Annotated in this window: 54 protein-coding genes and 1 tRNA gene (1 of these 55 running past the window's edge); 11 read left to right on the top strand and 44 right to left on the bottom strand. The window is 72.0% G+C overall.

What is annotated here, in order from left to right:
• The 13 genes from gltB to OHL10_RS04905 all read right to left on the bottom strand — a co-directional run.
• On the bottom strand, positions 1 to 687 hold the 5' portion of the coding sequence (gltB, locus tag OHL10_RS04965; RefSeq protein ID WP_265521078.1) for a glutamate synthase large subunit. 3,870 nt of this gene lie to the left of the window's left edge; only the first 687 of its 4,557 coding nucleotides appear in the window; the start codon lies at positions 685 to 687; its stop codon lies off the left edge, out of view.
• A 138-nt stretch (positions 688 to 825) separates the two neighbouring features.
• Positions 826 to 1,725 (bottom strand): prolipoprotein diacylglyceryl transferase, encoded by a 900-nt coding sequence (lgt, locus tag OHL10_RS04960; RefSeq protein ID WP_265521077.1) that lies wholly within the window; start codon positions 1,723 to 1,725, stop codon positions 826 to 828.
• On the bottom strand, positions 1,722 to 2,642 hold the full coding sequence (gene trpA / locus OHL10_RS04955; protein WP_425498960.1) for a tryptophan synthase subunit alpha: 921 nt from the start codon (positions 2,640 to 2,642) through the stop codon (positions 1,722 to 1,724). The genes lgt and trpA overlap by 4 nt, the downstream gene beginning before the upstream one ends.
• The gene (gene trpB / locus OHL10_RS04950) at positions 2,639 to 3,886 is read right to left on the bottom strand and encodes a tryptophan synthase subunit beta (protein ID WP_265521437.1); all 1,248 of its coding nucleotides are present in this window, start codon (positions 3,884 to 3,886) and stop codon (positions 2,639 to 2,641) included. Before trpB ends, trpA begins: the two co-directional genes overlap by 4 nt.
• A gap of 136 nt (positions 3,887 to 4,022) precedes the next feature.
• Complete coding sequence (trpC, locus tag OHL10_RS04945) at positions 4,023 to 4,835, bottom strand: indole-3-glycerol phosphate synthase TrpC (RefSeq protein ID WP_265521076.1); 813 nt, start codon at positions 4,833 to 4,835, stop codon at positions 4,023 to 4,025.
• Between the two features lie 168 nt (positions 4,836 to 5,003).
• The gene (locus tag OHL10_RS04940) at positions 5,004 to 5,438 is read right to left on the bottom strand and encodes a DUF2752 domain-containing protein (protein ID WP_265521075.1); all 435 of its coding nucleotides are present in this window, start codon (positions 5,436 to 5,438) and stop codon (positions 5,004 to 5,006) included.
• Position 5,439: 1 nt separating this feature from the next.
• Positions 5,440 to 5,916 carry a DUF4190 domain-containing protein gene (locus tag OHL10_RS04935; RefSeq protein ID WP_265521074.1) on the bottom strand — a complete coding sequence of 159 codons (477 nt, stop codon included), beginning with the start codon at positions 5,914 to 5,916 and terminating at the stop codon, positions 5,440 to 5,442.
• Positions 5,913 to 6,179, bottom strand: a complete 267-nt coding sequence (locus tag OHL10_RS04930; RefSeq protein ID WP_265521073.1) for an HGxxPAAW family protein — start codon at positions 6,177 to 6,179, stop codon at positions 5,913 to 5,915. The genes OHL10_RS04935 and OHL10_RS04930 overlap by 4 nt, the downstream gene beginning before the upstream one ends.
• A 64-nt stretch (positions 6,180 to 6,243) precedes the next feature.
• Entirely contained in the window at positions 6,244 to 6,810 is a 567-nt protein-coding gene (locus tag OHL10_RS04925) for a Trp biosynthesis-associated membrane protein (protein ID WP_265521072.1), read from the bottom strand.
• Positions 6,807 to 8,396, bottom strand: coding sequence for an anthranilate synthase component I (locus tag OHL10_RS04920; protein ID WP_265521071.1), 1,590 nt, complete (start codon positions 8,394 to 8,396; stop codon positions 6,807 to 6,809). The genes OHL10_RS04925 and OHL10_RS04920 overlap by 4 nt, the downstream gene beginning before the upstream one ends.
• Complete coding sequence (gene hisI / locus OHL10_RS04915; RefSeq protein ID WP_425498959.1) at positions 8,393 to 8,839, bottom strand: phosphoribosyl-AMP cyclohydrolase; 447 nt, start codon at positions 8,837 to 8,839, stop codon at positions 8,393 to 8,395. Before hisI ends, OHL10_RS04920 begins: the two co-directional genes overlap by 4 nt.
• Before the next feature lie 52 nt (positions 8,840 to 8,891).
• Positions 8,892 to 10,790 (bottom strand): ABC transporter ATP-binding protein, encoded by a 1,899-nt coding sequence (locus OHL10_RS04910; RefSeq protein ID WP_265521070.1) that lies wholly within the window; start codon positions 10,788 to 10,790, stop codon positions 8,892 to 8,894.
• Complete coding sequence (locus OHL10_RS04905; RefSeq protein ID WP_425498970.1) at positions 10,787 to 12,664, bottom strand: ABC transporter ATP-binding protein; 1,878 nt, start codon at positions 12,662 to 12,664, stop codon at positions 10,787 to 10,789. Before OHL10_RS04905 ends, OHL10_RS04910 begins: the two co-directional genes overlap by 4 nt.
• A gap of 208 nt (positions 12,665 to 12,872) precedes the next feature.
• Between OHL10_RS04905 and OHL10_RS04900 the strand changes: the two genes are divergently transcribed.
• Positions 12,873 to 13,511: a TIGR03085 family metal-binding protein gene (locus tag OHL10_RS04900; protein WP_265521069.1), complete on the top strand. Its 639-nt coding sequence runs from the start codon at positions 12,873 to 12,875 to the stop codon at positions 13,509 to 13,511.
• Between the two features lie 18 nt (positions 13,512 to 13,529).
• Here OHL10_RS04900 and hisF read toward each other — a convergent pair whose 3' ends face one another.
• The 12 genes from hisF to OHL10_RS04840 all read right to left on the bottom strand — a co-directional run bounded on the left by hisF (position 13,530) and on the right by OHL10_RS04840 (position 25,926).
• Entirely contained in the window at positions 13,530 to 14,300 is a 771-nt protein-coding gene (hisF, locus tag OHL10_RS04895) for an imidazole glycerol phosphate synthase subunit HisF (RefSeq protein WP_265521068.1), read from the bottom strand.
• Between the two features lie 49 nt (positions 14,301 to 14,349).
• Positions 14,350 to 15,267 (bottom strand): FKBP-type peptidyl-prolyl cis-trans isomerase, encoded by a 918-nt coding sequence (locus OHL10_RS04890; RefSeq protein WP_265521067.1) that lies wholly within the window; start codon positions 15,265 to 15,267, stop codon positions 14,350 to 14,352.
• Positions 15,268 to 15,382: 115 nt separating this feature from the next.
• A complete protein-coding gene (pafA, locus tag OHL10_RS04885; protein ID WP_265521066.1) occupies positions 15,383 to 16,744 on the bottom strand; it encodes a Pup--protein ligase in 1,362 nt (453 codons plus the stop codon).
• An 8-nt stretch (positions 16,745 to 16,752) separates the two neighbouring features.
• Complete coding sequence (prcA, locus tag OHL10_RS04880) at positions 16,753 to 17,493, bottom strand: proteasome subunit alpha (RefSeq protein WP_265521065.1); 741 nt, start codon at positions 17,491 to 17,493, stop codon at positions 16,753 to 16,755.
• A complete protein-coding gene (gene prcB / locus OHL10_RS04875; RefSeq protein WP_265521064.1) occupies positions 17,490 to 18,362 on the bottom strand; it encodes a proteasome subunit beta in 873 nt (290 codons plus the stop codon). The genes prcA and prcB overlap by 4 nt, the downstream gene beginning before the upstream one ends.
• Before the next feature lie 5 nt (positions 18,363 to 18,367).
• Positions 18,368 to 18,568: a ubiquitin-like protein Pup gene (locus tag OHL10_RS04870; RefSeq protein WP_265521063.1), complete on the bottom strand. Its 201-nt coding sequence runs from the start codon at positions 18,566 to 18,568 to the stop codon at positions 18,368 to 18,370.
• Between the two features lie 131 nt (positions 18,569 to 18,699).
• The gene (gene dop / locus OHL10_RS04865) at positions 18,700 to 20,337 is read right to left on the bottom strand and encodes a depupylase/deamidase Dop (protein ID WP_265521434.1); all 1,638 of its coding nucleotides are present in this window, start codon (positions 20,335 to 20,337) and stop codon (positions 18,700 to 18,702) included.
• An 82-nt stretch (positions 20,338 to 20,419) separates the two neighbouring features.
• Positions 20,420 to 22,075, bottom strand: a complete 1,656-nt coding sequence (gene arc / locus OHL10_RS04860) for a proteasome ATPase (protein WP_265521062.1) — start codon at positions 22,073 to 22,075, stop codon at positions 20,420 to 20,422.
• Between the two features lie 163 nt (positions 22,076 to 22,238).
• On the bottom strand, positions 22,239 to 23,312 hold the full coding sequence (locus tag OHL10_RS04855) for a tRNA (adenine-N1)-methyltransferase (RefSeq protein WP_265521433.1): 1,074 nt from the start codon (positions 23,310 to 23,312) through the stop codon (positions 22,239 to 22,241).
• Between the two features lie 47 nt (positions 23,313 to 23,359).
• On the bottom strand, positions 23,360 to 24,562 hold the full coding sequence (locus tag OHL10_RS04850) for a site-2 protease family protein (protein ID WP_265521061.1): 1,203 nt from the start codon (positions 24,560 to 24,562) through the stop codon (positions 23,360 to 23,362).
• A gap of 9 nt (positions 24,563 to 24,571) precedes the next feature.
• A complete protein-coding gene (locus OHL10_RS04845) occupies positions 24,572 to 25,336 on the bottom strand; it encodes an HAD family hydrolase (protein ID WP_322645520.1) in 765 nt (254 codons plus the stop codon).
• Positions 25,337 to 25,446: 110 nt separating this feature from the next.
• Positions 25,447 to 25,926, bottom strand: coding sequence for a MarR family winged helix-turn-helix transcriptional regulator (locus tag OHL10_RS04840; protein ID WP_265521060.1), 480 nt, complete (start codon positions 25,924 to 25,926; stop codon positions 25,447 to 25,449).
• Between the two features lie 60 nt (positions 25,927 to 25,986).
• Between OHL10_RS04840 and OHL10_RS04835 the strand changes: the two genes are divergently transcribed.
• From OHL10_RS04835 to OHL10_RS04825, 3 genes are read left to right on the top strand one after another with little or no spacing between them, the layout of a single operon-like run.
• On the top strand, positions 25,987 to 26,835 hold the full coding sequence (locus OHL10_RS04835) for an alpha/beta hydrolase (RefSeq protein WP_265521059.1): 849 nt from the start codon (positions 25,987 to 25,989) through the stop codon (positions 26,833 to 26,835).
• A complete protein-coding gene (locus OHL10_RS04830) occupies positions 26,832 to 27,848 on the top strand; it encodes a COX15/CtaA family protein (protein WP_265521058.1) in 1,017 nt (338 codons plus the stop codon). Before OHL10_RS04835 ends, OHL10_RS04830 begins: the two co-directional genes overlap by 4 nt.
• A gap of 28 nt (positions 27,849 to 27,876) precedes the next feature.
• Positions 27,877 to 28,803 (top strand): PAC2 family protein, encoded by a 927-nt coding sequence (locus OHL10_RS04825; RefSeq protein ID WP_425498958.1) that lies wholly within the window; start codon positions 27,877 to 27,879, stop codon positions 28,801 to 28,803.
• Positions 28,804 to 28,886: 83 nt separating this feature from the next.
• Here OHL10_RS04825 and mshC read toward each other — a convergent pair whose 3' ends face one another.
• Entirely contained in the window at positions 28,887 to 30,161 is a 1,275-nt protein-coding gene (gene mshC / locus OHL10_RS04820; protein WP_265521057.1) for a cysteine--1-D-myo-inosityl 2-amino-2-deoxy-alpha-D-glucopyranoside ligase, read from the bottom strand.
• A gap of 76 nt (positions 30,162 to 30,237) precedes the next feature.
• Between mshC and OHL10_RS04815 the strand changes: the two genes are divergently transcribed.
• A complete protein-coding gene (locus OHL10_RS04815; RefSeq protein ID WP_265521056.1) occupies positions 30,238 to 31,347 on the top strand; it encodes a CorA family divalent cation transporter in 1,110 nt (369 codons plus the stop codon).
• Between the two features lie 7 nt (positions 31,348 to 31,354).
• Here the strand turns inward: OHL10_RS04815 and uppP are convergent, their stop codons facing one another.
• Complete coding sequence (uppP, locus tag OHL10_RS04810) at positions 31,355 to 32,227, bottom strand: undecaprenyl-diphosphatase UppP (protein ID WP_265521055.1); 873 nt, start codon at positions 32,225 to 32,227, stop codon at positions 31,355 to 31,357.
• Between the two features lie 78 nt (positions 32,228 to 32,305).
• Between uppP and OHL10_RS04805 the strand changes: the two genes are divergently transcribed.
• The gene (locus OHL10_RS04805) at positions 32,306 to 33,274 is read left to right on the top strand and encodes an aldo/keto reductase (protein ID WP_265521054.1); all 969 of its coding nucleotides are present in this window, start codon (positions 32,306 to 32,308) and stop codon (positions 33,272 to 33,274) included.
• Here the strand turns inward: OHL10_RS04805 and OHL10_RS04800 are convergent.
• Positions 33,237 to 33,590: a primosomal protein gene (locus OHL10_RS04800; protein WP_265521053.1), complete on the bottom strand. Its 354-nt coding sequence runs from the start codon at positions 33,588 to 33,590 to the stop codon at positions 33,237 to 33,239. The two genes, OHL10_RS04805 and OHL10_RS04800, sit on opposite strands and share 38 nt — an antisense overlap.
• A gap of 69 nt (positions 33,591 to 33,659) precedes the next feature.
• Here OHL10_RS04800 and OHL10_RS04795 point away from each other — a divergent pair, with 69 nt between their 5' ends.
• Entirely contained in the window at positions 33,660 to 33,893 is a 234-nt protein-coding gene (locus OHL10_RS04795; RefSeq protein WP_265521052.1) for a DUF5703 family protein, read from the top strand.
• A 93-nt stretch (positions 33,894 to 33,986) separates the two neighbouring features.
• Here the strand turns inward: OHL10_RS04795 and OHL10_RS04790 are convergent, their stop codons facing one another.
• The 5 genes from OHL10_RS04790 to ald all read right to left on the bottom strand — a co-directional run bounded on the left by OHL10_RS04790 (position 33,987) and on the right by ald (position 41,258).
• Complete coding sequence (locus tag OHL10_RS04790; RefSeq protein ID WP_265521051.1) at positions 33,987 to 35,333, bottom strand: M20/M25/M40 family metallo-hydrolase; 1,347 nt, start codon at positions 35,331 to 35,333, stop codon at positions 33,987 to 33,989.
• A gap of 119 nt (positions 35,334 to 35,452) precedes the next feature.
• The gene (locus tag OHL10_RS04785; RefSeq protein WP_265521050.1) at positions 35,453 to 37,102 is read right to left on the bottom strand and encodes a multicopper oxidase family protein; all 1,650 of its coding nucleotides are present in this window, start codon (positions 37,100 to 37,102) and stop codon (positions 35,453 to 35,455) included.
• Positions 37,103 to 37,342: 240 nt separating this feature from the next.
• Positions 37,343 to 39,472, bottom strand: a complete 2,130-nt coding sequence (locus tag OHL10_RS04780) for a M3 family metallopeptidase (RefSeq protein WP_425498969.1) — start codon at positions 39,470 to 39,472, stop codon at positions 37,343 to 37,345.
• Complete coding sequence (locus tag OHL10_RS04775; RefSeq protein WP_265521048.1) at positions 39,472 to 40,089, bottom strand: GNAT family N-acetyltransferase; 618 nt, start codon at positions 40,087 to 40,089, stop codon at positions 39,472 to 39,474. Before OHL10_RS04775 ends, OHL10_RS04780 begins: the two co-directional genes overlap by 1 nt.
• A 50-nt stretch (positions 40,090 to 40,139) precedes the next feature.
• On the bottom strand, positions 40,140 to 41,258 hold the full coding sequence (gene ald / locus OHL10_RS04770; RefSeq protein WP_265521047.1) for an alanine dehydrogenase: 1,119 nt from the start codon (positions 41,256 to 41,258) through the stop codon (positions 40,140 to 40,142).
• A gap of 91 nt (positions 41,259 to 41,349) precedes the next feature.
• Here ald and OHL10_RS04765 point away from each other — a divergent pair, with 91 nt between their 5' ends.
• Positions 41,350 to 41,667: a DUF1905 domain-containing protein gene (locus tag OHL10_RS04765; protein ID WP_265521046.1), complete on the top strand. Its 318-nt coding sequence runs from the start codon at positions 41,350 to 41,352 to the stop codon at positions 41,665 to 41,667.
• A gap of 14 nt (positions 41,668 to 41,681) precedes the next feature.
• Here OHL10_RS04765 and OHL10_RS04760 read toward each other — a convergent pair whose 3' ends face one another.
• Positions 41,682 to 43,028 (bottom strand): AI-2E family transporter, encoded by a 1,347-nt coding sequence (locus OHL10_RS04760; protein WP_265521045.1) that lies wholly within the window; start codon positions 43,026 to 43,028, stop codon positions 41,682 to 41,684.
• A gap of 142 nt (positions 43,029 to 43,170) precedes the next feature.
• On the opposite strand from OHL10_RS04760, the gene OHL10_RS04755 reads away from it, so the two are divergent.
• A tRNA-Leu gene (locus tag OHL10_RS04755) sits at positions 43,171 to 43,255 on the top strand.
• Here OHL10_RS04755 and OHL10_RS04750 read toward each other — a convergent pair.
• The 7 genes from OHL10_RS04750 to OHL10_RS04720 form a co-directional block, all read right to left on the bottom strand.
• Positions 43,237 to 44,898 (bottom strand): recombinase family protein, encoded by a 1,662-nt coding sequence (locus OHL10_RS04750; protein ID WP_265521044.1) that lies wholly within the window; start codon positions 44,896 to 44,898, stop codon positions 43,237 to 43,239. The genes OHL10_RS04755 and OHL10_RS04750 overlap by 19 nt on opposite strands.
• A gap of 18 nt (positions 44,899 to 44,916) precedes the next feature.
• Positions 44,917 to 45,138, bottom strand: a complete 222-nt coding sequence (locus tag OHL10_RS04745; RefSeq protein WP_265521043.1) for a hypothetical protein — start codon at positions 45,136 to 45,138, stop codon at positions 44,917 to 44,919.
• A 248-nt stretch (positions 45,139 to 45,386) separates the two neighbouring features.
• Positions 45,387 to 45,830, bottom strand: coding sequence for a ribonuclease HI (rnhA, locus tag OHL10_RS04740; RefSeq protein ID WP_265521042.1), 444 nt, complete (start codon positions 45,828 to 45,830; stop codon positions 45,387 to 45,389).
• On the bottom strand, positions 45,827 to 46,279 hold the full coding sequence (locus tag OHL10_RS04735; RefSeq protein ID WP_265521041.1) for an HNH endonuclease: 453 nt from the start codon (positions 46,277 to 46,279) through the stop codon (positions 45,827 to 45,829). The genes rnhA and OHL10_RS04735 overlap by 4 nt, the downstream gene beginning before the upstream one ends.
• Positions 46,276 to 47,412 carry a hypothetical protein gene (locus OHL10_RS04730; protein ID WP_265521040.1) on the bottom strand — a complete coding sequence of 379 codons (1,137 nt, stop codon included), beginning with the start codon at positions 47,410 to 47,412 and terminating at the stop codon, positions 46,276 to 46,278. The genes OHL10_RS04735 and OHL10_RS04730 overlap by 4 nt, the downstream gene beginning before the upstream one ends.
• A 79-nt stretch (positions 47,413 to 47,491) precedes the next feature.
• The gene (locus OHL10_RS04725) at positions 47,492 to 47,977 is read right to left on the bottom strand and encodes a single-stranded DNA-binding protein (RefSeq protein WP_265521039.1); all 486 of its coding nucleotides are present in this window, start codon (positions 47,975 to 47,977) and stop codon (positions 47,492 to 47,494) included.
• Positions 47,978 to 48,120: 143 nt separating this feature from the next.
• The gene (locus OHL10_RS04720; RefSeq protein WP_265521038.1) at positions 48,121 to 52,116 is read right to left on the bottom strand and encodes a DNA polymerase III subunit alpha; all 3,996 of its coding nucleotides are present in this window, start codon (positions 52,114 to 52,116) and stop codon (positions 48,121 to 48,123) included.
• A 512-nt stretch (positions 52,117 to 52,628) separates the two neighbouring features.
• On the opposite strand from OHL10_RS04720, the gene OHL10_RS04715 reads away from it, so the two are divergent.
• Positions 52,629 to 53,252 carry a hypothetical protein gene (locus OHL10_RS04715; protein WP_265521037.1) on the top strand — a complete coding sequence of 208 codons (624 nt, stop codon included), beginning with the start codon at positions 52,629 to 52,631 and terminating at the stop codon, positions 53,250 to 53,252.
• 258 nt (positions 53,253 to 53,510) lie between these two features.
• On the top strand, positions 53,511 to 54,194 hold the full coding sequence (locus OHL10_RS04710) for a hypothetical protein (RefSeq protein ID WP_265521036.1): 684 nt from the start codon (positions 53,511 to 53,513) through the stop codon (positions 54,192 to 54,194).
• Between the two features lie 113 nt (positions 54,195 to 54,307).
• Here OHL10_RS04710 and OHL10_RS04705 read toward each other — a convergent pair whose 3' ends face one another.
• The 3 genes from OHL10_RS04705 to OHL10_RS04695 all read right to left on the bottom strand — a co-directional run.
• Positions 54,308 to 54,916, bottom strand: a complete 609-nt coding sequence (locus OHL10_RS04705) for a hypothetical protein (protein ID WP_265521035.1) — start codon at positions 54,914 to 54,916, stop codon at positions 54,308 to 54,310.
• Positions 54,891 to 55,994: a hypothetical protein gene (locus tag OHL10_RS04700; RefSeq protein ID WP_265521034.1), complete on the bottom strand. Its 1,104-nt coding sequence runs from the start codon at positions 55,992 to 55,994 to the stop codon at positions 54,891 to 54,893. The genes OHL10_RS04705 and OHL10_RS04700 overlap by 26 nt, the downstream gene beginning before the upstream one ends.
• Positions 55,991 to 57,041: recombinase family protein (locus OHL10_RS04695; protein WP_265521033.1), on the bottom strand; the 1,051-nt coding region annotated here is incomplete at its 5' end. The genes OHL10_RS04700 and OHL10_RS04695, both read right to left, overlap by 4 nt.

Below are 57,041 nucleotides of genomic sequence, written 5' to 3'. Positions count from 1 at the left end.
GGAGAAGCGCGAGTGCACGAGGGCGATCTCGCTCGCGTAGCGCGGGTCGGACAGGTCCGGGAAGAACGGCTCGAGCTGCGCCGTCGTCAGCATGCCCTTGTACGTCAGCGTCCGCGCGGACAGGGACGCGAAGAACAGGCCCAGCTCGTTCTCGGCACGCTTGCGCAGGCGGTAGGCCCGGCGGTCGAGGTCCAGCCCGGCGAGCTCGCGCGACGGGTCGGCGAGAACGATCTGCCGGAAGGTGGGCATCGATGCACGGGCGCTCGGCCCGACGAGGTCCGCCGTCACGGGCACGTCGCGCCAGGCAAGGACGTCGAGCTTCTCCTCCGACGCGAGGCTCTCGAGACGGCGGGCTACCCGCGCCGCCTCGTCGTGCTCTCGCGGGAGGAACGCCATCCCGATCGCGTAGTGCCCGGCAGGCGGGAGCTCGGCGTCGACGACGTCACGGATGAACGCGTCGGGGATCTGGGTGAGGATCCCCGCACCGTCCCCACTGTTCTCCTCGGCGCCGACGGCGCCTCGATGGTCGAGGTTGAGCAGGGCGGTGAGCCCTGCATCAACGATGTCGCGTCCGGGCGTACCTCGGAGCGTCGCTACGAAAGCGACGCCGCAGGCATCGTGCTCAGCGGCGGGGTCGTACAGACCCTGGGCCGAGGGCGCGGTGGCCCGGTGCAGCGGCGTGGTCATCAACACCGTCCTCACAGGCGCCCGGCCGAGGCCGGGCTTGATCCAACTTGGGGGGAACTGGGACGTCGTCGGCCCAACGGACATGACTGAGGACACCGGACGATGATCCGGCGGCCTCGCCTATGAATGACTGATGCGTCAGTGACCTGGTTCGGGTCTCGCAGCATCCGCCTGCTCGGGCTCCACAGGGTCGAGCTGTACTGTCTCCTCGCGCCCTGGGTGTCGGCGCCCGACAACGATAAACGCTATCAACGCACCGACTCCCACCAGGATCGAGGTCCAGACGTTCAGCCGGACCCCCAGGACGAGCTCGGCCTCGTCGATGCGCAACATCTCGATCCACACCCTGCCCAGCGTGTAGAAGAGAACGTAGAGCCAGAATACCCGACCATGACCAAGGCGGAACCGTCGGTCCAGATAGATGAGCGCCACGGCGGCCAGGACGTTCCAGATCATCTCGTAGAGGAACGTGGGGTGGAACAGCACGCCGGGGTGGGCGTCGATCTCGAGACCCCACGGCAGCGTCGTCTCCGAGCCGTAGAGCTCCTGGTTGAACCAGTTCCCGAGCCGGCCGACCGCCTGCGCGAGCAGGAGGCCGGGAGCGAGCGCGTCCGCGAATCCTGCGAAGCTCACGCGCTGGCGGCGGCACCCGATGTAGGCACCCACCGCGCCCAGCGCGACGGCTCCCCAGATGCCCAGACCACCGTCCCAGATGCGGAGCGCCCTCAGCGGGTCGCCGCCCTCGCCCCAGTAGGGCGCGGGCGTCGAGATGACGTGGTAGATCCGTCCGCCGACGATGCCGAACGGGACCGCCCAGAAGGCGATCTCCAGGACGTCGTCGGCCTTGCCGCCGCGCTCGACCCAGCGCTTGCGGGTGAGCCACAGGGCCACCCCGATGCCGGCGAGGATCGCGAGGGCGTACGCACGCAGCGGGAAGGGCCCGACGTACCAGGTGTGCTGGGACGGGCTGGGGATCCCGGCCGGCAGAGCGGCAGAGAGCTCGGCGGCCAGCTGCCCGACGGCGGTCGTGACGCTCATGCCCGCACCTCCTGTGCGGTCGTGGGTCCGGCTGTCGTGTCGGCCGCCGGCTCGGCAGAGGACGTGGCCGTCCGCCGCGCACCGTGCACACCCTCGGCGAGCGCCGTCGCGATCTCGCGCAGCGCCGCGAGGCGCTCGGACCACGGTGCGTCGCCGAGCAGCGGCCGCACGAACGCGGACCCCACGATCACGCCGTCCGCGTAGCCGGCCACCTCTCGCGCCTGGGCGGCGGTCGAGACGCCGAGGCCCACGCACACGCGCGTCGCGCCGGCCCGGCGCGTGCGGTCGACCAGAGCCGCGGCGCCCGCGCCCACCTGCGCGCGCTCCCCCGTGACTCCCATGGTGGACGCCGCGTAGACGAAGCCGCGGGACGCCGCGGCCGTGGAGGCGAGACGTGCGTCCGTCGAGCTCGGCGCGACGAGGAACACCCGGTCGAGACCGTGCGCGTCGGAGGCGGCGATCCACTCGGCGCCCTCGTCCGGGATGAGGTCGGGCGTGATGAGTCCCGCGCCACCCGCCGCGGCGAGGTCCCGCGCGAACGCCTCGACGCCGTAGCGCAGCACAGGGTTCACGTACGTCATGACGAGGGTCGGTGTCCCGGTCGCGGCCACGGCCTCGACGACACCGAAGACGTCCCGCACCCGGACCCCCGCCTGCAACGCGGTCTGGACGGCGTCCTGGATCGTGGCGCCGTCCATGACCGGGTCGCTGTAGGGGACGCCCAGCTCGATGACGTCGACCCCGCTGTCGACCAGCGTGAGCGCCGCCTCGATCGACTGCTCCACCGTGGGGAACCCCACCGGGAGGTAGCCGACCAGCGCGGCGCGGCCGTCGCCCGCGAGCGCGTCGAGCACCCCGGCGGTCCGCGCGCCCGTCGAGGGCGTGCCCTCCGGTCGCTGCTCGGTCGGTGTGCTCACGCGTCTGCTCCTTCCGCGCCGAGGTCGGCGTCTGCGTCCACGAGGTCGAACCACCGGGCAGCGGTCGCGACGTCCTTGTCCCCCCTGCCGGAGAGGTTCACGAGGTAGATCTCGTCGGTACGGCCGGCGGCGGCCGCCTCCTGGCCGAGGCGGAGCGTGCCCGCCAGGGCGTGCGCCGACTCGATCGCGGGGATGATCCCCTCGGTCCGGCTCAGCAGGCGGAAGGCCTCCATCGCCTCGGTGTCCGTCACCGGCAGGTACTCGGCGCGGCCGATGCTCGCGAGGTAGGAGTGCTCCGGGCCCACGCCCGGGTAGTCGAGCCCGGCCGAGATCGAGTGGCTCTCGAGGGTCTGCCCGTCCTCGTCCTGCAGGAGGTAGGACCGCGCGCCGTGCAGGACGCCGGGTGCCCCGCCCGTGATCGTCGCGGCGTGCCGCCCCGTGTCGACACCGTCACCACCGGCCTCGAAGCCGACCAGCCGGACCCCCGCGTCGTCGAGGAACGCGTCGAAGATGCCGATCGCGTTCGACCCGCCGCCGACGCACGCCGTGACGGCGTCGGGCAGGCGACCCGTGAGGTCCAGCACCTGCTGGCGCGCCTCGACGCCGATGATCCGTTGCAGGTCCCTGACCATCGTGGGGAACGGGTGCGGACCTGCGGCGGTGCCGAACACGTAGTTGGTCGTCTCGACGTTCGTCACCCAGTCCCGCAGCGCCTCGTTGATGGCGTCCTTGAGGGTCCGTGAGCCGGTCTTGACCGGGATCACCTCGGCGCCGAGCAGCCGCATCCGGGCGACGTTGAGCGCCTGGCGCCGGGTGTCCTCCTCGCCCATGTAGACCACGCACTCGAGGTCGAACAGCGCGGCGGCGGTCGCGGTCGCGACGCCGTGCTGACCGGCCCCGGTCTCCGCGATGACCCGCTTCTTGCCGATGCGCCGGGTCAGCAGCGCCTGGCCGAGGACGTTGTTGATCTTGTGCGACCCCGTGTGGTTGAGGTCCTCCCGCTTGAGCAGGACCCGCTGACCGCCCGCGTGCTCGGCGAAGCGCCGCACCTCCGTGATGATGCTCGGACGCCCCGAGTAGCTGCGGTGCAGCTCGGCCAGCTCTGCGGCGAACCCCGGGTCGGCGGTGGCGCGACGCCACTCGCGGTCGAGCTCGTCCAGGGCGGCGATGAGCGCCTCGGGGACGTACCGGCCCCCGAAGTCGCCGAAGTACGGGCCCTCGAGGTTCTGCAGGCTGGTGGACACCGGTTCGGTCACGGGTCAGTGCCTCCTGGTTCGGGGTGGTCGGTGCGGATGTACAGCTCGGATAGGCGCTCGGATGGTCGGCAGGGTCGTCCGTGCGAGCCCGTCGGTGCCCGTCGCGCCGTTCGGTGCCTGCTGGTCAGTGCCGGACGGCGCGCAGCGACGGGTGCGAACCCGCCGCCACGAGGTCGGCGACCGAGGCGCGCGGGGCGTCGTCGGTCACGAGCGCCTCGCCCACGAGGACGGCGTGCGCCCCCGATCGTGCGTAGTCCATGACGTCGTGCGGCCCGCGCACGCCCGACTCGGCGATGCGCACGATCTCGTCGGGGATGGCCGGGGCGAGGCGGGCGAACGTGGTGCGGTCGACCTCGAGGGTCTTGAGGTCGCGGGCGTTGACACCGACCACGCGCGCACCGGCGTCGAGCGCCCGCGTCACCTCCTCGAGGGTGTGGACCTCGACGAGCGCGGTCATGCCCAGGGAGTGCACCCGCTCGATGAGCGAGGTCAGGACGGTCTGCTCGAGGGCGGCGACGATGAGCAGGACGACGTCCGCACCGTGCGCGCGGGCCTCCCACACCTGGTACGGCGTCACCACGAAGTCCTTGCGGAGCACGGGGATGTCGACCTTCGCCCGCACGGCGTCGAGGTCGGCGAGGCTGCCGTTGAACCGGCGCTGCTCGGTGAGCACGGAGATGACGGCGGCGCCGCCCTTCTCGTACTCGGACGCCAGGGACGCCGGGTCGGAGATCGGGGCGAGCGCTCCCCTGCTCGGGCTCGACCGCTTGACCTCGGCGATCACCGCGACCGCGTCGTCGGCCTTGAGGCGACTCAGGCACTCGAGAGCCCCGGGCACGCGCGCGGCACGTTCCTTGAGCGCGTCCAGCGAGGTCGTCGCTTCGCGGTCCGCGAGGTCCTCGCGCACACCTGCGACGATGTCGTCCAGAACGGTCATCGTCCATCACTCCCCGTGCTCGTCACCGCCCCCCGTCCGACAGCGGCTCGCGGCAGACGCTGTGCGCCGGTGCTCACCGAACCATTGACAAGGGGTCCCTGCCATCGTAGAGCCGCTCACGGCAGCCGATGACCACGTGCCAGCACGCGAGATGGGCGGCCGGTCCGCTCAGGGCGCCAGCCAGGGCGCGAGGGCCGGGACGTTGCGCAGGACGGAGTAGCCGACCAGCACGCCGAGCAGGACCCACGCGCTCCACATCGGCAGGCCTCGTCCGGAGCGTCCGCGCCACGCGCGCACGACCCACGCGAACCACCCGACGACGAGCAGCGGAGCCAGCAGCACCCACAGCGGGTTCATCGACCAGGCTCCGGCCACGTCGAGATGCGCGAGGTCGTGGGTGGCGCGGAGCGCACCACAGCCGGCGCAGTACCAGCCTGTGAGGCTCAGGAGCGGGCACGTGATGTAGTGACCCGGGCGGTTCGGGTCGACGAGCGCGACGTAGACGGTCGCGGCAGCCGTGACGGCGCCGAGTACGAGCGGGGCGGCGGCCCCGCGCAGCCCCCGCGGGGCCGTCTGCGCGGCCGCCGGACCCGCCACGAGCACGTCAGGAGAAATCGTTGCTCATCTCCAGCGTGGTGAGGAAGGCGGGGAAGAACGCGAGCATCGCGAAGACGGCCAGGACCGACAGGGCGATCGCGACCCAGCCGAGCACGATCCCGGCGGTCGCCATGCCGGGGTTGTCGGCCTGGCCTTCGGCGACGGCCCGCTTCGCGTTGTGCCCCAGGATCACCGCGGGGATCCCCGTGAAGAGCCCGCAGACCAGCATCGACACGATGCCGAGGACGAGCGACCACACGGCGAGGGAGTTCTTCGGGTAGTACCCGCCGTAGCCCGCCGGGCCGCCCGGGTAGGGGCCGGCCCCTGGGTACGCCGTCGCCCCGGGGTACGGCGTCGCGCCGGGGTACTGCGCCGACCCCGGGTAGCCGCCGGTCTGCGGCGGGACGTCGCCGTCGCGCGGCGGCGTGCCGTACGGGTTGCTCGGCTCGTCGTCACCCGCACCCGGCACGGGTGGGTAGGTCACGACTTGTCCGCCTCGGCGGGCAGCTGCTGCCCGTAGCCCATGTTGCGCAGGACGACCCCGCCGGCCAGCGCGACGGCCACCACTCCCATCCCGACCCAGAAGAGCCAGACCGCCGCGATGACGACGCCGATCGCCGCGACGAGCGAGCCGACCATGATGCCGATCATCGTGAACCACGCGGCGACGGTGTGCCCGTGGTTGGTGGGGGGTGCTGACGGGGGCAGGTACGCGACCTCGGTGGGCTGCGGGTTCTTCTCGGCCATGACGGTTGTGCCTTTCGTAACGATGTGCGCTCAGCCTATCGGACTGGTCTCGGGTGGGAGCCGGTCACCTCGCGGGACCGGTCGGGTCCTCTCCCCTGCTCAGGGCGTCCCAGGTCGCCTGCTCGTCGGCCGGTTGCCCGGCGGGCGGAGCGGACCCGCGTTCGTGGCGCGCGGAGCCCTGCGTCCACCGCCGCGACGCCAGGGCGACCGCAACGACCGCGAGGACCACGACCGCCCCGAGGGCGGCGGCGAGCACCGGGAAGACGGTGACCTCCACCGGGCCGGTCGCCTCGGTCACCCCGGTCACCTGCGCCACTGCCGAGCGGGCGGGGCCGTCCGGGTCGAGCAGGAAGGAGACCGCGGACCCACCGACGACGACGCCGCTGGCCGCCGCCACGGCGAGGACCACCCAGCGCCCGACCCGCCCGACGAGGCCCAGCGCCAGTGCCGCCGCGGCGAGCACCAAGGCCCCGGCCGCGACACCGGGTGCGGCGTCGGTGCCGGTGAGCGTGACCGCGACGTCTGGGTCCAGGACGGACGCGCCCGACGTCGTCAGCCAGGTCGGCGCCGCAGCGCCCAGCGCCGCGAGGCCGAGGGCCAGCAGCAGGAGGACGGACCGTGCACGCGTCATGGCAGGCTCCGGAGCCGCGCGGCCAGCTGGACGGCCCGCACGGCAGCCGCGGCCTTGTTGCGGGACTCGGCGTACTCCAGCGCAGGGACGGAGTCCGCCACGATCCCACCGCCGGCCTGCACGCTGGCCCGGCCGCCGCGGATGAGTGCCGTGCGGATCGCGATCGCCATGTCCATGTTGCCGGTGAAGTCGAAGTACCCCGCCGTGCCGCCGTAGATGCCGCGCGACGCGGGCTCGAGCTCGTCGATGAGGGCGATCGCCCGCGGCTTGGGCGCCCCCGAGAGGGTGCCCGCGGGGAACGTCGCGCGGAACGCGTCCAGGGCGCTCGCCCCGGGGCGCAGCGTGCCGACGACGGTCGAGCACAGGTGCATGATGTGGCTGAACCGCTTGGTCGCCATGAACTCCACGACCTCCACCGTCGCCGGCTCGCAGACCTTGACGAGGTCGTTGCGCGACAGGTCCACGAGCATGATGTGCTCTGCGCGCTCCTTGGGGTCGGCGAGCAGCTCCTCCCCGAGGGCGACGTCTTCCTCCGGTGTCGCGCCTCGCGGGCGTGACCCGGCGATCGGGAACGTCACGACCCGGCCGTCGGTCACCTTGACGAGCGTCTCCGGGCTGGACCCCACCACGGCGAAGTCCTGGCCGAGGGCGTCCTGCAGCTGGAAGTAGTACATGTACGGACTGGGGTTGATCGTGCGCAGCGCCCGGTAGACGTCCAGCGGCTCGGCCGGGCAGTCGAGGTCGAGGCGCTGGGACAGCACCACCTGGAAGACCTCGCCCTCACGGATGGCCTCCTTGCCCGCCAGGACCGCGTCCTCGAACTCCTGCCGCGTCGAGCGGAACTCGAGCTCGGGCTCCGGGTCGTCGGAGGCGACCGTGACGACGTGCGTCCCGCCCGCGACGAGCTCCGCCTGCAGCCGGTCGAGGCGCGCGACGGCGTCGGCGTACGCCTCGTCGACCCGCTCGTCGGTGTCGTCGAAGTTGATCGCGTTCGCGACGAGCCAGACGCTGCCCTCGCGGTGGTCGACGACGGCGAGGTCGGTCGCGAGGCACAGCGTGAGCTCGGGCACGCCCAGCTCGTCGGGGGCGCGCGACGGCAGGGTCGGTTCCCAGTGCCGGATGATGTCCCAGCCCACGGCCCCGACCAGCCCGCCCGTCAGGGGCGGGAGCCCCTCGACCGCCGGTGTGTGCAGGACCTCGAGGGTCTGCTCGAGCACGTCGACGACGTCGCCCGAGACCGGCACCCCGGCGGGCACGTCCCCGGTCCACCGGGCCTGGCCGCCCTCGGACGACAGCGTCGCCCTGGACGCGACCCCGACGAACGAGTAGCGCGCCCAGCTGCCGTCGACCTCCGCGGACTCGAGGACGAACGTCCCCGGCCGGCCCTGCGCGAGGGTGCGGTACAGCCCGACCGGGGTGACGTCGTCGGCCAGGAGACGCCGGACGACGGGCACGACCCGGCGGTGCGCGGCGAGGGCGCGAAACTCCGGTGCCGAGGGCCACGTCTGCCCCCAGGCCGGACCCCCGGGCGGGACAGCCGGTCCGGTGGCCGGTACCGCCGTACCGGCAGACCTCTCCTGCGTCACTGGTGCTCCTCCTCGGTGTGATCAGCCGACACCGCTGCCGCGGGGCGGTGGCCCTCGACGACGGCAAGCTGCCCGCCGGCCTCGAAGCAGGTGCGGGTTCCGGTGTGACACGCCGCCCCGACCTGGTCGACGCGCACGAGCAGCGCGTCGCCGTCGCAGTCGATCGCCACGGACTTCACGTACTGGGTGTGACCGGACGTGTCGCCCTTGCGCCAGTACTCCTGGCGCGACCGGCTGTAGAACGTCACCCGGCCCGTGGTGAGTGTCCGGCGCAGGGCCTCGTCGTCCATCCACCCGAGCATCAGCACCTCGCCGGTGTCGTGCTGCTGGACGATCGCGGCGACGAGACCTGCGGCGTCGCGCGTGAGGCGGGACGCCACCTGCGGGTCGAGCACGGTGGTGTCGCTGGGGTTCACGTCGCTGGGGTTCACGGAGTCGGGCACCTGAGAATCCTGCCAGATCTCGCGCGGCCCTGGTCGCACGGTCCAGGTCGGGTCATCGGGTCTGGGCCACCCACGAAGCGTGCATGGCCGCGTAGACGCCGCCCGCGCGAGCGAGCTCGACGTGCGGTCCGACCTCCACGACCTCCCCCTGGTCGACGACCACGACGAGGTCCGCGGCCTCGGCGGTCGACAGGCGGTGGGCGATCGTGATGGTCGACCGACCGGCCGTGAGCGAGTCGAGAGCCCGGGCGATGCGCACCTCCGTGGCGGGGTCCACCGCCGAGGTCGCCTCGTCGAGCACGAGCAGGTCCGCCTCGGCGAGGTAGGCACGCGCGATCGCGACGAGCTGGCGCTCGCCTGCCGAGAGCCCTTCGCCCCGCTGGCCGACGTCGGTGCGCAGCCCGTCGGGCAGGTCGGCCACCCAGTCGGTGAGCCCCAGCTCGGCGACGGCCTCGACGATCCGGTCGTCGAGAGCACTGCCCGGCGTGACGGTCGTCGCGCCGTCGGCGCTCTCGGCTCTGTCCCCGCCCCCGAGAGCGGTTCCCCGGGTGCCGTAGGCGATGTTCTCGGCGAGCGTGCCGTCGAAGAGGAAGCCCTCCTGGGGAACGAGGACGACCCGCTCGCGCAGGTTCGTGCCCGAGATCTCGCGCAGGTCCGTGCCGTCGAGCAGCACGCGCCCGGCGGTCGGGTCCATGAGGCGGGTCACGAGCTTGGCGATGGTCGTCTTGCCCGAGCCCGTCTGCCCCACGACCGCGACCGACGTCTGCTCCGGGAAGTCGAGGTCGACCCCGTGCAGCACCTCGGGTCCGCCCGGGTAGGCGAACCGCACACCCTCCAGGCGCACGTGGGCGGGTCCGCGCGGGGTACGCACGCCGCCGGGGCCGGGGTCGGCGACCTGGACGGGGGTCTCCACCACTGCGAGGACCCGTCGCCAGCCGGCCACGGCGTTCTGGAGCTCGTTGAGGATCTCGGTCGCCATCTGCACCGGACCGGTGAAGAGCTGGACGAGGAAGAGGAACGCCACGAGCTCGCCCGTGCTGAGGCCCCCGCCGATCCCGAGCATCGTGCCGACGACCACGACGACCGACAGCACGAGGTTCGCGACGAGGACGCCCGAGGAGAAGACGAGCGCCACGAGCTTCTGCGCGCGGACCATGGCCGAGCGCGTGGACTCCACCGCCGCGTCGATGCGCCGGCCGGTGCGCCCGGCGGCACCGTAGGCGCGGATGGTCTCGGCGCCGACGACGGACTCCGAGATCGCGCCGAGCATCGCGCCGACCCGCGCCCGCACGGCCGTGTAGGCGACGTTGACGCGGCGCTGCGCCGGGCGCAGCACGAGGAACAGCGGGATGAAGCATGCCCACACGACGAGGGTCAGCTGCCAGGAGTAGACCGACATCAGGACGGTCGCGACGCCGATCTGCAGGATCGAGACGAGCAGCATGATGCCGCCCCACTGCACGAACAGCGAGATCGTGTCGACGTCGCTCGTCACGCGGGAGACGAGCGCACCGCGGCGCTCGGTGTTCTGCGTGAGGACCGACAGGTCGTGCACGTGGCGGAACGCCCGCACCCGCAGGGCTGCCAGGCCCGCCTCGGTGGAGCGGAACAGCCGCACGTTGACGAACGCCGAGCACAGCCCGGCGACGACGAGCACGGCCGCGGCGACGCCCACGAGCAGCGCGACGCGCCCCGTGTCCGGTCCGTCCTCGGGCAGGATCCCCGTGTCGAGCGTCTGCTGGACCGCGATCGGGACCACCACCCGCCCGAGCGCCGCCGCGACGGCGAGGAGCAGGGTGACCCAGATGCCGTCGAGGATCTGCGGGGACATCTGCACGCCGCGGCGCAGCGTCGCGAAGACCCCCAGCTCGCTCGCCGAGGCGATCCGCGCGCCTGTCGCGTCCTCGACGACCTCCTCGTGCGCCGGACGCACGTTCGCCGCGGTGCTCACTCGGCCACCTCCTCGGTCGCGCGGTCGTCCTCGACGATGCCGTGCGGCTCGTCGATCTCGTCCTCGGCCGCGGCCGCGCGGCGGTCGGCCTCCTGCGCGTAGGCGGTGGCCAGCGCGCGGTAGCCGGCGTCGCGGGCGAGCAGCTCGTCGTGGGTGCCGACGTCGACCACGCGGCCGGACTCGACGTGCACGACGACGTCCGCGAGCGCGACGCTCGACATCCGGTAGGCGACCATGACGACGGTCGGCTGGGCGACCCCACGCTCCGTACCGGACCGCAGCCCGGCGAGGATCTGCTGCTCGACCCGGGGGTCGACGGCCGAGGTCGCGTCGTCCAGAACGAGGAGCTGCGGGGAGCGCACGAGCGCGCGGGCGATGGCCAGGCGCTGGCGCTGGCCGCCCGAGAGGTTGGCTCCCCGCTCCCCGAGCGGTGCATCGAGCCCGCCGGGCAGGTGCGCGACGACCTCGTCGACCTTGGCCAGGCGCAGGGCGGCCCACACGGCCTCGTCGGACGGCGCCCCGGCCTCCCCGTCGTCGGCGAGGGTCACGTTCGAGCGGACGGAGTCCTCGAAGATGAACGTCGACTGCGCGACGAGAGCGACCCGGGAGGTGAGGTCGGCCGGCCGCACGGTCCGGATGTCCACCCCGTCGAGCAGGACGCGGCCGCGCGTCGGGTCCGAGAGCCGCGCCAGCAACGACACGAGGGTCGTCTTGCCTGCGCCGGTCGGGCCGACGACGGCCACGGTGCTGCCGGGCGCGAGGTCGAGATCAACGCCGTCGAGCAGCGTGATGGTGCGGCCACCGGCGCGCACGTCCACGCCCACTCCCTCGACGCGCACGTGTGCGCCCGCCCCGCCGGCGGGGACGTGCACCGTGCCGGGCTCGAGGATCCCGCCGGCGTCGAGCACCCGGCTGATCCGCTCGTACCCGACGAGCCCGCGGGGCAGCTCCCCCAGCACCCAGCCGAAGGCTCGGACCGGGACGGCCATGACCGTCAGGAGATAGGCCGCCGTGACGACGTCGCCCGTCGCGACGTCCCCGGACGCGATCCGCACCACACCCACACCGAGCACCAGGAGCGTGCCCAGGGACGGCAACAGCTCGATGACCGGGTCGAAGAAGGCCCGCACCACGCCCACCCGCACGTTCGCGGCCCGCAGCTCGTCGGCGCGGGCGGCGAACCGGCGCTCCTCGCGGTCCTCGGTCCCGAGCGACTTGACGAGCAGCGCGGCCTCGAAGCTCTCGTGCGCGACGTCGGAGACCTCCGCGCGCAGCTGCTGCGCACGCGTGATCGCCGGTGACATGTAGCGCTGGAAGACGACGTTGACCACGATCGCGACGGGGATGACCACCAGGGCCGCGCACGCCAGCCAGACATCGACGCGGAACAGCATCACGGCCGCCACGACGATCATCACGACGACCCCGAGCGCGAAGGGCAGCGGGTTGAACACACCGGTCGCGGCTTCGACGTCGGAGTTCGCGTTCGACAGGAGCTGACCCGTGGGGTGCGCCCGGTGCCACGACATGGGCAGGCGCAGGTACTGGTGGGTCACCGCGGTGCGGTGGCGCGCCTGGAGGTTCGCGAAGCCGTAGCCCGCGAAGACCCGTCGTGCGGCGACCGTCAGCGCGAGGGTGACGGCGATGCCGGCCAGGACGAGCCCGGCGACCCAGATACGGCTGCGCGCCTCGGCGTCGCCCGCGAGCGCCGGGACCACCACGGAGTCCGTCACCTGGCCGATCGCCTGGCTCATCAGGACCGTCACGCCGCCGAACAGCGCGGACGAGCCGATCGCGAGGACGTAGATCCGCCACTCGGCGCGCAGGCCGCGTCCGATCAGCTGGGCGGAGCGTCGCAGCCGCGAACCGGTCAGCCCGTGACCACCGGGGCGGGTCCTGCCCTCACGGGTCGCCGACGAGTCGTTGGACGTCGCGGCGGGGGTGGTGCCGTTCCGGGTCCGATGGTGTGCGCGGTCATGTGTGCTCCCTGGCACAGGCACGGACGAACCTCGTCTTCCTGATAGGCGGTATCGCGATCTTCTCATACGGCACCGACAGGATGAGCCGTGCGAGCATGGCGCCATGGCCTGGCACGAGACGCAACGCGCGGCGCTGGCCGCCGCCCTCACCGAGCACGACCCCGACGCGCCGACCCTGTGCGAGGGGTGGCAGGCACGGCACCTCGCGGCGCACGTCCTGCTGCGGGAGCGCTCGCCCTGGCTCGCGGCGGCGTTGGTCACCCCGGGACTGCGCGGGCGTGCGCAGCGCCACTTCGAGGCGGTCGCGGCGGTCGACGACGCCGGCTACCGCGAGCTCGTCGCCCGGTTCGCGACCCCGCCGCCGGCGTGGAGCCCGTGGTCCTGGGCGGGTGAGCAGATCAACACCGTGGAGTACTTCGTGCACACCGAGGACGTCCGCCGTGGTGCCGGCGACGTGGTGCCACGTGACCTCGAGCACGGTCTCGAACGAGCGCTGTGGGGACGTCTGACCCAGGCGGCCCGGCTCGCCTACCGCCGCTCCCCCGCGGGCGTCGTCCTCGCCGTGCCGGGCGGACCGCGCCGGGAGGTGCGCCGCCCGCGCGCAGGGCACGGGTCCGTCGTCGTCTCCGGGCGCCCCGGGGAGCTGCTGCTGCACGCGTTCGGCCGCGGTGCCCGCGCCGACGTCACGCTCGACGGAGCGCCGGCGGACGTCGACGCGCTGCGCGCGGTCGCGCCCGCCTGAGGCTGCTCGACAGAGCGCTCAGCGGACGACGAGCCCGGCCGCCCGCATGTCCGCCTTGACGTCACCGACCGTGAGGGTGCCGAAGTGGAAGACGCTCGCGGCGAGCACGGCGTCGGCGCCCGCCTGCGCGGCGGCCGTGAAGTGCGCCGCAGTCCCGGCCCCTCCGCTGGCGACGAGCGGGACGCGGACCTGGGAGCGCACCGCGGCGAACATCTCGAGGTCGAAGCCGGCGGTCGTGCCGTCGGCGTCCATCGAGTTGAGCAGGATCTCGCCCGCACCGAGCTCGGCGACCTTCTCGGCCCACGCCACCGCGTCGATGCCGGTGCCCCGGCGACCGCCGTGCGTCGTGACCTCGAAGCCGGAGTCCGTCCGCGTGTCGCCGGTCACCCGCCGTGCGTCCACCGACAGCACGAGCACCTGGCTGCCGAACCGGTCGGCGATCTCGGCCACGAGCTCCGGCCGGGCGATCGCCGCGGTGTTCACCCCGACCTTGTCCGCTCCCGCGCGCAGCAGACGGTCCACGTCCTCGGGCGTCCGCACGCCTCCGCCCACGGTGAGGGGGACGAAGACCTGCTCGGCCGTGCGTCGCACGACGTCGTACGTCGTCTCGCGGTTCCCGGACGAGGCCGACACGTCGAGGAAGGTGAGCTCGTCGGCGCCCTCCGCGTCGTAGCGCGCAGCGAGCTCGACCGGGTCGCCCGCGTCGCGCAGGTTCTCGAAGTTGACACCCTTGACGACGCGCCCGGCGTCGACGTCCAGGCACGGGATCACTCGGACCGCGACCGTCATGTGCTCTCGACCATCCTCTTCACGTTCGTGGCTGTGCCCCGGCGGACGCTCACTCGTCCTCCTCGACGGCGCCCTCGTCGACGACCGGGAAGTGGGCGTCGAGGATGTCGACGACGTACACCAGCGTCGACTCGGCGAGCGGGGAGGCCGTGCCACCGTAACCGAGCTCCGGCGGGACGACCAGCAGCACCTGGCTGCCGACCGACTGCTCGAGCAGGCCCAGCTCCAGACCTTCGATGACCTGCCCGATGCCGATCATCGTCGACATGGGCGCCGAACCCTCGCCCCAGGTGGAGTCGAAGACCTCCCCCGTCTCCCAGCTCACCCCCGTGAAGCGCATCGTGACGACCTGCCCGGCCTCGACCTGCGGCCCGTGCCCGCGGATGAGCGGCTGGACGGCGAGCTCGCCGGGAGGCGTCGTCTCCGGCGGCACCGTGACGGTCGGTGCGCCGTCCTCGGCACGGACCACGGTGGGGGCGCCCTCGACCGGCGCGACGGGCTCGCCGTCGGCCCGGGAGGGCAGCACGTCGACGGTGAGGACGACGGGCACACCGTCGTCCTCCTCCACGTAGAGCACCCGGGCGCCCACGCGCTGACCGACCAGCGCCTCGGCGAGGCCCTCGCCGAGGCCCTCGGCGGTCAGCATGAAGGGCAGCGGCGCGTCGACGAAGGTGTTCTGCAGGACTCCCGCGTCCCGGCCGTCCTGCGCGTACATGTTGAGCAGGACGGCGTCGCCCTCCGCCAGCACGGCACCGGTCCCCGGCCACACGACCTGGGACCGTGGCTCCGGCACCTCGAGAGGCGTCGCGTACTCGAACGAGGGAGGCTCGTCCGACGTGCCGGTCACCGTCACGGCGGTGTTCGCGGGCACCGGCTCCTCGTCCGGGGGCGGCGCGCAGGCCGCGGCGCCGAGGGCGACGGCGGCCGTGAGGATCGTCGTCAGGACGACGGCGGGCGGGCGACGCACTGGACCTCCGGTCGGTCGGTGGACGGGTGGCGTCCGTGGATTCGGACCGCACACAGGATGCCAGACGGCGCACGGCGCGCCCGCACGCGCGGGTCAGATCAACGTCACATCGACGTCACATCGACTCGATGAGCCGATCCACCCGGTCGTCCACGCTGCGGAACGGGTCCTTGCAGAGCACGGTCCGCTGGGCCTGGTCGTTGAGCTTGAGGTGCACCCAGTCGACCGTGTAGTCCCGGCGCGCGTCCTGCGCGGCCCGCACGAAGTCGCCCCGAAGCTTGGCCCGGGTGGTCTGCGGCGGGACGGCGGTGGACTCGAAGACCTCGAGGTCCGTCGTCACGCGCTCGACCATGCCGCGCGCGGCGAGCAGGTTGTACAGGCCCTCCGTGCGCGAGATGTCGTGGTAGGCGAGGTCGAGACGGGCGATCCGGGGGTCGTCGAGCTCGAGCCCGTGCTTGGCCTGGTAGCGGCGCAGGATCTTCAGCTTGATCACCCAGTCGAGCTCCCGGTCGACCAACGACAGGTCGTCGGTCTCGAGCGCGCGCAGGCCCCGCTCCCACAGGTCGAGCACCTGCTTGACGATGGGAGTCGGGTCGACGTTCGCGTCCACGAACTCCTTCACCCGCTGCAGGTACTCCCCCTGCAGGTCGACCGCGGTCACCGTGCGTCCGCTCGCGAGCTGGACGGGGTGCAGCCCCGTCATGTCGTGGCTGATCTCCCGGATCGAGCGGATCGGGTTCTCCAGCGCCATGTCCCGCATCGGCACGCCCGCCTCGATCATGCGCAGGACGAGGTCCGTCGCCCCGACCTTGAGCATCGTCGTCGTCTCCGCCATCGACGAGTCGCCCACGATCACGTGCAGCCGGCGGTAGTGCTCGGCGTCGGCGTGCGGCTCGTCGCGCGTGTTGATGATCGGCCGCGACCGGGTCGTGGCGCTCGAGACCGCCTCCCAGATGTGGTCGGCCCGCTGCGAGAGGCAGTACACGGCACCGCGAGGGGTCGTGAGCACCTTGCCCGCACCCGTGAGGACCTGCCGGGTGATGAAGAACGGCACGAGGACGTCCGACAGCCGCGCGAAGTCACCCTGCCGGCGCACGAGGTAGTTCTCGTGGCAGCCGTAGGAGTTGCCCGCGGAGTCGGTGTTGTTCTTGAACAGGTGGATCTTGCCCGGCAGGCCCTCGTGCTCGAGGCGCTGCTGGGCGTCGGCGATCAACCCCTCGAGGATCCGCTCGCCCCCGCGGTCGTAGGCGACGAGCTGGCGGATGTCGTCGCACTCGGCCGTCGCGTACTCCGGGTGGGAGCCGACGTCCAGGTACAGCCGCGACCCGTTGCGCAGGAACACGTTCGACGACCTGCCCCACGCCACGACCTTGCGGAACAGGTAACGCGCCACCTCGTCGGCCGACAGCCCGCGCCCGTCGTCGGACGCGCATGTCACCCCGTACTCGGTCTCCAGGCCGAAGATCCTGCGATCCATGAACGCTCCTACTCCGCCGACAGCAGCTCGTCGAGCACGGGGCCGGTCAGTCGCCGGAACGCCCGGCGCGGGCGCGTGCGGTCCAGCACGGCGACCTCCAGCTGGCTCGCCGGGATACGTGCCTCCTCGGAAGGCGCGTTCCCGTCCTGCTGGTCGCCGGCGGACGCCGTGGGTGCCGCACCCCCGGCGCCGAGCGTCGTGACCGCGAGCCGCAGGACGTCGGCGAGCCCGAGCCCGGGCTCCCACCGCTCGCCGAGCGCGCGACCGAGCCGTTCCGCCTCGCCGCCCATCACGACGAAACCCTGCTCGTCGGCGACCGATCCGTCGTACGACAGCCGGTAGATCTGGTCCTGCGCCGCGCTCTCGCCGACCTCGGCGACCACGAGCTCGACCTCGAGCGGCTTGGACTCGGTGGTGAAGACCGTGCCGAGCGTCTGCGCGTACGCGTTCGCGAGGCCCCGCGCGTTGACGTCCGAGCGGTCGTAGGAGTAGCCGCGCAGGTCGGCGTATCGGACGCCGGCGACCCGCAGGTTCTCGAACTCGTTGTACTTGCCGACCGCGGCGAACGCGATCCGGTCGTAGATCTCCGAGATCTTGTGCAGCGCACGGGACGGGTTCTGGGTGGCGAACGCGATCCCGTCGGCGTACTGGATCACGACGACGGACCGCCCGCGCGCGATGCCCTTGCGCGCGAAGTCCGCGCGGTCCTTCATGAGCTGCTCGGGCGAGACGTAGAACGGCATGCTCATGAGGGCTCCTCCCCTGACCGGCGGTGACTTCCCGCCCGGCGTGCGTCGTCGCCGCGGGCCGCCACGACCTGGTCGGCCACCCGGCCGAGGGTGTCGTCGTCGACCCGCCGGTACCCGGCGCTCGTGACCGTCGCCACCACCGGCCAGATCTGCCGGACGGTGTCGGGCCCGCCCGTCGCGGAGTCGTCGTCGGCCGCGTCGAACAGCGCCTCGAGCGCCGTGCGCACGGCACCGGCCTCGTCGAGACCGGGACGCCAGAGCTTCTTCAGCGAGCCGCGGGCGAAGACCGACCCCGAGCCGACGCTGTGGTGGTCACGCTCCTCGTACCGCCCCCCGGTGACGTCGTAGGAGAAGATCCGGCCCGCACCGCGGTCGAGGTCGTACCCCGCGAACAGCGGGACGACCGCGAGGCCCTGCAGCGCCAGGCCGAGGTTCTGGCGGATCATGGTCGAGAGCCGGTTCGCCTTGCCGTCGAGCGAGAGCAGCGTCCCCTCGATCTTCTCGTAGTGCTCGAGCTCGAGCTGGAAGAGCCGCACCAGCTCGACGGCGATCCCGGCCGTGCCGGCGATCCCGACGGCCGAGTACTCGTCCGCCGGGAAGACCTTCTCGATCTCCCGGTGCGCGATCATCGAGCCCATCGTCGCCCGACGGTCGCCGGCCATGACGACCCCGCTCTGCGCCCCGTCGTCGAAGGTCAGCGCGACGATCGTGGTCGCGTGCGGCGCGAGCTGCGCCCCGGCCGCCCCGGCACCGGTGTCCCGGTGGGAGGGGAGCATCTCCGGTGCGTGCCCGGTGAGGAAGTCGACGAACGACGAGGATCCTGGTGTCCTGAAGGCGTCAGGCAGCCGCCCTGAACGATCGGTGCTCACAGGTCCTACTGCCCGCCCTTCTGCACGAAGCCCCGGACGAACGACTCCGCGTTCGACTCGAGCACCTCGTCGATCTCCTCGAGCAACGAGTCGACCTCGGCGTCGCGCGCCTGCGTGGACGGAGCCGTGGGGACGGCCGGCGCATCGGCGTCGTCGTCGGGACGGCGATCCTCGTGCGACCCGCTCGTACGTTCCTGACCCGCCATGGATGCCTCCTCGGTGCTGAAGCGTGAGGGGAGCCCCACGCTCGTCGTACGTCGTGCCCGTCACGTGTGCTGGCCACGTGCCGGACCTGCAGGGAGACTCGCTCCCCGACCTCCAGCCTAGGCCCTGGACGTCACCGCGTCCCCGACAGACCCGCCAGGAGGGCGCCCGCGTCCGGGCTGGTGTCCAGCAGGGCGCCGATGTGTGCCCGGGTGCCCCGGAGCGGGTCCATCATGGGCACCCGCTGCAGGGCAGGGGCGCCCGCGACGTCGAAGATCACCGAGTCCCAGCTCGCGGCGGAGACCTGGTCGCCGTACCGGGCCATGACCTCCCCGCGGAAGTACGCGCGGGTGTCCTCCGGCGCGTGGTGGACGGCCTGCGCGACGGCGGTCTCGTCCACCAGCCGCTCGACGGCGCCCGCCGCGAGCAGGCGGTGGTAGACACCCCGCTCCGGTCGCACGTCCGACCACTGCAGGTCCATCGCGGCCAGCCGTGGGTGCCCCCAGTCGATGCCGTCCCGCGACCGCAGCCCGTCGAGCAGACGCAGCTTCGCGACCCACTCGACCTCGCGCACGCACGACCTCCGGTCGGTCGCGAGCCGTTCGAGGACCGAGCGCCACCGCTCGAGCGCGGCCTCGCTCGCGGCGTCGGTCCCGAGCGCGGCGAGCGACCCGGCGACGACCTCGGCGTAGGCGCGCTGGACCTCCAGCGCCGTCAGGCGACGGCCGTCCGCCAGGTCGAGGCGCGTGGTGAGGTCGAGGTCGCGGCTGACCCGGTGCACGTCCCCGACAGGGTCGCGCAGGCGCAGACCGGCCAGGGTCGCCCGCACGCCGTCGGGCAGGTCGTCGAGACGCTCCAGGACGAACAGCACCAACGAGGTCGTGCCGAGCTTGAGGTACGTCGCGACCTCGAAGAGGTTCGCGTCGCCGATGATCAGGTGCAGTCGGCGCCACCGGGCCCGGTCGGCGTGCGGCTCGTCACGCGTGTTGACGATCGGACGGCGCAGAGTGGTCTCCAGACCCACCTCCGCCTCGACGTAGTCGGCGCGCTGGGAGATCTGGAAGCCGTCCTCCTCGCCGCCGGGCCCGAGCCCGACGCGGCCCGAGCCGCTGAACACCTGGCGGGTGACGAGGAAGGGTGTGAGCAGCTCGACGATCGTCGAGAACGGCACGGCCCGCTCGACGAGGTAGTTCTCGTGCGTGCCGTAGCTGGCGCCCTTGCCGTCGACGTTGTTCTTGTAGAGCGCCACCTCGGAACCCGGGACGTTCGCGAGCTCGCGCGCCGCGGCCAGCATGATGCGCTCGCCCGCCACGTCCCAGCACACGCCGTCCAGCGGGGAGGTGACCTCGGGCGAGGAGTACTCGGGGTGCGCGTGGTCGACGTAGAGCCGCGCGCCGTTGGTGAGGATGACGTTGGCGGCGCTCGGGTCGTCGTACTCCTCGGCGGTCGGGCGCGCCAGCTCCTGGAAGCCGTCCGGGGCCGCGTCGCCCTCCCCCGGGGCACCGGGTGCCGAGGCGTCCGGGCCGGACGGTGCCGGTCGCTCCGGGTCGTCGGTGAGCAGCGAGGGGTGCGCCGACGCCCGCGGGAGGTGGAACCCGCGGGCGTCCGCGAGCGGGTCCTCGTCGTCGTAGTCCCAGCGGGCCCGACCGCGTGCGCCGTCGCTGCGCGCGGCGAGCGCGCGATAGGTGGTCACGACCTGGCTGGACATCAGCATCGGGTTCGCGAGCGGCCGCCCGGGTTGCAGGACGCCGTACTCGGTCTCGATGCCCATCACTCGACGCACGCTCACGCGCACACCCTATGCCGGACCACCCGCGCCCGGTCGACGGTGTCCACCGGGCGCGGCGGCGGTGCTACAGGTACTGGCCCGTGTTGGTCACGGTGTCGATCGTGCGGGGCGCCGAGCCCTCGCCCTTCTTCTGGACGATCGTGCGGATGAAGACGATGCGCTCGCCCTTCTTCCCGGAGATCCGCGCCCAGTCGTCGGGGTTCGTGGTGTTCGGCAGGTCCTCGTTCTCCTTGAACTCGTCCACGCACGCCGTCAGCAGGTGCTCGACGCGGATGCCGCGACGGCCCGTGGCCAGCAGGTCCTTGATCGCAGACTTCTTGGCGCGGTCGACGACGTTCTGGATCATCGCCCCGGAGTTGAAGTCCTTGAAGTACAGGATCTCCTTGTCACCGCTGGCGTAGGTCACCTCGAGGAACTGGTTCTCCTCCTCCTCGGAGTACATCCGCTCCACGACGCTGCGGATCATCGCGTCGATGGCCTCGCGCTCGTCGCCACCGTGCTCGTCGAGGTCGTCGGGGTGGATCGGCAGGTCCGTGGTGAGGTACTTCGCGAAGATCTCCTTGGCGCCCTCGGCGTCCGGGCGCTCGATCTTGATCTTCACGTCGAGGCGTCCCGGGCGCAGGATGGCCGGGTCGATCATGTCCTCACGGTTGGACGCACCGATGACGATGACGTTGTCGAGCCGCTCCACGCCGTCGATCTCGGAGAGGAGCTGCGGGACGATCGTCGTCTCGACGTCGGACGACAGGCCCGTCCCGCGCGTGCGGAACAGCGACTCCATCTCGTCGAAGAACACGACGACCGGGGTGCCCTGCGAGGCCTTCTCCCGCGCCCGCGCGAAGATCAGCCGGATGTGCCGCTCCGTCTCGCCGACGTACTTGTTGAGCAGCTCGGGGCCCTTGACGTTGAGGAAGTAGCTCTTGACCCCCGCCGAGCCGTCGCTCACGTCCTCCCCGCGGGCCGCGGCCACGGTGTGCGCGAGCGAGTTGGCGACCGCCTTGGCGATGAGCGTCTTGCCGCACCCGGGCGGGCCGTAGAGCAGCACGCCCTTCGGCGGGCGCAGGCCGTGCTCGCGGAACAGGTCGGGGTGGCTGAACGGCAGCTCGACCGCGTCGCGGATCTGCTCGATCTGCGGACCGAGCCCGCCGATGTCCTCGTAGCGGATGTCCGGGACCTCCTCGAGCACGAGCTCCTCGACCTCGGACTTCGGGATGACCTCGAAGACGAAGCCGCTCCGGGTGTCGATCGTCAGGGAGTCGCCCACGCGCAGCGGGCCGTCCACGAGCGAACCGGCCAGGCGCACGACGCGCTCCTCGTCGGCGCGGCCGACGACCAGCACGCGGTCGGCGTCGAGCACCTCCTTGACGGTGACGATCTCGCCCGTCTGCTCGTAGCCGCCCGCGGCCACGACCGTCATCGCCTCGTTGAGCTTGACCTCCTGGCCGGGGCGCAGGTGGTCCAGCTCGAGGCTCGGGCTCGCGCCCACGTGCATCTTGCGCCCCGCGGCCGAGACGTCGACCGACCCGTCCGGGTGCGCGGCCAGGAACACGGCGTACGTGCCCGGAGGCTTCGCCAGGTCGTCGATCTGGCGCTTGAGGTCGATGATCTGGTCGCGCGCGGCGCGCAGCGCCTCGGCGAGGCGCTCGTTCTTGGCGGAGAGCAGCGCGATCTCTCGTGCCGTGCTCCGGGCGCCGTGCTCGTCACCTGGTGTCTGGCTCATGGGGTGTCCCCTCTCGCAGGCAGCTCGCCCGGCCGGCGTCGCACCATCCGGCCGAGAGCATGACCTTAGGCACAATCGTCCTCGCCGCACAGACAGGACACCCCTGGTGAGACGGGTGGTACGCGATCGTTACCGGACCGTCACGCCACGGTCACCGGGCGGCTCAGTCGGTCGAGTCGCCCTGCACGCCGGGGCCGGACTGGTCCGTCGGGGCGGTCTGGTCGGTGGGGGTGCCGTGGCCCACGTCGCGGCGCACGCGGCGGATCTTCTTCTCCGACACGGGCCGCTCCCCCAGGTCCTCGGGCAGCCACTGGCTCTCCTCGGGGTAGGCGCCCTTCGCCGGGCGGCGCTTGCGCTCGGGCGGGGCGGTCCCGTCGGCCAGACGGCGGGTGGTCAGGAGGAACCCGGTGTGCCCGATCATGCGGTGCTGCGGACGCACCGCGAGCCCTTCGAGGTGCCAGCCGCGCACCATCGACTCCCAGGCGACCGGCTCGGCGTAGCGACCGTCGGCGCGCACGTCCTCGGCGAGCCGCGAGAGCTGCGTCGTCGTCGCGACGTAGCAGACGAGGACACCACCGGGCGCGAGCGCGACCGCCGTCGCGCCGAGGTTCTCCCAGGGCGCGAGCATGTCCAGCACGACCCGGTCGACGGTGCCGGGCTCGGCGATCGTCGGCAGCACGTCGGCGAGGTCGCCGACCGAGAGCTCCCAGGCCGGGTGCGGCCCGCCGAAGAACGTCTCGACGTTGCCGCGCGCGATGTCCGCGAAGTCCTCGCGCCGCTCGATCGAGTGCAGCGATCCGTGGTCGCCGACGGCGCGCAGCAGCGACATCGACAGCGCACCCGAGCCGACGCCCGCCTCGACGACGCGCGCACCGGGGAAGATGTCCGCCATGGCGACGATCTGGCCGGCGTCCTTCGGGTAGACCACGGCGGCGCCGCGCGGCATGGAGAGCACGTAGTCGCTGAGCAGCGGACGCAGCGCGAGGTACTCGATGCCCGCGGTGTTGCGCACGACCGACCCCTCGGGGCGGCCGATGAGGTCGTCGTGGGCGAAGTAGCCGCGGTGCGTGTGGAACGTCGCACCGGGCGCGAGCGTGATGGTGTGCAGGCGACCGCGCGGGTCGGTGAGCTGCACCTTGTCGCCCGTGCGCAGCAGGCCGCGGCGCTGGTCGGCGCCCGTGGCCCCGCCGGTCTGGTGGCCGGTCGACGTGGCGCGCACCTGCGGCTCGGTGGGCATCTCGGACGCTGCGGGTACCTCGGGCTCGTGGGTCACGGGGCACCATCCTACGGTCGGGCGGGTCGTGACCCTCCGCGCGCGCTCTGCAGGGCGGCGATGACCCGGGTGACGTCGAGCGCGCCGACGACCCGTCCGGCGTCGGTCACCACGACGAGCGAGGTGGACCGCGCCGTGGCCGCCAGGTGGTCGACCAGGTCCGCGCCCGACGCCTCGATGTCGACGCGCGCGGCGGGCGGCAGCCCGACGCTGACGGCGGAGACAGGGGTCCGGGTCGCGTCGGCCTCGGGCACGCTGCGCGCCGCGGCGTCGTCGACGTACGCGACCGGCGTCCCGGCGGGGTCGAGGACGAGCGCACGGGCGCCCGGCGCCGCGGCGAGGGCGCGCACGGCGTCCGCGACCGCCGATCCGGGGTGCACCGTGACGACCGGCTGGGCCAGCGCGCGCACGGAGATCGCCGCCACGGCCTCGCGGGCGCGACCGGCACGCATCGCCGAGCCGGCGCCGGACCACAGGAACGCGCCGATGAGCGCCGCCCACGCGACGGTGAAGAGGTCGGGCTGCGCCCCACGGCTCAGCGGCCACGTCAACGCCCACACGACGATCCCGACGGCGACGGCGCGTCCGACCCAGCCCGCCGCGATGGTGCCGCGCGTGCGCGAGCCGGTGGCGGCCCAGACCACGGACTCGAGGATCTGCCCGCCGTCGAGGGGCAGGCCCGGCAGGAGGTTGAACACCCCGACGAACACGTTGGCGAACGCGGCGGCGTACAGCAGCAGGGCCGGGACCCCGAGCACGGCCTGCGCCTGGAAGGCGAGCCAGAACGCGCCGCCGAGGAGCAGGTTCGTCAGCGGCCCGACCACGGAGATCAGCACCCCGTCCAGGGGGCGGCGCGACGAGCCCGCGTACGCGGTGTGCCCGCCCCAGAGCGTGACCGCGAGCTCGGTGACCTCGTGGCCCCGTGCGCGTGCGACGAGCGCGTGCGCGACCTCGTGGAGGAACACCGAGCCGAAGAGCAGCAGGACGAACGCGAACGCGACGACGTAGATCCCGCCGCCCAGCTGCGGGGCGGCCCGCTGCACGGTCGGCGCGAAGAGCAGGGTGAGGATCGCCGCCGCGAGGAACCACGACCGGGTGAGGATCACGGGCGCACCGGCGACGCGGCCGATCACCCATCCCTTGGTGCGCGACGGCGCCCGCCCGGGTGCGGCGCGTCCGGTCGGCTCCCGGCCCGCGGGCCCTGTGCTGTCCACCCGGCCAGCCTAGTGAGGACCGCCGGCGGACAGGGCGTCGTCCTCCGCCATGAGGTCGACGACCTCGCCCGCGGCGATCCGACGCAGGAGCGCGAGGTCGACCCGCTCGAGGGTCGGGGTCCGGCTCAGACCAGCCTGCCGGCGCACCGGCACGACCGCCTGCACGCCGAGCGTCGCGGCCCCGGCGGCCCGCGCCGACCCGATGCCCGCGGGCGAGTCCTCGATCGCGACGCACCGCGTCACGTCGACACCCAGCCGCTCCGCGGCGACCAGGTACGGCTCGGGGTGGGGCTTGCCGTGCTCCACCTCGTCCCCGCACACGAGGACGTCGAACGCCCCGGCCGGGGCGAGCTCGACGATCGGCTGCGCCAGCGCACGGTAGGACATCGTCACCAGCGCGCACGGCACGCCCTCGGCCCGGAGCGCGCTGAGCAGCTCGAGCGCCCCGGGCTGCCACGGCACCTGCTCCCTGACCTGCTCCCCCACGCGCTTGAGGAGGTACGTCACGATCTCCTCCACGGGGAGGTCGACGCCGGCGCGTTGCAGGAGGCGCGCGGACTCGGGCAGCGGGTTGCCGACGAGCGCGAGCGCCTGCTCGTGCGACCAGGTCCCGCCGTGCGCCTCGACGAGCTCGTGCTCACCGCGGATCCAGTACGGCTCCGTGTCGACCAGGGTGCCGTCCATGTCCCACAGCACCGCCTCCGGCAGCAGGTGCCGCCGGTCGGTCGCCGAGAGCACCTGACCTGCCAGGGCGTCGTCAGATCCGCGTGCCAAAGAGAGCTCCATCCGTCACCGTGCACCGTGCCGTGCAGCACTCGACTCTAACCGCACGGTCGGGCTCCCGGCGCCGGCCCTGCGCCGCGAGGAGGTGCCCGGGCCGACGACTACGGCGTCGGGCGCGGCTCGGGGTCGGGGGCCGCGGCGAAGTCCCGGTACACGGAGGTGACGGCCGTCAGGTACGCCGCGATGGCTCTCTGCTGCGCCGGGGAGAAGCCGTCCGCGGCGGCGTCCAACGCCCGTACCAACGGTTCGAGCTCGCCGCGGACGCGGTCACGGGCCGACTCGGTGGGCTCGAGGCGGAACCGCCTGCGGTCGGCGTCGTCACGCACCCGCTCGACGTGCCCGGCACGCACCAGCCGGTCCACGATCTCCGTGGCCGAGGATCGGGTGACGGCCAGGCGCGCCCCCAGCTCCCCGGGTCCCAGGCGGTCGGCCGACAGGGAGATGTGCTCGATCGCCGCGGCGTCGGTGGCGCTCATCTGCAGCCGGTGGGCGACGGCCGAACCGGCCTCTCCGATCGCGTCCTGGAGGTCCCGGAGCAGGCCCACGGACAGCGTGCGACCGGCGTCGGGGTGTTCTTCCACGGGACCACCCTACCCGCCAAGATGCTACGGTAGCCGTACCATCTACCCGGGAGTCGTTCCATGCCCTCGCCGCTCGCGCACCCCGCGCAGCCCGTCCAGCCCGGTGGGGACGAGACGTCCCCGGCAGCGCCGACCGCCGCCGACGCGCACCGTCCCCGCAGGCGCCGCGCCCGCCGGGTCGCCAAGATCGTCGCGCTCTCGCTGCTCGCGGCGCTCGTCGTCGCCGTCGGTGCGTTCCTCGTCTGGGCGAACGACACCTACGCCGCCGAGCCGGACGGGATCGCCGCCGTGCGCGACGACCCGCGCGTCCGGCTCGACGACCAGGGCGACGCCGTCGTCATGACCCCGACGGGCGCGAGCGACGGCCGCGGCCTCGTGTTCCTCGCCGGGGCCAAGGTCGAGCCGCAGGCGTACGCGGCGACCTTCCACGAGCTCGCCGCGGAGGGCACGACCGTCGTCGTCGTCGAGCCGTTCCTCCACCTCGCGATCCTCGAGCGCCGCCCCTTCGAGGCGTTCACGGCGCTCGCTGCCGACGTCGAGGTCTGGGCCGTGGGCGGGCACAGCATGGGTGGGGTCAGGGCCTGCACGTACGCCGAGTCCGAGGAGGTCGACGCCCTCGTCCTCCTGGCGTCCTACTGCTCGCTCGGCGACCTCTCGGGCCGCGCGGACCTGGCCGCCCTCTCCGTCTCGGGCACGCAGGACGCGCTGGTCTCGCAGGAGACGATCGACGAGTCGCTGCCCCTGATGCCCGAGGACACCGAGCTCGTGCGCATCGAAGGCGCCTCCCACGCCCAGTTCGGCGACTACGGGCCGCAGTCGGGGGACGGGACACCGACGATCACCGACGACGAGGCCCGTGCACGCATCACCGAGGCGCTCGTCCCGTTCCTGACGTCTGCGGGCCGTTGAGCCCGGCCCCGCTCCAGGACACCCGCGAGCGCCGCGGGACCGCGGGCCGCGTGCTGCGGCGGTGGTGGCGCAGCGTGCCGGACCGGATCGATCGTCGGGTGGTCGTCGCGGCGTGGATCTCGTTCGCCGCGCAGGTGCTCATCATCGGGACCGGAGGGGCGGTCCGGCTGACGTCGTCGGGCCTCGGCTGCCCGACCTGGCCGCTGTGCACGGCGGACTCGCTGGTGAGCACGCCCGAGATGGGGATCCACGGCCTCATCGAGTTCGGCAACCGCACCCTGACCGGGGTCGTCGGGATCGCCGCGGCGGTGGTTCTCCTGCTGGTGGTGAAGGTCCGGCACGACCGCAGAGATCTCGCCCTGCTCGCGAGCACGGTCGTGCTGGGCGTCGTGGCGCAGGCGCTCGTGGGCGGGGTGACCGTGCTGACCGGGCTCAACCCCTTCGTCGTCGGGTTCCACTACGTGGCCTCGGTCGCCCTGGTCTGCGTCTGCGCAGCCTTCCTGGTCCGCCTGCGCGGACCGTCCGGGGCTCGCGAGACCGCTCCGGTGCCCGGGTGGTTCGTGCGGGCGACCGGCGTCATGGTGGTGACGGCCGCCGCGACCGTGCTCCTGGGCGTCCTGACCACGGGTGCCGGGCCGCACTCGGGCGACCCGCTGGCGGGGAGGAACGGCTTCGACGCGGAGCTGCTGCAGCACGTCCACGCGTGGCCCAGCTACCTGCTCGCCCTCGTCACCGCGTCGCTGACCGTCGTGGCCCGGGTACGCGCCCTGCGGGCCCGGGCGTGGTTCGCCTGTCTCCTCGCCCTGCAGGTCGTGCAGGTCCTGCTCGGCGTCTACCAGGCCCGCAACGGGCTGCCCGCCGTGGCGGTCGGCGCCCACATGGTGCTCGCCGCCCTGCTGGCAGCGGCCACGACCGTCACCGCGATGCTGGTCGCCGGTGGGGACCGTCGGCGGGCAGCCGGGCAGGGAAGGTCCGAGGACGACACGCTCCCCGTCCTCGACAGGGCGGGGTAACGTCCTCGCTTCCGCATACCCTGGGACGATGAGCGAGATGTGGGAGACACCCGACGGCGCACCTGACCGCGCGCCTGACGAGACACCGCGGCCCGGGCGCCCCGGTGGCAGCCGGCAGACCGTGATGCTCGCCGCGTTCGAAGGGTGGAACGACGCCGGGAGCGCCGCGACGTCGGCGCTGCTGCACCTGCACGAGGTCTGGGGCGCGGTGGACGTCGACGAGCTGGACCCCGAGGAGTACCACGACTTCCAGGTGAACCGTCCCGTCGTGACCGAGGCGGAGGACGGCAGCCGCGAGATCACCTGGCCCACGACGACGGTCGCGAGCGCGCTCGTGCCCGGCAGCGGGCGGCGTGTGCTGCTCGTGCACGGTATCGAGCCGTCGATGCGGTGGCGCCGGTACTGCCGCGAGCTGCTCGACATCGCCGAGCGCCACGGCGTGACGACGGTCGTGACGCTGGGCGCCCTGCTCGCCGACGTCCCGCACACCCGGCCCATCCCCATGACCGCCACGTCGGAGAGCACGGGTCTGCAGGCGGTCCTCGACGTGGAGTCGAGCACCTACGAGGGGCCCACCGGCATCGTCGGGGTCCTCCAGCACGCGGCGTCCGAGCGCGGGATGCAGTCCGTGTCCCTGTGGGCCGCGGTGCCGCACTACGTCGCGCACCCGCCGTCGCCCAAGGCGACGCTCGCGATCCTCTCGCGGGTCGAGGAGCTGCTCTCCGAGCCCGTGCCCCTCGGCGACCTGCCGGAGGACGCCCAGGCCTGGGAGCATGGCGTCGACGAGCTCGCCGAGGAGGACGCGGAGATCGCGGAGTACGTGCACCAGCTCGAGGAGGCGAAGGACACCGCAGAGCTCCCCGAGGCCAGCGGCGAGGCGATCGCCCGCGAGTTCGAGCGCTACCTGCGCCGGCGCGACACCGGTGAGAAGGGCGACAAGGGCCCGCCGGCCTGAGCGGTCAGCACCCCCCGGGGGCCTCGGGCCGGCTCGCGGATCGGTGCCCGGGCTCGAGGATCAGTGCCCGGCGAGCGCCCGGGTCACAGCCGGACGCCGAGCAGCGCGTTGATCGCGCGGGAGATGATCCCCGGTGCGCCCTCGGTGTCCGCCGAGGTGTCGCGGCCGGGCTCGAGCGACAGCCGTGCCCAGGCGTCGACGGCCGCGAGCGCCGCGGGTGCGTCGAGGTCGTCGGCGAGCGCGGCCCGCACGGCGTCGAGCGTCGGTGCCGCGTCGGGTCCGCCGTTGCCGGAGACCGCGTCGCGCCACGTGTCGAGCCGGCGGGCGCCGGCGGTGAGGTCCGCCTCGGTCCACTCCCACTCGCCGCGGTAGTGGTGCGCGAGCAGGGCGAGCCGCACGGCCATGGGCTCGACGCCGTCGGCGCGCAGCTCGGAGACGAACACGAGGTTGCCGCGCGACTTGCTCATCTTCTCGCCCTCGTACGCGACGAGCCCGGCGTGCACGTGGGTCGCGGCGCCCTTGCCGTCGCCGAGCAGGCGGTCGTGCGACGTCGACATCTCGTGGTGCGGGAAGAGCAGGTCCGCTCCCCCGCCCTGCACGTCGAACGGCAGGCCGAGGGCGTCGCGGGCGATCACCGCGCACTCGACGTGCCAGCCGGGCCGTCCGGAGCCGAGGCTCCCGCCGTCCCAGGACGGCTCACCGGGCCGTTCGCGCCGCCAGAGCAGCGGATCGAGCGGGTCCTTCTTGCCCTCGCGCTCGGGATCCCCGCCGCGCTCGGCGAAGAGCCGCACCATCTCGTCGCGCGAGAACCGCGCGACCTCGCCGAAGTCGGGGTCCGCGCTGAGGTCCGCGTAGACGTCACCCAGCAACGGGTTGTCGCCGCCCGCGCCGGGCTCGACCGGGACGCGGTAGGCCGCACCCTGTGCCACGAGCTTCTCGACGGCCTCGACGACCGCGGGGACGGACTCGACGGCGCCCATGAAGACGTCCGGCGGGACGACGCCGAGCGCCGTCATGTCCTCGGCGAACAGCGCCGTCTGCCGGACGGCGAGCTCGCGCCAGTCCTCGCCGGTCGCCGTCGCCCGCTCCAGCAGCGGGTCGTCGACGTCGGTCACGTTCGACGCGAGGACGACCTCCTGACCGGCGTCGCGCCAGGCCCGCACGAGCAGGTCGAACGCGACGTACGTCGCGGCATGACCGATGTGCGTGGCGTCGTACGGCGTGATGCCGCAGACGTACATGGCTGCCCGATCGCCGGGCGCCGCGAGGACGAGCTCACCGGTGGTGCTGTCGTGCACGCGGACCGGAAGGCCTCTTCCGGGCAGGGCGGGGATCTGTGGGGAGGGCCAGCTGTGCACGCGACAACCTTATCCGCCTCCCGCCGAGCGGCCAGACCGGAAGGCGCCCGGGTGGCTCCCGGTCCAGAATGCGAGCATGGCCCCGTCGAGCACTCCACCAGCACCTCCCGGTCCCGCGGCGCGGGCCGTGCGCGCGTGGCGGGTCCCCGCCGTCCCCGGTGCGGCCGAGGAGATCACACCGCCCGTGGCCGGGGCCGACGCGACCTTCGACGTCGCGGCGCTGGGCGACCTCAGCGGGACCGACGGCGCAGCGCTCTGGGTCCGCGTGGCCGACGTCACGTCGTTCCGGGCGCTCGCGGAGAGCCTCCACCCCGAGGTACGACGCCTGCTGGCGGGGCTGCGGCACGACGACGCCGCCGGGATGCGGCGCGCGTTCGCCCACGTCGCCTACCTCGGGGAGGACTGGCTGCTGGTCGCCGCACCGACGGTCTGGTTCACCGAGGACGACCGTCAGGTGAGCACGGGCGAGCTCAAGTGCCTCACGGGACCGGGAGTCGTGGTGACGTTCGAGAGCGGCGACGCCCAGGTGCACGAGCACGTGCTGAGCCGCCTCGCCCAGGCCGGCCCACCCACGCACGACGGGCCCGTGGTGGGCGCCGCGGCGACCGGCCCGTCGCTACGGCCCGCGATCCGGGTCACGGGCACGGCACTCGTCGCGCTCGTCTCGCGCGGCTCGCAGGTCGAGCTCGAGCTCGGTGACGCGGTGGCCGACGTCGAGCACACGGTGTTCGGTGCGTCACGCAGCGACCCGACACCGGCGATCTACGGCCTCAAGCGCGAGATCAGCGAGGCGAGGCGCGCCCTGATGCCCCTCGCCGCCGAGCTCCCGGAGCTCCTCGACGGCGCCGAGGGCTCGCGGATCGCGTTCGACCGGCGTGTCCTCGACCGGCTCGCGGCGAGCGTCGAGCGGATCGACCGCCACCTCGACGCCCAGGACGATCTGTTGTCGGACATGCTCTCCGTGCACCTGTCGCGGGTGTCCGTGCGGCAGAACGAGGACATGCGCAAGATCTCGGCGTGGGCGGCCATCATCGTCTTCCCGACCGTGGTCGCGGGGATCTACGGGATGAACTTCACGCACATGCCCGAGCTGCACTGGGTGCTCGGCTACCCGCTGGCCCTTGCGGTCATGGCGGCCGGGTGCACCGTGCTGTTCCGCGCGTTCCGGCGGGCGGGCTGGCTGTGACGCGCGCTCAGACGGCGAGCGCCCCGCCCTCGGGCTGGAGCACCCCGGCGAGCAGGAGGACCACGACGAGTGCCGCGAGCACCAGCCGGTAGTACACGAACGGGCGGTAGCTGTACGTCGAGACGATCTTGAGGAACGCGATGATCACGAGGTACCCGACACCGAACGCGACGATGGTCGCGAGGAGCGTCGGCGCGAACCCGGGCGCGCCGGGCACCGGCTCCCCGATCGACTTGCCGAGCTGGTAGAAGCCCGACCCCATCACGGCCGGGATCGCCAGCAGGAACGAGTAGCGGGCCGCGGCCTCGCGGGTGAAGCCCATGAGGAGGCCGGCGGTGATGGTCCCGCCCGACCGGGAGACGCCGGGGACGAGCGCGAGCGCCTGCGCGAACCCGAACCCGACGGCCTGCAGCGGGGAGAGCTCGCGCAGCGTGCGGCGCTTCTGGCCGACGATGTCCGCCCAGCCGAGCAGGAGGGCGAAGACCGCCAGCATCAACGCCGTCAGGTAGAGGTTGCGGAAGGTGTTCTCGATCGACTCCTGGAACGCCAGCCCCAGGACCACGATCGGCACGGAACCCAGCGCGATGAACCAGGCCATCGCGGCCTGGTGGTCGTGCTTGCCCGTGCGCGAGCGCCAGTCGGTGCCGTGGTCACCGCGCAACGACCGCCACCACGCGCCGCAGATCTCGACGATGTCGCGCCGGAAGTACAGCAGGACGGCAGCCTCCGTCCCGATCTGGGTGATCGCCGTGAACGCGGCACCGGGGTCGGCGGAGCCGATGAGCTCCCCGACGATGCGCAGGTGCGCGCTCGACGAGATCGGCAAGAACTCGGTGAGGCCCTGGACGAGGCCGAGGAGGATCGCTTCCCACGCATTCACGAGCGGTCACGATACCCGTACGACGCCCCTGCGCGGCGCACCCGGCGGCGCGCAGTTCGCGCCGGTAGCCTGCCGCTCATGGAACTTCGCCAAGTGGGTCGCACCGGACTGCGGGTCTCGCAGCTGGGCCTGGGGACCATGACGTGGGGTCGGGACACCGACGAGCTGGACGCGGCCGAGCAGCTGCGGGACTTCGTCGACGCCGGCGGGACCCTCGTGGACACGGCCGCGTCGTACGCCGACGGGGACAGCGAGACGCTCATCGGGAGCCTGCTCGGCACCAAGGTCGGTCGCAGCGACGTGCAGCTGTGCACCAAGGCCGGCATCCGGCGGACGGCGAACGGTCGTGGCGTGGACGCGTCCCGCGGCGCGCTGATCGACTCGCTCGACGCCTCGCTCGCACGGCTGGGCACCGACCACGTGGACCTCTTCCTGGTGCACTCCCCGGACCCGCGCACCCCGTTCGACGAGACGCTCTCCGCCCTGCGGCTGGCGGTCACGAGCGGGCGCACCCGCTACGTCGGGCTCTCGAACCACCCTGCGTGGGCGGCCGCGTACGCCGCCGCCCAGCTCCGGGCGGGTGGCGACGTCGGGCTGGCAGCGGTCGAGCTCGAGTACTCGCTGCTCCAGCGCGGGGTCGAGCGCGACGTCGTGCCCGCCGCGGAGGAGCTCGGTCTCGGCCTGCTCGCGTGGTCGCCGCTGGGCCGGGGCGTCCTCACCGGCAAGTACCGCACCTCGTTGCCCGCCGACTCCCGGGGTGCGTCACCGCACCTGTCCGGGTTCGTGCAGCCCTACCTCGACGGTGCCTCGTCCGCGGTGGTCGAGGCGGTCGTCACGGCCGCCGACGGGCTGGGTCGTGCACCGCTCGACGTCGCGCTCGGGTGGCTACTGGGCCGCCCGCAGGTCTCGAGCGCGATCGTGGGCGCGCGCACCCCCGCGCAGCTCAGGTCGTCGCTGGCCGCGCTCGACGTCCAGCTCCCGGCCGCCGTGCGCGAGGCGCTCGACGACGTCAGCGCGATCCCGGTCGGCTACCCCGAGCGCTGGTGACGCCGTCGGTGACGACCAGGTCGTCCTCCAGCACGTCCAGCTCGTCGTCCTCGAGGTCGTCGTCGTCCGCGTCGTCATCCGCATCGTCGTCGGAGTCGTCATCCGCGTCGTCGTCGTCCTCCGCGAGGTAGAACGGCGTCGCCTCGCCGTGGACCTGGCCGAGCGCCTCGTCGTAGACCTCGAACGCGTCCGCGAGGACGTAGTAGGCGTCGTCGACGGCGGGGTCGTCGTCCCCCCGTCGTGCGGCCACGGCGTGGTAGTGGGCCTCCAGCGCAGCGACGAACCGGTCGAGGGCGGCACGCGGGTCAACGGTCATACCCTGACGGTAGCGCTGGGAGAGGCACAATGGCACACGTAAACGGGAACGAGCCGGGGATGGTGACAGGTGGCGAGCAGCACGACATCGCGCAACGACTCCCGTTGGGCCTCCGAGGGCGGTCAGTACGAGTACCGGGTGCTGACGATCGACCGCTCGACGAGCGGGTCCGACGCCAGGCGGATACTCACCGACGAGGCCGAGTACGGCCGCTGGGAGCTGGCCCGCACCCGCCTGTACGTCGGCGGCGAGCGCCGCGTCTGGCTCCGCCGAAAGATCATCCGGGTGCGCTCGACGCTGTGACCCACCCGACACCGCTGTGGGCGGGACGGTGGCGTGAATCCGGCCACGGATTCCCGCCACCGTCCCGCCCACAGCGGTAGGAGTGGGTAAGGGTCAGCAGGTGCGCAGGAGGCGGTCCAGGACCCGCACGCCGAAGCGCAAGGAGGCGACGGGGACCCGCTCGTCGACGCCGTGGAACATCCCCGAGAAGTCCAGGTCGGCCGGCAGCTGGAGCGGGGCGAAGCCGTAGCCGGTGATCCCGAGGCGCGCGAGCGACTTGTTGTCAGTGCCACCCGAGAGCGTGTACGGCAGGACGGACGCGCCCGGGTCCTCGGCGACGAGCGAGGCCACCATGGCGTCGACCAGGTCGCCGGTGAACGGGACCTCGAGCGAGATGTCGCGGTGGATCGGCTCGATGCGCACGTGCTCGCCCGCGAGCGCCTCGATCGTGGCCATGCCCTCCTCCTCGTGCCCGGGCAGGAGACGCACGTCGACGGTGGCCTCCGCGCGGCCGGGGATGACGTTCGCCTTGTACCCGGCGGCGAGCTGGCTCGGGTTGGAGGTGTGCTGCACGGTGGCGCCGACGAACCGCGACGCCGGGCCCAGTGCCGCGACGAGCGCGTCCACCGAACCCGGGTCCGCGGGGTCGTAGCCGAGGCCCGTGAGGTCGGCCACACCGCGCAGCAGGGCGTCGACCGTGGGCGTCAGCGTGTAGGGCCACGGGTGCGCGCCGATGCGCGCGACGGCGGCGGCGAGGTGCGTCACGGCGTTGTCGGGGTTGACCTGCGATCCGTGCCCCGCGCGACCGTCGGCGACGAGCCGGAGCCAGGCGATGCCCTTCTCCGCCGTCTGCAGCAGGTACGCCCGGCGGCCGTCGATGTCCACGGAGAAGCCGCCGACCTCGCTGATCGCCTCGGTCGCGCCCTCGAAGAGCTCGGGCCGGTGGTCGACGGCGTAGCGCGCCCCGTACGTCCCGCCGGCCTCCTCGTCGGCGAAGAACGCGACGACGACGTCGCGGGCGGGCTTGCGCCCCTCGCGCACCATCTGGCGCACGACCGCGAGGATCATCGCGTCCATGTCCTTCATGTCGACGGCGCCGCGGCCCCACAGCAGCCCGTCGATCTCCTCGCCGGCGAACGGGTCGACGGACCAGTCGTCGGCCTGCGCGGGCACCACGTCGAGGTGCCCGTGCAGCACGAGCGCCGGGCGCGAGGAGTCCTCCCCCGCGAGGCGCACGACGACGCTCGCCCGGCCCGGTGCGGACTCGAACAGCTCCGGATCGAGCCCGACCTCCTGCAGGGAGGCCATGACGTATTCCGCGGCGGCCCGCTCGCCCGGACCCGAGCCGTCACCGAAGTTCGAGGTGTCGATCCGCAGCAGGTCCTGGCAGATCCGCGCGACCTCCTGCTCAGCGGTCGGTACGGAGAGGCCGGGGCCGGGGTGCGGGTGCAGAGAGGTCATGCGCCCACGCTACCCGCCGAGGTAGAACCCCCGTCGCCGAGGTAGAACCCTGGTCATCGACCGGGGTTCTCGCTCGGGAACTGGAGTTCTACCTCGGCGACCCCGGTTCTACCTCGCGGTCAGTGGTCCAGGTGGGTGCGGCGGGGGCCCGTGCCGTCGCCCGCGGCGTCGTGACCTGGGTGGGTGGCGTCGTCGGGCACCTCGATGCGCTCGGGCGCGTCGTCCCCCGGCGCCACCACGACGAACTGGCCCATCATGCCGAAGTCCTCGTGGAGCAGGACGTGGCAGTGGTACATGTACGGCGTGGTGGGGTCGGTGTGCTCGCCGAAGGTCACGAGCAACCGGGTGGTCCGCCCGGGCTGGAGGTAGACGGTGTCCTGCCAGCCCTGGAGGTCGAGGGGCGGGGCCTCGCCACCGACGTCGAGGACGTGGAACTGCACGTCGTGGACGTGGAAGTTGTGCACCATGTCGTCACGGCCCGTGACCTCCCAGATCTCGGTCGCACCGGCCTCGACCACCTCGTCGATCCGGCCCCTGTCCATCTGCTCACCGTTGATGGACTGCCCGGAGAGCGAGAAGGCGCGCGTCGCGGTCGCGGACGCGACGTTGGGCACCTCGGCGCCGGCGCCCGCCAGCGTGGCGGGCAGGTCGCCCGACGGCGCGAGGTCGGGAGCGGCGCGCAGCTCGAGCACGTCCAGGGTGTCGTCGCCGCCGGAGAACCGGGCGGTCACGGGGTTCGTCCCGAGGTCCTGCGGGTGGCTGCGCAGGACGGCCCGCTCCCCCGGTTCGACGTCCACGACGATCTCGGCGCGGTCGCCGGGGCTGAGCGTGATCCTGTCGGTCCGGACGGGCTCGGAGAGCAGCCCGCCGTCGGAGGCGATCAGCGCGACGTCACGGCCGTCGGTGAAGCCGAGGTTCAGCACGCGGGCGTTGGAGCCGTTGAGCAACCGCAGGCGGACCCGCTCGGTCGTCACGTCCAGGTACGGGCCGGGCGTGCCGTTGACCAGGACCGTGTCGCCCAGGACGCCGACGGCCGAGAACAGCGGCGGGGCGTCGTCGAGCCGCCCGTCGGGGTGGAAGGACTTGTCCTGGATCACGAGCGGCACGTCGTCGACGCCGTAGTCGCCCGGCAGGTCGTCGTGGGCGGCGTCCGCCGCGTCCGCGCCGTCGCCCTGGCCGGGGTCGACCAGGAAGAGCCCCGCGAGCCCGCGGTAGACGTGGTCGGCGGTGCGCCCGTGCAGGTGCGGGTGGTACCAGAGCGTCGCGGCCGGCTGGTCGATCGTCCAGGTGGGCGACCACGTCTGACCCGGGTCGACCATCTGGTGCGGTCCGCCGTCCATCGCCGCCGGCAACCTCATCCCGTGCCAGTGCAGGGTGCTGGTCTCTCCCAGCGAGCTGGTCACGTCGACCCGCACCCGCTCGCCGCGCTCGGCGCGCAACGTCGGCCCGAGGAACGACCCGTTGACGCCGAGCGTCGGGGTCGGGCCGCCCTGTCCGAGGTCGGTGGTCCCCTCCTGCATCTCGAGGGCGAAGACCCGGGTGCCGTCGGCCTCGACACGTGACTCTGCGAGCGGCGGGATCGCCAGCTCCCGGTCGAACGTGACCTGCCCGGCGGTGCTCAGCGCACCGCGCGCGAAGACGATCGCACCGGCGGCGACGAGCACCGCCACGACGACCGCGACGGCGAGGCCGATCAGGGCGAGCCGGCGACGGCGTCGCGGGCGCACGGTCGGGGCGGTCGGGTGGGCGGTGGGCCGGGCGGTGGGCATGGGCTTCCTCGTCGACGGGGGCGCCGGAGGGCGCCTGGTGCGCCGCGGAGGATCCCGCGGACTCACCTCGACGCTACGAGCGCCGTCCGCTGCGCCACGTCCCCCTGCGGTCGTCGACGACCCCGATCTCTCCCCGAGTCCTGACGGAGCGCGCTCAGGGTGCGCAGCGCGCTCCGCTCAGGGTTCGGTGCTCAGGGTGCAGACGTCAGGGTCCTGTCGTCACGCGTCACACGTCACACGTCACGCGTCGAGCCCGCGCCGGGCGAGGAGCGGGGCGATCTCCGGTGCCCGGCCGCGCAGGTCGGCGAAGGCGACCATCGGGTCGACCGAGCCACCGCGCGCCAGGAGCTTGCGGCGGAACGCCTCGCCGTTCTCGCGGCGCAGCCCACCGTTCTCCTCGTACCACCGGACCGTGTCCGCGTCGAGGACCTCCGACCAGATGTACGAGTAGTACCCGGCCGAGTACCCGCCGCCGAAGACGTGGTTGAAGTACGTCGTGCGGTAGCGAGGGGGCACGGCCTCGAACGCCACGCCGGCAGCCTCGAGCGCCGCGGCCTCGAAGGGCACGACGTCCTCGACGCTCGTCGGGACCTCGTCCGGCGCGAGCTGGTGCCACGCCTGGTCGAGCAGCGCCGCGGCCAGGTACTCGGCCGTGCCGAACCCCTCGTTGAACTGCCGCGAGGCGAGCATCGTGTCGACCCAGGCCGCGGGCATCGGCTCCCCGGTGACGTGGTGCACCGCGTAGGACCGCAGGATCTCGGGCTCCCACGCCCACATCTCGTTGACCTGCGACGGGTACTCGACGAAGTCCCGCGGCACGTCCGTCCCCGACTGGGACGGGTAGCGCACGTCCGACAGCAGCCCGTGCAGCGCGTGCCCGAACTCGTGGAAGAGCGTGATGACCTCGTCCCACACGAGCAGCGTCGGCTCGCCCGCCGGCGGCTTGACGATGTTGAGGTTGTTGACGACCACGGGACGCTGGTCCAGCAGGTGGTTCTGGTCGACGAGGTTGTTCATCCACGCGCCGCCGCGCTTGGACTCCCGCGTGTACCAGTCGGCGAGGAACAGGCCCAGACCCTCGCCGGGGGCGCCCGGCGTCTCGGCGTCGAACACCTCGAAGACCCGCACGTCGGGGTGGTAGCCCACGAGGTCGGTCCGTTCGGTGAAGCTCAGCCCGTACAGCAGGTGCGCGGCCCGGAAGACGCCGTCGTGCACGACCCGCTCGAGCTCGAGGTAGGGGCGCAGCGCCGCGTCGTCGAGCGCGTACCGGTCCTTGCGGACCTGCTCGGCGAGCTGCGACCAGTCCGAGGCCCGCAGCGAAGCACCGGGCTCGGTGGCGTCGAGCGCCACCTGCAGGTCGGCCGCCTCGCGCCGGGCGTTGACGACCGCGGCCGGGGCGAGGCGGGACAGCATCGCGTTCACGGCCTCGGTCGTCTTGGCGGTGGCGTCCTCGGCGATGTACGCCGCGTGGTGGTCGTACCCGAGCAGCCGGGCGCGCTCGGCACGCAGCCGTGCGAGCTCGAGGACGATCTCGCGCGTGTCGTTCTCGTCCCCGGTCGCGCCGCGCGTCACGGACGCCTCCTGGACGCGCTCGCGCACGTCGCGCCGCTCGAGCGACGCCAGCACGCTCTGCTGCGTCGGCAGCTGCATCTCCAGGAGGTACGCGCCGTCGTGCCCCCGGTCTGCGGCGGCCTTGCCCGCAGCGGCGATCGCGTCGTCGGGCAGCCCGGCGAGGTCGGCGCGGTCGGTGACCAGGACGCTCGCGGCGTTCGCACCCGCCAGCAGCTTGCGCCCGAACGCCGCCTCGAGGGACGTGAGCCGGGCGTTGAGGTCACGCAGGTGCGCCTGCTGCGCGTCGTCGAGCTCGATGCCCGAGCGACGGAAGTCCACGAGGAGCGTCCGCAGCAGCCACGCGGTCTCGTCGTCGAGCGCGAGCTGCCCGGCGTCCGCGGAGGCCTGGAGCGCGCGGGCCCGCTCGTAGAGACGGGCATCCATGTAGATCGCGTCGTGATGTGCCGCCAGCTCGGGAGCGAGCACCTCCTCGATGTCCTCGAGCCCGGGCGTCGCGTCCGCGCTCACCTGGTTGTAGAAGGCCGTCACGGCGCGGGAGAAGAGCTGCCCGGCACGCTCGAGGGCGTGCACGGTGTTCTCCACGGTGGCCGGCCGCGGGTCGTTCGCGATGGCCGCGACCTCGGCGCGCTCGGCGGCCATCCCGGCCCTGATCGCGGGCAGGAAGTGCTCCTCGCGGATGCGGGCGTAGTCGGGCAGCTGGTAGGGCAGGCCGGAGGGCTCGGCGAACGGGTTGGCGGGGTCGAGGGACTCGGCCGCGGTGGCGGCGACGTCGTCGCTGGTGTGCGTCATACGTCCCATCATCGCCCGATCCTCTCGTGCGTCTCGACCTGGGCCCACGGCTCGACCGGCTCGCGCGGGTCGTCGGCCAGGAGGGTGCCCAGCCAGGCGTCGCGTCGTCGTCCGCGCTGGAGCGCGAAGCCGCGCACAGTGCCCTCGATGCGGAACCCGAGGCGCCACGCGGTGCGCCGCGAGGGCCAGTTGCCGACGTACGCCTGCCAGGACAGCTGCGCGAGCCCGAGCTCGTCGAACGCGCAGTCGACGACGGCCCGCCCGGCCGTGGTCATGAGCCCGCGGCCCCGCGCCTCCGGGGCCAACCAGTACCCGATCTCGGCGGACTGCTGACCCACCGGGGCGTCGTCGACCCCGAGGCCGATCATGCCGAGCACGGGGGCGGGCGTGCCCGCCGAGACCGCGGCGCGGTCGCGGACCGCCCACGTGAGGACGTTGCCCTTCGCCCACCCGTCGGTGACGTACCCGTCGACGAAGCCGACCGCGTCGTCGCGCGTATAGGGGGCGGGCACGACGGTCCACCGCGCGACGTCGGGGTCCTGGCAGACCTGGGTGATCCGGTCGACGTCGGCGGACGTGGGAGTGGACAGGTGGACGTCACCGGCGTCCAGGGTGAAGGGCTCCATCGCGCCAGAGTGCCACAGCGCGAGGACCCGGTCAGCGCAATTTCTCCGCCTCAGGCGGGGACCACGACCTCGTCGACGGGTCGCCACGGCAGGCCGTGGGCTACGGCGACCGGCTCGCTGAGGAGCTCGCCGGCGTGCGTGGACAGACCTGCCCGCAGCTGCGGGTCGCGGACGGCGGCCTCGATACCACCGTCCGCCAACCTCGCGAGGTGCGGCAGGGTCGCGCTGGTGAGGGCGTGCGTGCTCGTGACCGGCACGGCCCCCGGCATGTTCGCCACGCAGTAGAAGATCGAACCGTGCACTGTGAACGTCGGGTCGTCGTGCGTGGTCGGCCGGGAGCCCTCGAAGCACCCGCCCTGGTCGACCGCGACGTCGACCAGCACCGTCCCCGGGCGCATCCGGGCGACGAGGCCGTCGCTCACGAGCCGGGGTGCCCGGGCGCCCGCGACCAGCACCGCACCCACGACCAGGTCCGCCATGAGGACCTCTTCCTCGATGGCGTGCGCCGTGGACGCCACCGTGCGCACCCGTCCGGCGAACTGCCGGTCGAGGCTGCGCAGGACGGGCAGCGACACGTCGACCACCGTCACCTCGGCACGCATGCCCACCGCGATCTCCGCGGCGTGCCGACCGGCCGTGCCCCCTCCCAGCACCACCACCCGGCCGGGCCGGGTACCGGGCACACCACCCAGGAGCACACCGGCGCCCCCGGCGCTGCGCATCAGGTGGTAGGCCCCGACCTGGGTCGCCATCCGGCCGGCGACCTCGCTCATCGGCGCGAGCAACGGCAGCGAACCGTCCGGCGCCCGGACGGTCTCGTAGGCCACCGCGGTCGTGCCGGCGTCGAGCAGCGCCTCGGTGCCCGGCCGGTCGGCGGCGAGGTGCAGGTAGGCGAAGAGCAGCAGGTCCTTGCGCAGTCGCGGGTACTCCCCCGCGACCGGCTCCTTCACCTTGCACACCAGGTCCGCCGACCCCCACACCTCGTCGACGTCCGGCACGACCCGCGCGCCGGCGGCGACGTAGTCGGCGTCCGCGATCGCGGAGCCGACGCCGGCCCCCGCCTGGACGACGACCTCGTGCCCTCGGGCGACGAGGTGATGAGCGCCGGCCGGGGTGAGCGCGACGCGGTCCTCGTGGTTCTTGACCTCGGTCGGTATGCCGATCCTCATACCCCAGTGTGGCCGCACCGATGCGGTCCTCGCACCCGAGCGCGCCAAGCCCGGCCTGTCGCCACGACCCGCGACCCGCTACGGTCGGAGCGTGCCGACGTGGATCGATCCAGGAGAGATCGAGTTCGACGCTGCCATCGTCCCCGGGTCCCAGGGGCGTGGAGCGTTCGTCGAGGTACCGCTCGACACGGCCGACCTGTACGGGACGCGGGGGCGGATCCCTGTCGTCGCGTCGCTCGACGGCCTGAGGTTCCACGCCTCCCTGTTTTCCTACGGCGGGCCGCACTGGCTGGGCGTCCTTCGCGCCGTGCGCGCCGAGCTCGGCAAGGGCGTCGGCGACCACGTCCACGTGCGGCTGAGGCTCGACGACGTGCCGAGCGTGCCGCACGCCGCCGGCATCACGGTGTGACGCCCCGGCGGACCTCAGGTGGCCGACGGCGCGGCCGACCCTTGCTGCTCGCCGTCGCCCGAACCCGTGCCCGAGTCCTCCGCGTCCTCCGAGGTCGACGCCGAACGGCTCGCCGAGCCCAGCGCGATCTCCTTCGCCGTCGGGATGTCGTCCTCCATCGGCGGGTCCTTGTGCCGCAGCTTCGAGAACACCGACCACGCGACCGCAACCAGCGGCACCGACACGACAGCGCCCAGGATGCCCGCCAGCAACGTCCCGGCCGTCACGGCGACCGCCACCGCCACCGGATGCAGGTGCACCTGCTTGCCCATGATCAGCGGCTGCAGCACGTGCCCCTCGAACTGCCCGATGAGCGCGATGCCGAGCGTCACGATCAGCGCCACGACGATCCCGTCCGCCGCCAGCGCCACCACCGCGGCGATGATCATCGCCAGCGGCGCACCGATGATCGGGATGAACGCACCGATGAAGACGAGCACCGCGAGCGGCGCGGCGAGCGGGACACCCAGGACCGCCAGGAGGATCCCCGCCAGCACCCCGTCCACGAACGCGATGATCACCGTGCCGCGCGCATACCCGGAGAACGTGAACCAGCCCGCACCACCCGCGACCTTCCAGCTCTCGCGCGACCGGGCGGGAAGCTGGTTGAGGAACCAGATCCACATCTCCTTGCCCCGCGCCAGGAAGAACACCGTGGTGAACGTCGCCAGCGCGATCGCCGCGAACGCCTCGAAGACCGAACCGGCGCTCGCCGCCGCCTGGCTCGCGATGTCGCCACCGTGCTCCGCGAGCCACTCCCGCCCGTTGTCGATCCACTCGCTCACGTCGTCCGCGGTGATCGTCACCGGCAGCGGGCCGTTCTCGAGGAAATCGAGAATCTGGTCGAGCCCCGTCGTGAACTGCTCCGCCAGGCTCTCCCACTGCCCCGCGACCGACGAGATGATGTACGTCAGGAGACCGGCCACGACCAGGACGGCGGACAGCAGGGCGAGCGCCGTCGCGAGGGCGCGCGGCATCGCCTTCGCGAACCAGTCCGTCACCGGGCGCAGGACGGAGGTGACGACCAGCGCCAGGAAGATCGCGATGAACACGACCTGCACGCGAGACGTGGCGTAGAACACGAGCGCTACCACCGCGACCACCATCAGCAGCCGCCACGACCATCCGCCGGCCGTGCGCAACCACCCCGGCACGGACTCGTCGTAGCCGACGACGGACGGGTTGCGACGGGCGCCCGCGACCTTGCGCGCGGCGCTGCTCGTCCCCGCCAGGTGCTTCACGGAGACCGGCGAACGCTCCGAGGCGCCCACCGAGCTCGCACCGGACGGCGACGTCCGCGACGCTGCCTGCTCGTCTGTCACGTCTGCTCCATCTACCCGCGGACGTCCGATCCGGACCCGACTCGGCCCAGTCTGCACCACCTTGCCGATGCACGCTTGGCCTGCGGAACATGCTATGTTTCTACCCGCACCTGAACGGCGGAGACGCCGGAATGGTCCACTCGTCCGGGTGGCGGAATGGCAGACGCGCTAGCTTGAGGTGCTAGTGCCCGTATTAGGGCGTGGGGGTTCAAGTCCCCCTCCGGACACTCTTTTCTATACACGCGCCAAGCGGGTCCAGGGTCACCTGGGCCCGCTTCGTCGTTGAGTCGTACGTCAGCTGCAGGTCCAGGGCACGGTAGAGCTGTCCGCGCTCCTCGTCTGTCGCGAGTGCGAGAGCATCTGCGATCCCGGCGAAGCGAACCAGTGCCGCGTCGATCTCCTGGGCGACGCCTCTCGGCTCGGCGCCCGCGATCTTGCTCACACGTAGCTCCAGCAGCTTCTTCTCCGACTCCATCGCTGCCAGTTGCGCTGTGACGGCGTCGGAGATCAGTCCACGCCCGATGGCTTCGACGAGGTTGTCGATCACCTTCTGTGTCTCGGAGATCTTGGTACGGATGGCTCCGAGTTCTGCCGACCCGGTCACGGGCCTCGCCACCGCGGCCCGGAGTCGGCCCTGGTCGCTCAGCAGCGCGCCGAGCTCTCTGTCGAGCTGTGGCAGCACGTGCGCCTGGTTCAGGTGCACCGACCGCGGGTGATCTGCGAGCTCCGCGGAGATTGCGCGTGACTTGCCGATCTCACAGCGGTAGAGCGTCCGGCCTGTGCCGGCCTTCCGGTTCGGAACCCACATGCCCTGCATTCGCCGGCCACAGTGGCCGCACAGGACCAACCCCGCGAGCGGGTACGGACGTGTCGAACGGCGCGTCGCCCGGATTGAGGACGGCGCCCTTGCGGCGAAGCGGTGCGCCACGGCCTCGAAGAGCTCCGGATCAACGATCGCTTCATGTGTGCGCTGCTCCGGGCGCACCCACTCAGCGCCCTCCCTCCAGCGCATCCGCGTCACACTGCCAGCCGCGACGTCCTCGACATCGGCCAGGGTCTCGACCTTCTCCTGCTTCCCCCAGACCCGGAAGCCCGTGTAGGTCGGGTTCTTGAGGATCGCCCGCACGGAGGCGGCCGACCAACCCCGCGGGTCCCGGTGCCGGTTGCGCGCCGGGTCGGACGCTGACGGGGAAGCGATGCCCTCATCGGTGAGACGCTGCGCGATCGCGTTCAAGCCATGGTCACCGGTCGCGTAGAGCTCGAAGATCAGACGAACATTCGATGCGGTCGTCTCGTCTGCGATCAGTCGGTGCGCGCGCTGACCAGCGGCAGCCTTCGCTGGGTTCGGGTGCGGCCCGACGTCCGCGAGGCGGTAGCCGTACGGTGGCCGCCCTCCGAGGAATCGGTCTGTGTTCCTGGCGAGCTCGTGCATCGAGGACTTCGTGCGCTTCTGGATGCGGGTGCGTTCGCTCTTGGACATCCCACCGAACAGCGACATGACGATCTCGTGCGCATCGGAGTCCGGATCGACCGCTCCCCCCACCTCGGGCACGAACAACGCCACTCCATAGTGGGTCAGCACCGGGAACGTCATGGAGAACTGGTGGCCGTAGAACGCACGCTGCGGCTCCCCGATCACGATGCCGTCAAACCGTCTGGTCGCGCTCTTGACCTCCTCGAGCAGCGCTGCAGCTTGCGGGCGCCGTCGCCACGGGAGGGACCGGGACTGGCCGATGTCGAAGAACTCCGCGACGATCTCATGGTCGAGAGGACTGACCAGGTCTCGCGACCGCTTGAGCTGCCAAGCGCGCGACGCTTGCGGGTCCTGGGCGTCCTCGGTCGAGACGCGTCCGTAGAAGGCGAGCTTCATGCGTGGGGTGTCCATTCTCTATGCCGCGGTCGCTTCATTCTCCTCGGCACGCGCCCGTTCGGCCGCCGCCAACAAGATCTTCGCGGCCACCCGGTACGCTTCCTCGCTTGGCTCCCAGCCCTCGGGGACGTCCACCACGACGTCGACCTCGCTGGCAGACGCCTCACGCGTACGACGGAGAATGCTGGCGCTGCGGACGTTCCGCTCGGGAGGGGCCGCGCTCTCTCTGACTTCGCTCATGCGACGCGTGTTGACAGGGCACCGGGGAGGCGAACTCGGACCCTCGCGCTCGGTGCAGCGACCACGAGGGTCGCTCGGTCGGTCGTGCTCAACATCGCGCGGTCTCGACCAAACATCCCGCGATGTCGGGGGTGCTGGTCTCTGCTGGTCCAGGTACTCATAGGAGCTCCTCCGGTGGTGCGCGCTGCGGTTTGAAGCGCGCTCGCCCATGCGGTGGGACGCAGAGACCCGACGTGCCCGCTATCGAGTTAGTCGCGGCGGCGGTACGGGGCGCAGCCGACGTTCGCCAGGGCGTCGGCCCGCTCGTTGCCCGGGTCCCCGGAGTGGCCCTTGACCCACGTCCACTGGACGTCGTGGTGCGCGACCTGTTGGTCGAGCTCGCGCCACAGGTCCATGTTCTTCACCGGCTGGCCGGCGGCCGTGGTCCAGCCGCGGCGCTTCCATCCGGCGATCCACGACCGCATCCCGTTCATCACGTACGCCGAGTCGGTGTACAGAGCGACCTGGGTGCCGTCGGCCAGCGCCTGCAGTGCCCGGATCGCGGCCAGCAGCTCCATACGGTTGTTCGTCGTGGACGGTTCGCCACCGCTGAGCTCGACCGTGTCGTGCCCGTCGCGGATGAGCACGCCCCACCCGCCGGGCCCGGGGTTGCCCTTGCAAGCGCCGTCGGTCCAGGCGCGGGTGCGGCTCATGCGTGCACCCCAAGGCGCCACTCGACCCGCGCGGGCTCACCAGGTGGGAAGTAGCGGCGACGGCGGCGTTCGAGCCGCCACATGTACCCGGCGCTGGGGACCTTCGCGCCCTTCTGCAGGTTGTGCCTGGCGCACAGCGCCTGGCAGTTGCTCAGCGTGCTCGCCCCTCCCTTGGACCAGGGGTAGATGTGGTCGGCGTGGGTGGGGCGTGCCGAGCACCGCAGCCCGAGCATCGTCTTGTGCTCGCACCGCCCGCCTGCCCGTGTGAACGCTGCGGTGCGCTGGGCCGGGGTGAACAGCCGTTGCGGGTCCGTGCGCCCGCCCGCACGTCCCCGCAGGACGGGTGCGAGGACCAGGAACGCGAGCGCGCCGGCGAGGACTGCCATCGCCACCGGGTGCTCGTCGACGAGCACGGTCAGGGTGTCGAGCACCCGGTCGATGCCGTTCACGAGCAGGACCCCGATCCGCTCCACGAGTGCGTCACGGCGACCGAGCTGTTGGCCGTCGCCGTCGCGGTGACCGTCCCGGCCCCGGAGACGCTGACCGACTTGGAAGCCGAGCTGCCCCCGGTGGCGGACCCGGATGCGGCGCCGCTGATCTGCAGGCGCACCTCGGAACTGCCGGAGGCGGTGAAGGTGACGGTCACGGGGCCGTTGCACGACACGGAGATCGACCGGGTGGCCCGTGCTGGGGCCGGGGGTGGTGCCTGGGTCGGAGTCGTCGCGGGCGGCGGCGTGGTCGGCTTCGGTGTGGGCTGGGCGGACGGTTGGGGTGCCGGCGTTCCTCCGCCGCTGCTGCCGCCGGAGGATGAACCGCCACCGGACGAGCCCTGGCCGCTGCCGCCACCGGACGAACCACCGCTCGAAGGGCTCTGCGCCTCGTCCTCGTCCTCGCTCTCCTTCCGCCGATCCTCGGCCTCCTGCCACGCCTCCTGGGCGTCGAGGAGCTCCCGGGTGGCCCCGGTCAGCACCTCGGTGAACTCACGGTGCTGGTTGGTCGCGTGGGAGACGACCGCCAGGACGTCGGTGTCGATGACGCGTTCGAGTTGCGTCTCTGCGGCCTTGATCGTGTCCGAGAGCTCGGCGCGCAAGGGCCGGTCGCTCTTCTTGACCTTGCCCTTCGAGCCCTTCACCGCTGATCTGGCGGCGGCCACCGATTCCTCGAGGTCGCCGGCCGCGCCGTCCAGCGCGGTGAGGGCGACTTCCAGCTCTGCTGCTGCCTTCGCCTTCCGCTCAGCCTCGAGCTCGGCCTGCGCCTGGTCGGCCAGCGCTTGAGCAGCCTCCGCGCGCTCTCGCTCGGCCTGCGCCTCGGCAGCGGCACGCTTGCCGGTCAGGTCGAGGTCGAGAACGTCCACCGCGTACGCTCCCCCACCGCCGAGGAGCGCGAGCACCAGCACCACGCTGGCCACCTTCGTCCCCCGGCCGCCGAGCCTGTAGGCGAGAGTCTGGCGGCGCGTGCGCAGCAGCAACGCGTCCCGCGGCAGAGTCTGCTCGGCGCGCCGCGAGCGGCGGGTACCCGAGGGGCTGGGGCCCGCGTCGCGCGGGGTGAACAGGTCGTCGAGACCCCCGCTGTCCTGGCTCACCGTGTGTCCTCTCCGAAAGCGAAACGGCCACCACCCCGACGGGCCCGTGAAGAGCGCGCCGGGGCGGTGGCCTGGTCTGTCAGAAGTCGTCGTCGGCTGGAGCGGGCTCAGCCTTGGCCTTGCCCTTGGCCGGCGCACGGGCGGGCTTGTCTCCGTCGTCGGAGGCGGCCGAGCCGTTCGACTTCGCACCACCGCCGGACTTCGCGTTGCGGGAGACCGTCGCGGTCGCGTACCGCAGCACCGGCCCGATCTCGTCGATCTGCAGCTCGACGACGGTCCGCTTCCCACCCTCGTTGTTCTCGAACGAGCGCTGCACGAGGGCTCCCTGCGCGATCACACGCATGCCCTTCGTGAGCGACTCCGCGACGTTCTCCGCGTACTCACGCCAGACCGAGCCGCGCAGGAACAGCGTGTCGCCGTCCTTCCACTCCTGGGTCTCACGGTCGAAGACTCGCGGGGTCGAAGCGATGGTCAGGTTCGCCACCGCAGCCCCGCCCGGGGTGAATCGCAGCTCCGGGTCTCCGGTCAGGTTTCCCACGACGGTGGTGATCGTCTCGCCAGCCATGATGACTGCCTCTCTCTAGTTCCGCTCCGTGCCGACCCCCGCCGGGGGACGGTCGCAGGACCCGCGGTTCGAGCCCTGGACTGAGCCGAGCAACCTCGGCCTCCCTCTCTCTGTGGGTTGAGGCGCAACCTCGAAAGCACCGATCAGGAGACGGCAGCTAGGGCGCGGACAGCGGTCAGCTGCACCCACACCCCAGGCAGCAGCCCAGACCCGTCGAGATCCTCCTGCGGTTGCGCCTCGAGCTGGTCACGTGCTGCCCGCTGCGTCCAGGCGTTGACCACGACGACCAGCGGGCCGGTTCGCGTGACCCACGTTCCTGGGCTGGGCGGCATCGTCACCGACATCTGCTGCAGAGCCCTGCTCGCGGTCAGCGCCGCGGCGTACGTGGTGCGTGCTGACGCCCTTGCGTCCGCCCACACCACGTCCCGCTCCTCTCGCCAGCGCAGCGACAGCACCGTGACGCCACCGTCGCCCGCCGCCACCGACTCCGCCGGTTCCGGTGCCGGGGTGTGGGCGAGCCCCTCGACGTCGTCGACAGTCACGATCGTCGTGCTGAGGGGTGCCGGGTCCGCGAACCCTTCGACGCCCGCCTCCACCTGCTCCTCCACGACCGCGGCACCGGGAGCCGGCTCGGGCGCCGGCGCCGCGTCCTCTCGGTTTGGCACCACCCGCAGCGCGGGACGAGCCCTAGCCTTGGGCGTGGCCACGTGCGCCGCGTCGTCGAGCTCGACCGACCACATGTGGTTGACGTTGAGGCTCGTGGTGGTCTCTGTTCTCGTCACGTCGTTGCCCTCTTCGTCGACCTCGGTGAACTCCCGCTCACGCACCGACACGCGACCCCTGATCGCCACCACGTCCCCCACCTGCGGGGCACCCTCGAACGCCGACCCGACCTGCTTGAGCGCCTGGTCGAACGCGACGATCTCCTTGGTCTGCGTCGAACCCTCCAGCCGCCCGCTGGCCATCCGGCCACGGGAGTAGCTGCGCTCGGACCAGTCGGCGAGCACCCCGATCGTCGTGGTGACCTCCCCGTGGTCGGTGGGGGTCTTGTGCAGCGGCACCGGCGTGATCGAGTGACCTTCGGGGCGCCAGCCGCGGATCTGGTCTCGCAGCTCGACCAGTGGGTGGGCGCCGACGACGAACCCGATCGCGGCCCGCTCCTGGGCGCTGCGCTCGACGACTCCCCACTCCGCGTCCGGGATCTGGTCGACGCTGCCCCGGGTACGGGCGACCATCATCATCCCGAGCCTCGGACCGAACTCGTCGAGCGCGCCGGCGCGGATGAGGGACTCCACGGTCGACGGACCGAGCACCTTCCCGTCAGGTGCGTGCGTCCGGCGCACGAAGTCACCCATCGAGGTGAACGGGCCATGTGCCTCACGCTCAGCAACGATCGCCTCGGCGACCTGCGCCCCCACGCCCTTGATCTCGGCGAGCCCGAGGTAGACGGCGGAACCGTCGGTGAAGGCGCGCGCCTGGGCGACGTTCACCCCGGGGCCACCGATCGTGATGCCCTCGGCCGACACCTCGACCAGTGCGGTGCGCCGCTTGTCGTCGTGGTCGGTGCACGCGAGCATCGCGGCGGCAAACTGCAACGGCCAGTTCGCCTTGAGGTAGGCGGTCATGTAGGTCACCAGCCCGTAGGCCGCCGAGTGCGACTTGTTGAACAGGTACTCGGCTGACGACTCGAACGTCGCCCACAGGCGCTCGAGCGTCGCACGCGAGAACGCGATCTTCACGACGTGCCCGTCGTCGTCACGCACTTCCTGCTGCCCCCCGTCGAGCCACATCCGCCCGACCGCGGCGACCTCGTCCGCCTTCTTCTTCGACACGGCCTTGCGCAACCGGTTCTTCTGCGCGGCACTGAACCCGGCGACCTTCTCCCCCAGGATCATGAGCTGCTCCTGGAAGACCACAGTCCCGTAGGTCTCGTCGAGCACCTGCGCGATGACGTGCTGCTCCGCGGGGTCGGTCGTCAGGTAGTCGTAGGACACCTGCTCGCGCCCGTTCTTCCGGTCGGCGTAGCGGGTGTGCATCCCGGCGCCGAGCGGGCCCGGCCGAAACAGCGCGACCAGCGCGGACAGGTCGTCGATCGACGTGGGCGCGACCTGCTCGGCGAGCTGGCTCATCCCGCCGCTCTCGAGCTGGAACAGGCCGCTGGTCCGTCCGGACTGCAGCAGATCCCACGTCGCCTGGGCGCGCTCGGGGCTGTCCGGGTGGTCGGGGTCGATCCGGTCCACGTCGATGACCTCACCGGTGGTCTCGGCGATGATCCTCACGCACAGGTCCGCGATGTCGAGGTTGCGCAGCACCAGGAAGTCCATCTTCACCAGGCCGAACGCCTCGACGTCCGAGCCCTCCCATTCGGTGATGCGCAGGGCGCCGGCGTCCTTCGAGTTGTGGCGCACCGGGACGAGGTCGTCGAGGCCTTCGTCGGAGAGCACGACCCCGCACGCGTGGATCGACTTGCCGAAGATCGTGTCCTCCATGCCACGGGCGAGGTCGAACGCCGCCCGGGCGTCCTCATCACGCTCGAGCGCGGTGCGCAGCGTCTCGGTTGCCGGGTCGGTCGGGTCGACTGCGCGCGCCATCGGGTACGGCTTGGCGCCTGCCATCGGGTACTTCTTCGTCAGCTTCTTCGTGCCCGCGTCGGGGTGACCGAGTGCACGTGCGGCGCGGCTGATCGCGTCCTTGGCGCGCGCGACGCCGAACGTGCCGAGCGCCGCGACCTTGTCCGCGCCCCAACGGCGCGCGAAGTACTGGTGCACCTCGCCACGACGCGACTGCTGGAAGTCGACGTCGATGTCCGGCAGCCCGGCCCGCTCGGGGTCCAGGAAGCGCTCGAACAGCAGGGAGTGACGCAGGGGGCACAGGTTCGTGATGCCCAGGCAGTACGCGACCATCGACCCGGCCGCCGATCCTCGTCCCGGGCCCACGAGGATCCCTTGGGCGCGTGCCCACGCGATCACGTCAGCCACGATGAGGAAGTAGTCACCGAAGCCGGAACCCCTGATGACCTTGAACTCCCAGTTGAGACGGCTGCGGACGTCCTCGGGAAGGTCCTTGACGGACGTCTCGGTGCCGGTGCCGTACCGCTTGAGCGCGCCGGCCGCGATCTGGTCCTTGAGCAGTGCCGTGGTGTCGGTGTACCCGTCCGGGACGGGGAAGTGCGGTATGCGGGTGCGTGGGGCTGGCAGTGTGCGCTCTGCGCACCGCTCGGCGATGCGCACGGTGTTGTCGACGGCCTCCTGCCACCAGGGCGCGCCGTCGAACAGGGCGCGCATCTCCGCCTCGGTACGGAAGTGGTGTCCGGTGCCATGGAAGTGGAACCGCTTCGGATCGGCGAGGGTCTTCTTCGACCCGGCGGCGAGCCATGCCTCGTGGGCGGTGTGGTCGCCCGGGTGGGCGTAGTGGGCGTCGTTGGTCGCGACCAGCGGCAGGTCGAGGTCGGCGGCCAGCGCCCGCAGCTCGCCTGTGACGCGCTGCTGGGCCGCGATGCCGTGATCCATGACCTCGACGTACACGTTCTCGTGGCCGACGGCGTCGATCAGGGCGAGGGCGTTCGCGCGTGCGGTGGCGCGGTCGGCGGCCGCACCGTCATGCTCGGCGCGCCCATCCCGCAGGACGGCACGGTTGAGGTAGAACGCGAGCGGCCCGCCGAGGCACCCGGTGAGCACGATGAGGCCTTCCCTGTGGGCCTTGAGCTGCTCGAGGTCGGTGCGCGGCTTGTACCAGACGTTCTCGGCGGCGTTGTTGTGCAGCCGCACGAGGTTCGACCAGCCCTCGGGGGTGCGGGCCAGGACCGTCAGGTGCATGTACCGCTTGTCGGGCTTCGCGGAACGTGCGCCGTCCTCCTTGGTGCCGACGTCTTCGCTGTCCTCGTCGTCGGGGTCGACGGGTTCGCCGACCTTGGCCCGGTTGGACCCGAACGCGAGGTAGAACTCCTCTCCGGCGATCGGCTTGATCCCAGCGTCGGTGCACTGGGTCGTGAGCTGCCATGCCCCGGACAGGGTTCCGTGATCGGTGATCGCCAGCGCGCTCTGTCCGTCAGCGATCGCGGCCTGCACGTAGTCGCTGATCGACGCGAGGCCGTCGAGCTCTGAGTGTTCGGAGTGCGTGTGCAGCGAGACGTATCCCATGCCTGTACCTGTGGGCTGAGACCTGACGTCGAAAGCGCTCATGCTGTGGGTGTTGACGGGCGCCGGGTGTGGTGAACATCCCACGGCTACGCTCGTTCGGTGACCTACCGCGAGACCGCGCAGCCGCCCCGCCCAGACGGCGACACGCCGTTGGTGCCCTCGGGCCCGGGCATGCGTCGCGTGTCGCCGGTGGATGCGCCCGGTGTGGCATGGACGCTCGCGTGGTCGTTCAACCCTGCGCAGCGAGGCTGGCCCCGCAGGGTACTCGCCTCGGCGATGTGGCCGATCTGGGCGGTTCTGGTGCTCGTGCTGCCGGGCTTCGTCCACGCCGACCGGAAGGTCGTCGCGCGCCTGGCTCGTCGCGCGCCGTTGGCGACGACGCTGCTGGGGCTGCGGTTCTTGCTCCTCGCCGTGGCGGTCTGGGCGCTCCCTCTGCTGCTGCTCGCGGGCCTGGTGCCGTGGTGGCTGGCTCTCCCTGTCGTGCTCCTCGCGGCTGTCTGGGGCGGTGCTGGTTGCGTAGCGCTGCTGGCGGTCTCGAGGGTCTGCCGTTCGCGACCAGCGTCGAGGGCGAGCCGGTCTACACCGACGCATCCGACAACCCCGGCTACGCCATCAAGACCACCGGCGGACAAGTCCCCATCACCACCTGGTACGGAGCATCCATCGGCGGCGATCTCGCCTGGTGCCGGGTGGCGTTGATGGTGATCGTCACGATTGCGCTGTGGGCGGTTGCGGTCATTCTCGTGCTGCCAGGAAGCTTCTCGGCAGTCGTCACGATGAACGGAATGGATGACCATGTGTGGGAGAGGAGGTGCGGCCCAGCACTCACTATCGGTTTAGCCGTGTCGTCCTTGCTCACCCTCTTCTCGTCGGCGATCTCGATACCCCTCTTCCTGGATGGCGCCGTTGAAGAGTGGGTGGCAGTAGGTGTCTCCTGGTACGCCATCTCCGGCCTGACGGCACTCGCCACCTGGATGGTCGCTCGACGATTCGAGGTCTCAGGTGGGGTTGCCTCCCCGGACGTGCGGATGCTGCGCGAGCTGAGGCGCTCGCGCAGCCTTCGATTCAGGCTCGTGCTCGCACTCGCTGCGGCATGCGTCAGTCTCGTGGCGACCCTTGTCGCGCGTCAGGTGTAGACGCGGGTGCTGCTGCTTTCGGGGTTGGCCGACGAGGAGACCTGCAACGCACCGTGCGCTCAGAAGACTCGACAACAGGGTCAACCCTATCGGCCCTCGACGCGCGCACCTCATGCGCACCACGCCAAAGAACTGGAGAGGACTGTGATCCTACGGAGTCGACGAACGCTCGACGGCGTTCGGTACCTAGTGATCAAAGATCTACCACCGAAGGAATCAGCGCTTCGCCGGGCGGTACGTTCCGGCCTCGGGATCTTCGTGGAGGAGCTGAGCCCCGAAGTCGAGAGCCTTGATTTTCTCAAGCCGGTCATTTCTGACCTGCGACATCTCCTCGTGACCGAACAGGCCCGTCTCGACACCAAGGTGCTGGAGATGGCGAAGCGGCTATCGAACCTAAGCATCTGGGCGACTCCGGCGACCGCTACCGACCTATCGACGATCCCGCTGCACTCGTTTGCGGGAAGCGCGCACAGGAACTGGGCGTCACTCAAAACAAGCCCGACGCTGCGCGAGCTCTATCTTGAGCATGGCAACTTCTCCTGGACTGAAGGCCTAGAGCGGCTATCGAAAGTCACTCTCACAGGCATGAAGGGAGACGTCAAAATTCCTCGCCCCTCGCCTGTGCTCAATTCCGTGAGAGAGCTATCACTTCATGGCCCCCGCTCACTTTCCCTTGAGAGCCTTCCCGACTATCAGCGGCTAGAATCGCTTGAACTGTCGCGCATCGGTGAAGTCCTGCACGCTAGCAACGTTGCGTTGTTGCCAAACCTGAAGAAGCTCCGGCTTGAGGACGTTCGCTCGATGGAGGAATCTCAGTGGCTCCGCTCAGATCTTCCCATCGAGGAGGTGTTGATTATCGGTGATACCTCCTGGATCGCGGCAGCTTGGACCCAATTGCAGCCCCCACCTCGAAAGTGGTCCATCCCACCTTGGGTCAAGTAGTCCATCCCGCATCCACTCGACACCCGGCGGGTGAGGTAGCGCACAGACTCGAGAACGCCCTTGAGAGTCCGGCTTGTGGGCCCGCTTCTTACCTCACCTGGGCCGCACCATTCTCAGCCGAGAACCCTGACCGCCAGCGCGCCCGCCGTGAACCCGACGAGCAGGCCCGCGATGACCTCGGTGCGGGTGTGGTCGCGCACCGCGAGGCGCGCCAGGCCGACCAGGGCGCCTACCGCGAGGATCGCCACGGCCCACGGCCAGGAGAACGCGCTCATCACGCCGGCACCGACCGAGAACACCCCGACGTGGATCGACGCCCGCACAACCGGTGTGACCAGCGCCATCGCGACCACACCGAGGACGCACGCGCCGAGCACCCGCATCGCCGCGGCCGGCGCACCGGCCAGGCCCAGCACCCACAGAGACAGGCCCTCGATCACGATGAGGCCGGCGAGCACGACCATGCGCTGCCCGCGCGGCCGCACGTGACGTGACTCCCACACCTTCGCCCGCGCGAGCCCGTGCACGAACGCGTACGGCAGTCCGGCCATGCCTACGAACGCCAGCACGGCGATCCACCACTGAGCAGGCAGATCCAACGTCAGCAGGCACACGACCACGATCGTCGCCGCCACGGTGTACCCAGGTGCCAGCACCTCGGTGACGACCCGGGCCCAGCGAGGCCCCGACGCCTGATCAGTGGTCGACTGCGGCAAGGACATCGCGCCGGGCCTCCTCATCCACCTCGTCGCGGAAGACCCGACCGAGCCGAGCCAGGCTGGTGTCGTCGGAGACCAGCGCACCCCAGTCGTCGGTCGCGGGCTGCTCGGGTGCGGCGCCGGCGTCGCGACGAGCCGCGGCGATGTCCAGGCGGTAGGCGAGCTCGAGCTCGGGGCTCGCGTCCGGGATCACGTTGCGCACCGTCTCGCGGTCGCGATCGTCGGCGCAGCGGCGCAGCACGGCGATCGCGTCGAGGATCTCCACCTGGCGCCGGTAGTCGACCACCTTCGAGCTCGCACCGTCCAGGCGAACCTCGTCGCTCAGCCCGACCAGGTGCGCGTGCATGTCCCCCAGGTCGCGTCGCCGGCGACGACGTTCGCCCGCGCTGATCGCCAGGTGAGCCACGATCCCGACCGGCGCCAGGACGCTGGAGGCGAGGATCAGGTAGCGCGTGCGGATGCCGAGCACGAGGTATGGCTCGAGCGACCCGGGCTCGTGCAGCACGAGCGCGATGACGCTGATGATCGCCCACGCGACCGCGACGAGCGCGCCGAGCGCCGCGACGTCCAGCCCCCACCGCTGTCGAAGCGGCTTCCCGGCCCCTGCGGTGAACGCAGACCAGCCGAAGGCGCCAACGGCCAGGACGAAGGTTCCGTAGTACAGGGCCCAGTAGGCGACCATCCACGGGCGGTCGACCATCTGCGCGTCGAGGTCGTCAGTGGTCCAGGGCCCGTTTGCGACGAAGACGGCGGTCATGCTCGCCGCGATGACCGCGCACAGCACGACGACGGTCCTCGCCTTCACGACGCTGGACGTGAGGGAGCCGCGCACCCAGGCTGCGACCGCCAGGCATCCGCTGACGAGGAGGACGTGCTTGGCGACCTCGTGCGTCCCGGGTGGCAAGCTCGCCTGCACCCAGGTGTACAGGCCCGGGACGCGCAGCGCAGAGGCCGCCGAGACCAAGGCGAGCCCCAGCGGCAGCAGGGACGCCTGCGGGCCGCGGCCCCTCGACCGCCACGCGGTCCACAGCGTCGCGACGGCGAGCGTGATGAGGGCGATCGCGCTCAGGGAGGTGCTCACCGGTACTCCTCCAAGGACCCGAGGCTCGTCCCGATGCCGCCGCTGCGACCTGAGATCAGGATCATGAGCTCGCTCGCCACGAGCTCGACCCTCCGCTCGGTCGGGTCGTCGTAGGACGTGCGACTGGCGGTGGTTCGCTCCTGCGCGGGGTCGTAGACCGCCTCGAGGATGTGCATGAGCTCGTGGGCGACGATGTGCCCCGCAACATCGTCGACGTCGGCCAGGGACTCCACCTTGGCCTGTTTGCCCCACATCCGGACGCCCGTGTACGCAGGATTCACGAGAATTGCCCGTACCGATGCGTGCGCCCACCCCCGTGGGTCGCGATGACTGTTGCGTGACGGGTCGTGAGCGGACGGCGACGGGACGCCTTCGTCGGTGAGCCGTTGCGCGATCGAGCGCAAGCCATGGCCTTCGAGGAACTCGGCGAAGATCCGCGCAACGACCGGTGCTGCGCCCACATCCGGCACAAGCTTGTGGGCGCGCTGTCCGGCCGCCGCCTTCCCAGGGTTGGGGTGCGGCCCCACGTCGGCGAGCGTGTACCCATAGGGAGGACGGCCTCCCAGGAACCGGTCGGTGTTCCTGGCGAGCTCGTGCATCGAGGACTTCGTGCGCTTCTGGATGCGAGTGCGCTCACTCTTGGACATCCCACCGAACAGCGACATGACGATCTCGTGCGCATCGGAGTCCGGATCGACCGCTCCCCCCACCTCGGGCACGAACAACGCCACTCCATAGTGGGTCAGCACCGGGAACGTCATGGAGAACTGGTGGCCGTAGAACGCACGCTGCGGCTCCCCGATCACGATGCCGTCAAACCGTCTGGTCGCGCTCTTGACCTCCTCGAGCAGCGCTGCAGCTTGCGGGCGCCGTCGCCACGGGAGGGACCGGGACTGGCCGATGTCGAAGAACTCCGCGACGATCTCATGGTCGAGAGGACTGACCAGGTCTCGCGACCGCTTGAGCTGCCAAGCGCGCGACGCTTGCGGGTCCTGGGCGTCCTCGGTCGAGACGCGTCCGTAGAAGGCGAGCTTCATGCGTGGGGTG

Source organism: Oerskovia flava (assembly GCF_026163685.1).
GTDB lineage: Bacteria > Actinomycetota > Actinomycetes > Actinomycetales > Cellulomonadaceae > Oerskovia_A > Oerskovia_A flava.
This window is presented reverse-complemented; position numbering and strand designations above follow the sequence as displayed.

Bases quoted from the DNA above. Each gene is read 5' to 3' on its own strand.
- trpC (WP_265521076.1), bottom strand. From the start codon at position 4,835: ATGACCGTTCTGGACGACATCGTCGCAGGTGTGCGCGAGGACCTCGCG.
- prcA (WP_265521065.1), bottom strand. From the start codon at position 17,493: ATGAGCATGCCGTTCTACGTCTCGCCCGAGCAGCTCATGAAGGACCGC.
- OHL10_RS04725 (WP_265521039.1), bottom strand. From the start codon at position 47,977: ATGGCTGGCGAGACGATCACCACCGTCGTGGGAAACCTGACCGGAGAC.
- pafA (WP_265521066.1), bottom strand. From the start codon at position 16,744: ATGGATCGCAGGATCTTCGGCCTGGAGACCGAGTACGGGGTGACATGC.
- OHL10_RS04750 (WP_265521044.1), bottom strand. From the start codon at position 44,898: ATGAAGCTCGCCTTCTACGGACGCGTCTCGACCGAGGACGCCCAGGAC.
- arc (WP_265521062.1), bottom strand. From the start codon at position 22,075: ATGAGCCAGACACCAGGTGACGAGCACGGCGCCCGGAGCACGGCACGA.
- OHL10_RS04745 (WP_265521043.1), bottom strand. From the start codon at position 45,138: ATGAGCGAAGTCAGAGAGAGCGCGGCCCCTCCCGAGCGGAACGTCCGC.
- OHL10_RS04855 (WP_265521433.1), bottom strand. From the start codon at position 23,312: ATGCCCACCGAGCCGCAGGTGCGCGCCACGTCGACCGGCCACCAGACC.
- OHL10_RS04870 (WP_265521063.1), bottom strand. From the start codon at position 18,568: ATGGCGGGTCAGGAACGTACGAGCGGGTCGCACGAGGATCGCCGTCCC.
- OHL10_RS04825 (WP_425498958.1), top strand. From the start codon at position 27,877: ATGAGCGAGATGTGGGAGACACCCGACGGCGCACCTGACCGCGCGCCT.
- OHL10_RS04805 (WP_265521054.1), top strand. From the start codon at position 32,306: ATGGAACTTCGCCAAGTGGGTCGCACCGGACTGCGGGTCTCGCAGCTG.
- OHL10_RS04800 (WP_265521053.1), bottom strand. From the start codon at position 33,590: ATGACCGTTGACCCGCGTGCCGCCCTCGACCGGTTCGTCGCTGCGCTG.
- OHL10_RS04780 (WP_425498969.1), bottom strand. From the start codon at position 39,472: ATGGGACGTATGACGCACACCAGCGACGACGTCGCCGCCACCGCGGCC.
- OHL10_RS04835 (WP_265521059.1), top strand. From the start codon at position 25,987: ATGCCCTCGCCGCTCGCGCACCCCGCGCAGCCCGTCCAGCCCGGTGGG.
- hisF (WP_265521068.1), bottom strand. From the start codon at position 14,300: ATGACGGTCGCGGTCCGAGTGATCCCGTGCCTGGACGTCGACGCCGGG.
- OHL10_RS04705 (WP_265521035.1), bottom strand. From the start codon at position 54,916: ATGTCCTTGCCGCAGTCGACCACTGATCAGGCGTCGGGGCCTCGCTGG.
- lgt (WP_265521077.1), bottom strand. From the start codon at position 1,725: ATGAGCGTCACGACCGCCGTCGGGCAGCTGGCCGCCGAGCTCTCTGCC.
- OHL10_RS04930 (WP_265521073.1), bottom strand. From the start codon at position 6,179: ATGGCCGAGAAGAACCCGCAGCCCACCGAGGTCGCGTACCTGCCCCCG.
- OHL10_RS04815 (WP_265521056.1), top strand. From the start codon at position 30,238: ATGGCCCCGTCGAGCACTCCACCAGCACCTCCCGGTCCCGCGGCGCGG.
- OHL10_RS04785 (WP_265521050.1), bottom strand. From the start codon at position 37,102: ATGCCCACCGCCCGGCCCACCGCCCACCCGACCGCCCCGACCGTGCGC.
- OHL10_RS04900 (WP_265521069.1), top strand. From the start codon at position 12,873: ATGGCCTGGCACGAGACGCAACGCGCGGCGCTGGCCGCCGCCCTCACC.
- rnhA (WP_265521042.1), bottom strand. From the start codon at position 45,830: ATGAGCCGCACCCGCGCCTGGACCGACGGCGCTTGCAAGGGCAACCCC.
- ald (WP_265521047.1), bottom strand. From the start codon at position 41,258: ATGAGGATCGGCATACCGACCGAGGTCAAGAACCACGAGGACCGCGTC.
- OHL10_RS04720 (WP_265521038.1), bottom strand. From the start codon at position 52,116: ATGGGATACGTCTCGCTGCACACGCACTCCGAACACTCAGAGCTCGAC.
- OHL10_RS04790 (WP_265521051.1), bottom strand. From the start codon at position 35,333: ATGACCTCTCTGCACCCGCACCCCGGCCCCGGCCTCTCCGTACCGACC.
- OHL10_RS04925 (WP_265521072.1), bottom strand. From the start codon at position 6,810: ATGACGCGTGCACGGTCCGTCCTCCTGCTGCTGGCCCTCGGCCTCGCG.
- OHL10_RS04775 (WP_265521048.1), bottom strand. From the start codon at position 40,089: ATGGAGCCCTTCACCCTGGACGCCGGTGACGTCCACCTGTCCACTCCC.
- dop (WP_265521434.1), bottom strand. From the start codon at position 20,337: ATGGGCATCGAGACCGAGTACGGCGTCCTGCAACCCGGGCGGCCGCTC.